The organism is Amycolatopsis halotolerans (assembly GCF_042647905.1).
Lineage (GTDB): Bacteria > Actinomycetota > Actinomycetes > Mycobacteriales > Pseudonocardiaceae > Amycolatopsis > Amycolatopsis halotolerans.
In genome coordinates this window covers 170,809-215,083 of the sequence record NZ_JBHRWI010000056.1, presented here as the reverse complement: position 1 = coordinate 215,083, position 44,275 = coordinate 170,809, and the positions used below count along the sequence as shown (strand labels likewise).

Below are 44,275 nucleotides of genomic sequence, written 5' to 3'. Positions count from 1 at the left end.
GCCCCGAACCCAACCACTTGACAAACACAGAGGAACCCTCAAGGAGTCCTTCACGGACCGCCCGCGAACTCAACCCCCAAAGCGCCAAAGCCGTGCGCCCACCCACAAAACCGCACCGGTGCACCCAACTCGCCCAGCGCAGCCACACCCCCGCAACCCCGATACGAAGCCAAAATGCGGTCTGGGGTGGCTTGCCAAGGCATCTTTCCCGCCTTGGCAAGCCACCCCAGACCGTCATCGCACTCAAGCTTCGGGGTGCCCCCAACCCGAACCGGGCGATGTGCGAAGCACGAGCAGTCAGTTAACGCAAGTAACCCCATCAGCAGTAATATCCGGCGCACTCCCCGCAGGAGCCTGCAAAACTGCCGGAGCGGACGCAGGATGCACCCCAGAGTCATCCGAATACTTCTGCCCCAGGTAAACCCGGAAATGATCCTTCTCAAGAGAATTATCCGAAGCCACCGCAACCCCGCCAAGCTTCTCGCCGATAGCCTCAGCCTGACTGCGCTGCCCCCGCCCGTAGTACACAGTGGACGTACGGCGAGTAGCACTATTGGTCACGGACCCCCGCGAATACCCGGCAGCAGCAAGCTTGTCGGCAACCCGGTTAGCCAACCCATCCACCCCGGACGAGTTGCGCACGTCAACCGTATAAGCAGCCAACGCAGGATCCCCAGCAGAAGAAGACGGCGGCGCACCAGCCGAAGAGGACGGCGCAGAAGCAGACCCAGTCTGCTCCCGAACAAACTGCTGCACCTGCTTAGGGTCAACCTGCACGGCATCACCATCATTGGGCGTCTTCAGCGTGATGCTAACCACCGGAATAGTGACGAAGTTGATACTCCCAGCGCTCATCCCATGCAACTGCTGAGCAAACCCCAACAAGTCCCAGTTGGTATCAACGACAACGGCCTTCTTAACCGCCCCGATCAAAGCATCCAACTTGCCAGGATCAGTCAAGGTCCCAGCGGAAAGAATGGTCTTAGCCATGCTGGCCATAAAAACCTGCTGCCGCTTGATCCGGTCCAAGTCCCCATTGGGCAACCCATGCCGCTGCCGAACAAACTGCAACGCCTGCGCCCCAGCGACATTCTGCTGCCCAGCAGCAAAATTAGCCCCAGAATAACTGTCCTTAACCGGAGCCTTAAGGCAAACCGGAATCCCGCCAACAGCCTGGCTGACATAGTAAAACCCAGCCAGATTCACGGCAGCATAGTGCGTGATAGTCAACCCGGTCAGCTGCTGAACAGTCTCGATAGCGGTCTTAGCCCCAGCCTGAGCCGAGTCAGTCTCCAGCTGCGCCCCAGACTCTCCAGTGGCCTTCAGCTCATTCTTCCGGGCAATCTGCCCATAGGTATAAGCCGAATTGATCTTGTGCTTCCCGAACTTCCCGGCAAGCTGGACATAGGAGTCACGCGGGATAGAAATCGCTGTAGCATTCCCACCCCCGGCCGGGATGTGCACGACGATCATCGTGTCAGTCGTGTCCCCGCCATCCTCGGCGCCGCCCGCGTGCAGCTGGTCGAGAACGTCCTCCGGCAGCGGATTGCCCTCCGCGTCGGTGCGCGTGTCCAGGCCGACCATCAGGATGTTCTGCTCGCCCATCGGCGAACCGGCCCCGGCGCCGATCACGTCGGACCTGGTCAGGCCGTCGGTGATCTGGTTCAGCTTCGACCACGCGAAGGCGGTGCCGCCGAGGACGAGCAGCGAAACCACGGCCAGCAGCACCTGGGCGACGCGGATCGCGCTGGTGGTCTTGCGACGACGCATCGGGGTTCCTCTTCCTGCCACGTCCGGTGGTCGAAAGACCCACGGTAGCGGGCGTCTCACCTGGACGGGTTACCGCTTACCCCAAATTGCGGAGACGGCGCCCGGAATGTCGGACCGAGGGTGCACCTTCACCGGGGGTCCGGCCTCGACTCTCATTCTACAGGGATGTAGTTTTACTACAGTCGTGTAGAAGTCGAAAGGGGTGCCGGATGGCTCGCGTGGTGATCGTGTCCGCCCGGATCGGGGCAGGTCACGACGGGGCCGCCAGAGAGCTGGACCGGTGGTTCGCCGATCGCGGCGCGCACGTCGTCCGCGCTGATTTCCTGGACCTGCTCCCGGGAAGACTCGGCGAACTGCTCTGCGGCGCCTACCACCAGCAGCTCAACACGGTCCCGCGCAGCTGGGACTGGCTGCTCGGCGCACTCGGCACCCCGGCGCTGGCCGGAGCCGCCCGCCGGTTCGCCGGCCTCGCCACGCCGAGGCTCCGGGAACTGCTCGGCGACAACACCGACGTCGTCGTCTCGACCTATCCGCTCGCCACGCACGCGGTCGCCCGGCTGCGGCGCTCGAACGAGCTGACCGCGCCCCTGGTCGTCTACCTCACCGACCCGTCGGTGCACCGCCTGTGCGTCAGTCCGGACGCGACACTCACCGTCGCGCCCAACGAAACCGCCGCCCGCCAGGCCAAAGCGCTCGGAGCCGGTCGCACCCTCGTCTCGCGCCCGCTGGTCGCGCCCGCGTTCCGGCCGTCGACGGGGATGACCGAACGGCTGCGGCTCCGGCTCGCCTTCGGCCTTCCGCACGACGGCCCGCTGGCCTTGGTGGTCGCCGGATCCTGGGGCGTCGGCCAAATCGGACAGACCGCCGACGACCTCCTCGCGACCGGACTCGTCGAGCCGGTAGTGGTGTGCGGCCGCAACGAAGCGCTGGCCGAAAAACTGCGGAAAACCGGACACCGGCACGTCTTCGGCTGGGTCGACAAGATGCCCGAGCTGATGCGCGCGTGCGACGTCGTGGTGCAGAACGCGGGCGGGCTGACGACGTCGGAAGCGCTCGCGACCGGCCTGCCGGTGCTGACTTACCGCTGCCTGCCCGGCCACGGCCGCGCCAACGCCGCGGTGCTGCACGACGACGGGATCGTGCCGTGGGTCCACACGCCAAGCGAACTCACCGAAGCGCTTGAGTGGTTGCTTCGACGGCCGGTCAAGGCGGCCGGATGATCCGCGGACTCGCCGCGGCGGCCGTCGCGCACACGGCACCGGCGGCATTGTTCGTCCCGCGGCTGCGCCCGCCCCGCCTGGCCGGACGCGGCGACCCCAACCACGTGGCACTGACCTTCGACGACGGTCCGAACCCAGAGTCCACGCCGCAGTTCCTCCGAACCCTCGAGAAGCTGGACGTCCGCGCGACCTTCTTCGTGCTGGGCCGGGAGCTGGCGTCCGCACCGGAACTCGGCCGGGAGATCGCCGCCGCCGGGCACGAGATCGCAGTGCACGGCTGGGATCACCGCTGCTTCCTGCGCCGCTCCCCGAAGGCCCTGCACGACGAGCTGACCCACACCGTCGATCTGATCGAACTCGTCACCGGCACGCGACCGCAGTGGCTGCGCGCGCCGTACGGAGTGTTCAGCGCGAGCTCCTTGGTCTCGGCGCGGATCCTCGGTCTTCAACCCGTTTTGTGGAGTACCTGGGGATTCGACTGGACCAGTCGCGCCACTCCGCGCTCAGTCGTGCGCACTGTGTGCCGAAGGCTGACCGGTGGCGGCACGATCCTGTTGCACGACTCCGACGTCGCCGCCGCGCCGGGAGCCTGGCGGTCAGCGCTCGGCGCAGTCCCGGTGCTGGTGTCGGAATGCCGGGAGCGCGGGCTCGCTGTGGGTCCCTTGCGCGACCACGCAAGCGGCCTGCTGAGCGGTCTCGAGTCCGGTGTGCAGATCAGTGGCCGCGTCGAGCGTGCAAGCCGCGGACCAGGCGCAAGCGCCGAGTACGACCGCCACGGCGACCGCCGCGAGGGGATTTCGCCGCGAGCCTGACGAGGGGGCCGAAAGCAGCGCGCGCACGCGCTGCGGCACCGGTCCGCCGGTCGCGGCAAGCGCGAGCGACGGCTGAGAGCGGCTGGCCAGCGCGGCCTTCGCGACCGCAGTGGCTACCAGTTTCCGGTCGCCGACCCGGTCCGCCGCGGCTTCGTCCGCCCAGCGTTCCAGCGCGAACCGAGCTGCCGAACCGAGCGGCCGCAACACCGGGTTGACCGTGGTCGCGACCGTGACGATCGCGGCGAAAACGTGGTGTCGCAGCCGCAGATGCGCGCGTTCGTGCGCGAGCAGCGCGCGGCGTTCCCGAGGTTCCAGCGCCGACAGCATCCCGCTGGACACCGCGATCCGCCCGCCGCCTCCGGCCACCGCGAACGCGACCGGTTCCTCACCCGGCAGCAGCACGAAGCCGGCCTCGCGGGTGTGTGCGTTCAGCTCGGCGTGCACCTTCCGGTGCCAGCGCACGTACTGAATCGCCGCGCGGGTCAACGCGACCCCGGCGGCCACGAGCGCGATTCCGCTGACGATCGCCAGCGGCAGGTTCACCGCGTCGGCCCCGCGGAACGCGACCGCGGAGAAATCGCCCAGCTCGCCGACGAACGGCAGCTGCGCCAGGCCCGCCGCGGCGAGGAGCGCGAGCGTCGCCGTGCTGCCGACGGCGAGCACCAGCGCGGACCCGGCGAGCAGCCAGCTGCCCAGCCGCGGCGACAGCCGGGGCGCGACCCAGCGCGCGACCGGCCAGGAGGCAAGCGGCAGCAGCAGGGGAGCGAGCAGGTCGAGGTTCACGTCAGCCGCCGTTCTGGCGCAGAAGATCGCGCAGCACGCGCTCGTCCGAGGCGGACAGGTTCGACACGAATTTCGCCAGCACGCTGGAGCGGTCCGCTTCGGCGTCGAGCACCTTGCTCATCCGGCGGGCGGCGAGCCCGGGTTCGTCGTCGGCGGCGCGGTAGGTGAACGAGCGGCCCTGTTTCTCCCGGGTCGCCACGCCCTTCTCGAACAGCCGGGACAGGATCGTGACGACGGTGGTGTAGGCCAGCCCGCCGCCGATCCGCTCCTGCACGCCGGCGGCCGACATCGGCTCGTCGGATTCCCACAGCACCGCGAGCACCTCGGCCTCCAGCTCGCCGGGAGCCCGCCGGGCGCTCTCGCCCCGTCCGTTCCGCATGGCCCAAATTCTACCTGTTTGTCGAAGCAGCTCGGCTCACTACTACGTTCATGTAGAATTTCGACAGTTGTGTAGTAGTTGGAGGTGGGCATGCTCGACCCGAAGTGGCTGCTGGCCGCGTTCGGCCCGCTCGGCGTCTTCGCGGTGATGTTCGCCGAGACCGGATTGCTGGTGGGCTTCTTCCTGCCGGGCGATTCGCTGTTGTTCACCGCGGGGGTGCTGGCGGCCTCGTCGAAGCTGCACCTGTCGCTCGCGGCGGTCATCGTCGCCGCGGCGGCCGGGGCACTGCTCGGCGCGCAGGCCGGCTACATCCTCGGCCGGCGCGGCGGCGGCGCGCTGCTCGTCCGCGTGCGCAGCAAGCACCTGCACGAGGGCGTCGCGCGCGGATCGGCGCTGCTCACCCGGTACGGGCTCGGCAAAGCAGTGGTGCTGGCCCGGTTCATCCCGGTGGTCCGGACCGTGCTGAACCCGCTCGTCGGCATCGCCGGGATGCCTGCCGCGAAGTTCGCGATGTGGCAGGTGCTCGGCGGTCTGCTGTGGACAGTCGGGGTGACGCTCGCCGGGTACGCGCTGGGCGCGTCGGTGCCGAACATCGACACGTATCTGCTGCCGATCATCGCCGTGGTGGTGCTGCTTTCGCTGAGCCCGCTGCTGGTCGAACTCGTCCGCGCACGCCGGAGCGCGGCGCGATGATCGATGCCGGGCTATATCGCGACGTCACGGATTTCGCGTGGTCACAGCAGTGGCTGGCCGGAATCGCGACGACGTTCAGCGAGTACGGGGTTTTCCTGGTCGTGCCAGTGATCCTCGCGCTGCTCTGGCGGGCGCGCACCAGGGGAGCGGCGGCGCTGGCTGCCGCGGCATGGGTGCCGATCGCGATCGCGGTGGCGCTCGCCGTGGACACCGTGCTGAAGTCGGTGTTCGCCGAGGTCCGGCCGTGTCGCGTGGTCGCTGGCGTGCACACGCTGCTGCCGTGCGACCCGCCGACCGACTACGCGTTTCCCAGCAACCACACGGTCATCGTCGCGGCGTTCGCGGTGGCGGTGCTGCTGGTGAACCGCAAATGGGGAGTCTGGGCGCTCGTTTTCGCGGTGCTGATGGGGATTTCGCGGGTGTACGTCGGGGCGCATTACCCGCACGACGTGCTCGCGGGGTTCGTGGTCGGCACCGGGGTCGGGCTGCTCGGGCTCGTGGTCCGCGAACCGCTCGCGAAGGTAGCGGTTCGGCTGATTCCGGCCGTATCCGGGAGGAAAGCATGACCGATCGACCTGTCCGCTGCTCCGATGCCGAACGCGAGCAAACGACGAAAGTCCTGAACAACGCTGCGGGCGAGGGGCGGCTGAGCCTGGCCGAGGTGGAAGAACGGGTCACCACCGTCTATTCGGCGCAGTACCGGCACGAGCTGGACGCGGTGGTCGCGGATCTGCCGACACCTGCGGCACGGGCGAGCTGGCAGCCGTTGCTCCTGCTGGCCGGACATCAGCTGGTCACGGAGTTCGGCACCGCGTCCGCGCGGCGGAAGCTGGCCGTCGGGATGCTGCTGATGATCGCGGTGGCGATGATGGTTTTCCTTGCCGCGCACGGCTTCGCAGACGGAGGGCATCACTTCGAGCACCACTAGACTGCTGGCGTGCAGAGTGAAGCGGGCGTCGCCTTGGTCACCGGAAGTTCGCGCGGCATCGGCAGGGCGATCGCGGAACGGCTGGGTGCGGACGGGTTTTCGGTCGCGGTCAACTACCGCGCCGATCAGGAGGCGGCCGAGGCCGTCGTCGCCAAGATCCGCGCGGACGGCGGGCAGGCGACCGCTCTGCGCGCGGACGTGACCGACGATGCCGAGCTGCGCGGCCTTTTCGACCGCACGGAACAGGAATTCGGCGGTCTGGACGTGGTCGTCGCCAACGTGGGGATCGCCCGGTTCGTGCCGCTCGCGGAGGCCTCCGACGAGATCTTCGACCTGATCTTCTCCACCAACCTGCGGCCGACCTTCGTCTCCCTGCGCGAGGCGGCCCGGCGAGTGCGCGACGGCGGCCGGATCGTCGTGGTGTCGAGCGGGGTGGTCCAGACGGCCCGGCCCGGCACCGGGATCTACGGTGCCGCGAAGGCCGCCGGAGACCAGTTCGTCCGGGTGCTGGCGAAGGAACTCGGCCCGCGCGGCGTGACGGTGAACAGCGTGCTCCCGGGCGCGGTCCGCACGGACGCGCTCCTCGCCGACGGACCGCCGGGCGTGGTCGAGTTCAGTACGAAACAGACCCCGCTCGGCCGCATCGCCGAACCCGGCGACATCGCGGACATCGTGGGTTTTCTGGCGTCTGACCAGGCCCGTTGGGTCACCGGCCAGACCGTGCACGCGGGCGGCGGCCAGTTCTAAGAGCGCTCGGCCAGCAGCTGTGTCCGCACGTCGGTCTTCAACACCTTCCCGACCTTCGACCGCGGCAGATCCGGCCAGAGCAGGACCTCCTTCGGCGTCTTCACGCTGCCGAGGAGCTCCTTCACCGTGGCCCGCAGCTCGTCCGCGGCAGCGGTACGCCCTTGGTGGAGCTGGACGACCGCCGTCACCTGCTCGCCCCACTTCTCGTGCGGCAACCCGACCACCGCGCAATCCTGCACCGCGGGATGCGTCATCAGTGCCTGCTCCACCTCGGCCGAGTAGACGTTGAACCCGCCGGTGATGATCATGTCCTTCGCCCGGTCCACGACGTACAGGAAGTTCTCCTCGTCGAGGTAGCCGATGTCGCCGGTGTGATGCCAGCCGTGCCTGCTGACGTCCGCGGTCGCCTCCGGATTCCGGTAGTACCCCGGCATCACCAACGGCCCGCGCACCACGATCTCGCCGCGTTCGCCGCGCGGCAACAGGGTTCCGTCATCGGCCATGATCGCTACCTGCGTCAGCGGTGTCGGACGGCCCGCGGAGGTGAAGCGTTCGCGCGCCAGGGAACCGTCCGGATGGAAGTGGTCGGCCGGGGCCAGCGTGGAGATCATCATCGGTGCCTCGCTTTGCCCGAACAGCTGTCCGAGCACCGGCCCGATGCGGGTGATCGCTTCCTCCAGTCGGGCGGCGGACATCGGCGCGGCGCCGTACCAGAGGCATTCCAGCGAACTGAAGTCCGTTGTGGACAGTGCGGGATGGTCCAGCAGCAGGTAAATCAGCGTGGGCGGCAGAAAGGTGTGGGTAATCCGGTGCCGTTCGATCAGGTCGAGAAACCGGCCGAGATCCGGCGACGGCATCACCACGATCTCCCCGCCGAGTGCCAGCACCGGGAAGCACAGCACCCCGGCGGCGTGCGTGAGCGGGGCGAGCGCGAGGTAGCGCGGACGCGGCTGGAACGGGTAGCTCATCAACGTCAGCGCCGACATGGTTTCGACGTTGTGCCCGGTCAGCACCACGCCTTTCGGCCGTCCGGTGGTGCCGCCGGTGCCGACGAGCATCGCCGTGTCGTCCGGCGGATCGGACTGCCACGGCGTGCCGGGAAGCCCGTCGACCCATTCGGCCAGCGGGAGCGCGCCGGGGAACGAGCCGTCGAGACACACCACCGCGGTCAGCTTCGGCAGCTGACCGGCGATGCGGGAGACGAGCGGTGCGAACGACTCCTGCACGAGCAGGCACGTGCAGTCGAACAGGTCCAGCAGCTCCCGGTTCTCCGCCGCCTCGTTGCGCGGGTTGACCGGGCACCAGACCGCCCCTGCCCGGCTGATGCCGAAGACGCACCCGAACGACACCGGGTCGTTCGCGGAGAGGATCGCCACCTTGTCGCCCGGCCGCACGCCGGAACGCGCGAGCGCCCGGGCGACCCGCCAGGACAGCTGCTGGACCTCGCCGTAGCTGAGCGATCCGCCGTCCGTGGTCAAACACGGGGCGGACGGGCCCAGCGAGGCGCCTTTGTCGAGGTAATCGGTCAGTCGCACCGCTCGTCTCCCCGTCTCAGGACTGCACCGTCAGAACCGGATTCGAGACCAGCCCGAACGACCGCAGCACGCCGAGCAGTTCGCGGTGCCCGAACGCCTGGCACGCCGACGCGAACCCGGCCCGTCGCGGCGGTTGCTGCAGCAGCGAATACGCCGCGTACGCCTGCATCAGCCCGGTCTGCTTGTAGTTGCAGGTCCCGTGGATCACGCAGTGCGCGCGGCCGAGCGGGCCGGAGGCGTGCACCGAGTCCAGCGACGTGTTGATCCGCTGGTTCTCCCTCGGCGGCATTTCGTCCCGGACCGCGGCGGCCTGCTCGTGCAGCACCTTGAGTTTTTCCTCCAGCGGCAGGTCTTTCACCTGCTCCAGCACGGCCGCGACGATCTGCGGCACGCCCTGCATCAGCGCCCGGTCGAACACGCCGCCGACCGCTTTCACGTTGGCCACGCGCGGATCGTTCTTGAACCACACCGGGTGCGACGTCCCGCCCCACGGCAGCGCGAGCCCGATCTCGTGATGTCCTGGCACGGCCACGTCCTGCAGCCCGCCGTCGGCTGGCCAAGGCGCGTATTCGTTCTGCTCCAAGTAATACGCGGCGGACAGCGCGGCGTTCACCAGGATGGTCTGCGTGGAAGCGACTGTGGGGTAACCCTTCCAGAACACCAGGATGTCCAAAGTGTCTAGACCGGGTGTCTCCAGGCAGAGGTTCGCCGCGATCTCGCCGGTGGTGTACATCTGCGCGATGCCAGGGGAGAGCAGCAGGCCCTTGGCGGCCATGTCCGCGCCGTAGCGCTCTTCGGCGGAGATGAGCCAGTCCTGCTCGCCGGTGGTGTCGAGGTAGTGCGTTCCGGATTCGAGACAGGCCTGGACGACTTCGTGGCCGTATTCGCTGAACGGGCCGACGGTGTTGCACACGACCGACGCGTCGCGGAAAAGCTCGGTGAGCGGGCCGGTTTCGTGCGATACCTCGACGACCTCGTGGTCCACGGTGTCGAGGCCCGGAATGTGGTCGAGCGCCGCCTGGACCCGGGCCTTGTCCCGGCCGGCCGCGGTGAAGGGCACGTTGTACTCGCGGAGGTATTCGCAGATCAGGCGGCCGGTGTAGCCGGACGCGCCGTAAACGACGACGGGCTTGGTCACTGGGTTTCCTTTCTTGGAGTGCCGGAGCGCTGGAAGGGGTTCACATGCCCATGCCGCCGTCGACCGGGAGGCCGGTGCCGGTGATGAAGCGGGCGGCGTCGGAGGCGAGGAAGACCACCGCGTCGGCCATGTCGGCGACCTCGCCGAGCCGTCCGGCCGGGGTCTGCGCGACGACCGCGCCGATCGCCTCCTCGACGCTCGGGAACAGCCCGACGTCGACCACGTCGGTCGCGAGCTGGTTGCCCATCTGCGTCGGGACCAGGCCCGGGTACACGCAGTTCACCCGCACCCCGTAGCCGAGCTTCCCGGACTCCATCGCCGCGACGCGGGTGAGCCGGTCGACCGCCGATTTCGTCGCCGAGTAGCCCGCGATGCCGGGAAACGCGATGGTCGCGGCCACCGAAGAGATGTTCACGACCGCACCGCCGTTTCCGGCGACGCCGCCGGGCCGCATGGCGCGGAACGCGTGCTTCACGCCGAGCGAGGTGCCGAGCACGTTGACCTCGAGCATTTTCCGCACGTCGGCCGGGTTGAGGTCGGCGACGAGACCGGTGATCTCCACACCCGCGTTGTTCACGACGATGTCCAGCCCGCCGTGCTCGCCGACCACTGCCTCGACCGCCTGTGCCCAGTTGTCGTCGTCGGTCACGTCCAGCCGGACGAACCCGCTGCTGGCCCCGCTCTGCTTGATCGCGTCGGCGGTCTGACGGCCGAGGTCCTCCTGGACGTCGGCGATCACCACCGCCGCGCCTGCCTTCGCGAGCGCCTCGGCCATGCCCTGGCCGAGGCCCTGCGCGCCGCCTGTGACCAGCGCGGTGCGCCCGGTCAGGTCGTAAGAACCCATCGACATCTCCTCCTTGAGACGTGCCGCCGGTGCGGTGTAGGTCACACCGTAGCTAATTTTGGACAGTCGTCAAGATTTTCTTGGACACTCGTCAAGAAACGCTGTCGCGCTAGACTGCCGGGTGTGACACAGGCGAAGGAGCGCATCTCCCGCCGCGCCGTGGACAAGTTCGCCCAGCGCCGGGAGCAGCTGGCCGAGTCCGCGCTGCAGGCGCTGGCCGAGCTGGGCTATGCCCGCACGAGCCTGCGCGAAATCGCCCAGAAATCCGACTTCTCGCACGGCGTCCTGCACTACTACTTCGCCGACAAGGTCGAGCTGCTCACCTACGCGGTCCGCAAGTTCGAAGAGGTCTGCGTGACCCGCTACGACGACGTGGTGGCAGCGGCAGGCTCGGCTGAGGAGCTGAAACGCGGCTTCGGCGCGGCCATGGCCGGCACGCTGCGGACCGACGCGGCGATGCATCGCCTCTGGTACGACCTGCGCAACCAGAGCCTGTTCGAGGAGTCGTTCCGCGGCGACGTGCTCGACATCGACGAACAGCGCCAGGACATGGTGTGGCGCGTCGTCCGGCGCTACGCCGAGTTCGCCGAACGGCCCGCTCAGGTGTCGCCGGAGGTCGCGTACGCCGCCTTCGACGGCTTGTTCCAGCGGGCGCTCCTGCAGCAACTCGCCGGCCAGGACGAGGCGGCGGACCGGTTGGAAGCCGACGTCGCGGCTCTGCTCACGCACTTCGTCTGACGGTTACCCCGCCCGAGTGGTGATGCCCGGTGCGCGCGCCCGTCCGTGGTTAGGATGCGGTCGGACGGTCACCGGGTGAGAAGGGGTGCGCGAGCGTGCAAGCGGGGGACCTTGAACCGCCTGAACCGCAGGCCGTTTCCGCGCCGTTGACCAGGGCGGCGATCTTCCTGATGGTCAGCGTCGACGCCGGTGCCGAGCAGACCGCGAAAGACCTCCTCGCCGACCTGGCCGGGCTGCAGCGCGCGGTCGGCTTCCGCGACGCCAGTGCCGGGCTCACCTGCGTCGCCGGGATTTCGTCCGCGGCATGGGACCGGATCTACGGCGGTCCGCGACCCGCGGAACTGCACGAGCTGCCGGTCTTTTCCGGCGAGAAGCACACGAGCGTGCTCACCGCCGAGGCCGACCTGCTGTTCCACCTCCGCGCGGAGCGGCTCGACCTGTGCTTCGAGCTGGAATCGCTGATCATGGACCGGCTGCGCGGCTCGGTGAAGGTGCTCGACGAGGTGCAGGGTTTCCGGTACTTCGACGCGCGCGACGTGCTCGGTTTCGTCGACGGCACGGAGAATCCGACCGGAGGCGGCGTCCGGCAGGCAGTGCTGGTGGACGACGACGAGCCGTTCGACCGCGGCAGCTACGTGGTCGTGCAGAAGTACCTGCACGACATGCCGGCCTGGAACGCGCTCAGCACCGAGCAGCAGGAGCTGGTGATCGGACGGCGCAAACTGTCCGATGTGGAGCTTTCGGACGACGAAAAGCCCAGTGACTCGCACATCGCGCTCAACGTGATCACCGACGACGAGGGCAACGAGCTCGACATCCTGCGCGACAACATGCCGTTCGGCCGTCCCGGGCACGACGAGTTCGGCACGTATTTCATCGGCTACACCAAATCTCCCGCGGTGATCGAGAAAATGCTGGAGAACATGTTCGTCGGGTCGCCGCCGGGCAACTACGACCGGATTCTCGATTTCTCCACGCCGCACACCGGCGCGCTGTTCTACGTGCCGACAGCGGACTTCCTGGAAGATCCGCCGGACGCCCCGCCCGAGCCGGAACCGTCGGCCGCCGCGACACCCGCCGGGACGTCGCTGAACATCGGAAGCCTGCGAAGGAGCATTCGGTCATGAACAACCTGCATCGCGAACTCGCCCCGATCTCCGCCGCCGCGTGGGCGGACCTGGAGGAAGAGGCGAAGCGCACGTTCGCCGAGTTCGCTGCCGCGCGCCGGGTGGTCGACGTCGTCGTCACCGGAGACCCGGCGCTCGCCGCGATCGGCACCGGACGCCGCGAACGGGTCGGCGGCAAGTTCGACGGCGTCGCGACGAGCCTGCGCACTGCGCAACGGATCGTGGAGTTGCGGGTGCCGTTCACGGTGTCGCGCGAGGAAGTCGATTCGGTCGAGTGGGGTGCGAAAGACGCCGACTGGCAGCCGGTGAAGGACGCCGCGCAGCAGATCGCGTACGCCGAGGACCGGATCGTGCTCGACGGTTTCGCCGAGGCGGGCATCACCGGCATCCGCCCGGCGTCGTCGCTCTCGCCGATCGCGCTGCCGCCCGAGGCCCCTGGCTACCCGAAGGCGATCGGCGACGCGATCGCCGAACTGCGCGACGCGGGCGTGGCCGGTCCGTACACCGTCCTGCTCAGCGACGACGAGTTCACCGCCGCGTACGAGGCGGCCAACCACGGTTATCCGGTGCTGGAACACCTGAAGCAGATCGTGGACGGCGACCTCATCCGCACGCCCGCCATCAGCGGCGCCTGCGTGCTGTCGACCCGCGGCGGCGACTACGAACTCCACTTCGGACAGGATCTGTCCATTGGCTACTCCAGCCACGACGCGTCCACTGTGGAGCTGTACTTCTACGAGACGCTGACGTTCCTCGTGAACACCGCCGAAGCGGGGATCGGGCTGACCGCCTGACGTTACCTGATCATGCGGTCTTGTTACGCAGCGCGGACATTCGCCGGACCTTCCGGGGATACCCGCTCGCGATAGTTGCGGCGTGCTGCAGAACAAGATCAAGAACGTGCTGCTCGTGCTGCCCGTGGTAGTTGTCGCCGGCTGCTCCGGTCTCGCCGTCCTCGACGGCGACCCGGACCACGACCCGGCTCAAGGCGGTGCCCCTGAGGGCGTCACGCTCACGCCGTTCGACACGAACTACCCGGCCGTCGGGAATCTCGACGCGGCGTTGCGAAAAGCGTTGCAGGACGCGGCAACCGACGCGCGTCAGCGCAAAGTGGACATTCACATCGCGTCCGGCTGGCGAACCAAGGAGTACCAGCAGAAACTGCTCGATGCGGGCATTGAAAAGTACGGCAGCCTGGAAAAGGCGCGGAAGTACGTGAACACGCCGGAACAATCGACGCACGTGTCCGGCAAGGCCGTCGACGTCGCCCCCACCCGCGCCGACGACTGGCTCATCCAGCACGGCGCGAAATACGGCCTGTGCCAGGTGTATTCAAACGAGATGTGGCATTTCGAACTGCTCACCACGCCGGGCGGCAAGTGCCCGCCCACCCGTACGGACGCCGCCGGTTAGCGTCCGTACGGGCGGCCCAGGTCACGGAGCCCAGTAGTTACCGGACATCACCAGGTAGACCAGCAACTTGATGGTCTCGCCGTAGTAAGTGTCGTCATACGGGTTGCCCGCCATGTACTTCCACAGCGAATCGGTCCACGCCTGATCGCCGGCGACCATCGCCGCGACACCCACCGGATTCGCCGCCACCTCGGACTGGTCGCTGGTCTTGGTCGGCGTACCGTCCAATTTGGTATGCGGATAGATCTTGGCCGGGTTGCCGCCGGATTTGCTCTTGTAGCTGGCCGACTCCTTCTTGGCGACGTCGGTCGCGACCTTGCCGCCGTACAGCAGCGCGTCAGTGCCCATGTGCCAAGGCACGCGAACCGAGTTGTACCCGACGATGTTGTCCGGCTGATTTTCCAGGTGATCCGCCGGCGCGGGCTTCGGACTGCTGGTGTTCGCGCCGACCACGAAGTCGGACAACAGATTCGCGTTCGGCGAGTACTTGGCCGTGAACTGGGTGATCAGCTGCTCAGTCCTGGTGACGACCTTGTTCCAGTCGTGCGCGGTGTCGTACTTCGCGAACGCGCGCAAGTGGTCGAGCATGAAGTCCGACGGCCGGGTGTCGTCGTTGCCCGCGTCGTCGGCGATCTTGAGATGCCCGTCGGAGGCGACGTCGTGCTGGTAAACCTTGGCCAGCCAGTCCTTCGCGGCCGCGCTGTAGCCGCCCCACTGCCTGTCTGCGAGAATCAGGCCGTAACCGACGTCGAGGTCGCCGTCGGTGGCGGAGTCGGGGGTGCCGCCGTCGGAGTACTTGCAGGTCTTGCCGTCGATCACCCACTGGAACAGCCCCTTGCTGTCCCGGTGGTCCTGGACGAACTTCCACATCCCGTCGAAAATCGTCTTGGCCTGGTCGTCGTAGCCCGCCATCAGCGGGACGATGTTCATCCCGTAGCCCTGAGCCTCGGAAACGGTGCCCTTGTTGGGCGCGTCGTCGGTGGCCCAGACGAGGTAACCGCCGCAAGCCTGGCGGAGGTAAGTTTTCTTCCAAGAGTCGTACTGCTTCTTGACCGCGGAGTCCTGCTCGGACTGGCTAACCGACGGCCGGACACCGGTCTGGTAGGTGACGTGCGCGGGGAACGGATGCGCCACAGAAGCTGCGGTGGCGGGCCCGGCGCCAGCCAACGCGGCAGTAAGCGAAACGGAAGCGGCGGCGAACAGCGCCACCTTCCGGGAAGCGGGCATGGAGGGACTCCTTGTTAGTAAACTTTCCTAACTAGGCGGCGTTGGGGAAAGCCTGCTGCCAGTGGGGTGATCGTGTCAAGATGTCCGGCTCGGATGGTTCAGGTGTACCGGTTCCGAAGCTTTCCGTGAGCCACCTTCACGACCTCCGCGGTCTGGTTGGTGCTCCGTGGGGCCTCTTCGCAGGCTTCGGGCCGGTCGGCGTTCTGGGGTGGGGGCCTTCGCAGGCTTCAGGCCGGTTGGCGTTCTGAGGTGGGGGTCTTCGCGGACTTCGGCCGGTTGGTGTTCCTGAGGGGAACCCTCGTGGGCTTCGGGCCAGTTGGGTTCCGTGAGGGGAACCCTCACGGACTCTGAGTCCCTCAGGGTTCCCCTCACGACCACGGATCGCCTTGCCGACTCGCCGCCATCGCGATGCACCCAATGTGGCGTTCGGTGCGCGGCACGCACCCAATGTGGCGTTCGGTGCGTCAGACGCACCCAACGCCACATTGGGCCGCTAACCTCCGCCGCGAACCCCAACCAGCCAGCGCGCCCAAGTCACGGATCCGCTCGCTCAACCGCGCTCGCACGCCCAACCGGTCAGCGCGCCCAGGCCGCGCGCCCACCGGGAAACCGCAGCCAGTGCACTCAACTCGCCAAGCACCCACACCACCCCCGCACCCCGATACGAAGCCAAAATGCGGTCTGGGGCGGCTTGTCAAGGCATCTTTCAGCCTTGACAAGCCACCCCAGACCGTCATCACAATCAAGCTTCGGGGTGCCCCAAGCCAGGAACGGCGACGTGCGAAGCACGAGCAGTCCGAAACGCCCCCGCAAGATTCCCAGCCCCACCGACGCAGGCATGGGATCATCACCCCCGGCAACAACCAGGGAACAGGGGAGCCAGCATGACCACCGGCCGTTCGGCCCAAGCCGAACTCAACAGCGGCATCCTCCCCGGCAACGTCCGGGCAGACGACTGGATCATGCTCGCCCTAGCCGTAGTCTCCACGGGAATGCTGGCCTGGCTCCTCATCAGCCCGCCCCCGCCGGACGTCAGCCACTGGTTCTTCATCGCGGACTGCACCATCTGCGCCATCTTCTTCCTGGAACTCCTCCACCGCTGGCGCAAACAGGGCTGGCGAGCGGCCTTCCTGGCCCGAACCTGGTACGAGATCTTCGCGATGATCCCCGTCGCCCACCCGGCCTTCACCCAAAACCACCACGTCCTCGGCGTAATCCTCCTGATCATCCGCCTCGGCCGGGCAGCGGACCGAGCCGTGGGCGAACAGTTCACCTACCGCCTGGTGGACAAACTCTCCGAACCCATCGTCCGCGCCATCAAAAAGCCGGTGACCATCGCCGTCCTGGACGAAGTGGTCAAGGTCTTGGAAACCGGCAACTACCCCGAAAACCTCGCCAAATCCCTCAGCGAAAACAAGACCGAACTACGCGCCATCATCACCGAAAAGATCTCCGAGGACCCTCAACTGGGCAAACTGCGCAGGCTCCCCTTCCACGACGAAATCGTCCGGGCCACCGTGGACACGTCCTTCCGAGTCCTCCTGGAAGTCCTCCTGGACCCGAGAATCGACGACTTCTTCTCCTCCGTGGTCCGCGACAACCGCGAACAAATCCGCCGCGCCGTCGCGCTGGGACTGGCCGATGTGGACGACTCCCCGGACGAACACCTGCTGCGCACCCGTACCCAGCGCACCGCCGCGCACGAATACGACGCCAACCACCCCGCCCGTTGATCATCCATTGTGGACATACCTACCGTGCGCCGTCGCGCGCTGACTCTCCGTTGCGGCACAAAGTATTCGCCCGCAATGGACAAGCGGTGAACCGTCAACCGCTGAAAGAGTGCACTGTGGTCGCGCGGTGCGCGCACAGGTGCCTGGAGTAGGGTGAGATCTCTCGTTCCGTTGCTGCACAAGGGTTGTGTTGGCTCGAGTACGAGGCGTTCCCGCCGGTGCCGGGGCAGACTGGAGCCGGCGGGGAGGTTGAGCGCTGGTTTGGAGTCGTGGACGTGATTGATAGCGGGCAGCAGGTACGAAAGTGCCGTCGGCGGGACTGTGCGGAGGATTCCTTGTGGCGCGGGCTGTGCTCCGTGCACTGGAACCGCTGGCAGAGCGGCGCGGACGCACTCGAACTTCCGGACGATGACGTTCCCCCGCCGCCCGCGCAGGTCTGGTGGCCGCCGGAGCGCTCGCACGCGCCGTTGAGCAGCCGGGTGCTGCCGGGCCCGTAATCGCTCCCCACCCGCGCTGAACACGGTCGGCGCGCGCTCGGTTACCCCGGGCCACCGGGCAAGACGCAGTTCTGGCCCCCGGACAACACGTGTCCGAGGGCTGAATGCTGAGCGCTTACCGGCGCGAACGTGGGATGCGCGGCTTCTCAGGCGCGGAGAGCATCCGCACCAGCCGGGCCCGCGCCACCCGATAGAGCAGGTCGCCGCGGTCGTCCGGGACGACTCTGCCGTCGAGGTCGCGCCCGGCCGCGCGCACCACCACCTCGACCGCCTCAGCGGGCACCCGGCCCGCGAATTCCCCGGTCAGCCACGTGGTGACCTCGTCGGCCACCCGGCTCCGCACCGTCATCGGACACTCCCAGTCTCCGCTCGCGGGGCCGTTCGAGGCGGCCCCGGCACTGGTCCGACGACGGCGTCCGGGCGCCGTGACGCGAAAACCGAGGAGAAAGTCTTTCCTGGCGGCGCGAGTAAACCCGGGAGTAGGTCACCTCAGCGCGTTGCGCGCGATCACCTCCGCATACCACCGCGCGCTGCGCTTCGGCGTGCGCCGCTGGGTGCGATAGTCGACGTGCACCAGGCCGAAGCGTTTCGCGTATCCCTCGGCCCATTCGAAATTGTCGAGCAGCGACCAGTAGAAATACCCGCGCAGATCCACTCCGTGGGCCAGCGCGTCGTGCGCGGCCCGCAGATGCGCGTCGAGAAAGGCGACACGATCGTCGTCGGAGATCTCGCCGTTGCGGAGCACGTCCGGATACGCCGCGCCGTTTTCGGTGACGTACAACGGTACCGGCGGGTAATCCCGATGCACCTGCAGCAGCGATTCGGTCAGCCCGGCGGGTTGGACTTCCCAGCCGGAATGCGTGCGCGGCGCGGCCAGGTCCGGGACGAAGTGCACCTGCCCGGCTCCCGGCCATTCCCGGCCCGCCGGGGTGCTTCCCGCCCGCGCCGAACCGGCTACCCGGTAGCCGCGGTAGTAGTTGACGCCCAGCCAATCGATCGGCTTGCCGACCACCGCCTCGTCGCCGTCGCGCACCACGGCGTCGAAGCCGAACCGCGCCAGGTCCTCGCGCAGATCGGCGGGATAGCCGCCGCGCAGCAGCGGGTCGAGGAACAACCGGTTCTGCAGCCCGTCGATCCGGCGGACGGCGTCGGTGTCGTTGGCGTCGTCCGAGTCCGCGACGACTGGGTACAGATTCAGCGTGATCCCGGACGGTGAGCTGGTGTGCTGCCGCAGCACGGCCATCGCCAGTCCGTGCCCCAGCAGCAGGTGATGCGCCGCGGCTACCGCACCCTCCGGTGACGTCCGGCCGGGCGCGTGGACGCCCGAACCGTAGCCGAGCATCGCCGCGCACCACGGTTCGTTCAGCGTCGACCAACTCGCCACGCGATCGCCGAGCCGGGCCGCGACGGTCTCGGCGTACTCGGCGAACCGGTAGGCCGTGTCGCGCGCGGTCCAGCCGCCGCGATCCTCCAGCGACTGCGGAAGATCCCAGTGATACAGCGTCGCCCACGGCTGGATGCCCGCCCCCAGCAACTGGTCCACGAGCCGGTCGTAGAACCCCAGCCCGCGCGGCTCCGGCTTGCCGTGCGGCCGGATTCGCGGCCAGGAAAGGGAAAACCGGTACGCGGTGAGCCCGAGCGAGCGCATCAGCGCGACATCGTCGGCGTAACGGCGGTAGTGGTCGGCGGCCGGGTCGCCGGTGTCGCCGCCTGTCACCGCGCCCGGCCGCGCGGCGAACGTGTCCCAGACAGACGCCTCGCGTCCGTCCACTGTGGTCGAACCCTCGACCTGGAAGGCCGCCGTGGCGGCGCCCCAGACGAACGCGTCCGGGAACGCGAGCACGTCGGGGATCGGCTGTGCGGACATGGTCACCCTTTCACGGCGCCTTGCATGATCCCGGCCACGATCTGGCGGCCGAGCAGGAGAAAGACGATGAGGATCGGAATCGTGGCCAGCGTGGTGCCCGCGAGCACCAGCGAATAGTCGACGTAGTAGCCGCTCTGCAGCTTTTCCAACGCCACCTGGACGGTCGGATTGCCCGCGTCGAGCACCACCAGCGGCCACAGGAAATCGTTCCAGGACGTCATGAACGTGAACATGGCGAGGATCGCCGCGGCCGGGCGGACGGCGGGAAGGCACACGTTCCAGAAGATCCGGATCATGCTGCACCCGTCCATGCGGGCGGCTTCGATGAGCTCGTACGGCAAAGCGTCCACTGTGTACTGCCGCATCCAGAACACGCCGAACGCGGTGACCAGGTTCGGCACGATCACCGACTGCAGTCCGCCCGCCCAGCCGAGTTTCGACATCGCGATGAACAACGGGATGATGCCGAGCTGGGTCGGCACCGCGAGTGTCACGACGATGAACACGAACAAGCCGTTGCGGCCGCGGAAGCGCAGTTTGGCGAAGGCGAACCCGGCCAGCGACGAGAAGAGCACTGTGGTGAGCGTGACTGTTCCGGACACGATGATGCTGTTGCCGAGTGCCCGCCAGAACGGCACGGTGTCAAAAACCCGTGCCGCGTTGGCGAAGAAGTTGCCGCCTGGCAGCAAGGGCGGGATTCGTTCGGTGAGCATTCCGTTGTCGCGGCTGGCGACGAGAAACGACCAGTAGAACGGGAACAGCGAGCCGAGCACGAACACGATCAGCACGCCGTAGGTCGCCTTGCGCGGCTTGCCGAGCCGGGCCGCGCGCGCCCGCAGACCTAATTGGACGCTCATCCGCGCCTCCCCGCGAGCCGACCGGTGACGAAGTAGTTGATCAGCGCGATCACGACGATGATCAGGAAGAGCACCCATGCGATCGCGGACGCGTAGCCGAGATTGAAATTCTCGAAAGCGGTCTGGTACAGATACAGCGTCACGGTCTGGAATTGGTGGGTGGAACCGCCGTTGTTCGATCCGGGCATCGCGTCGAACAGCTTGGGTTCGGTGAAGATCTGCAGCCCGCCGATCGTCGAGGTGATAGTGACGAAGATGAGCGTGGGTTTGAGCAGCGGCAACGTCACGTGGGTGAAGCGGCGCACGGTGCCCGCGCCGTCGATCAGCGCGGCCTCGTGCAATTCCTTCGGAATGGCTTGCATCGCGGCGAGAACGATCAGCGCGTTGTACCCGGTCCACCGCCAGTTCACCATGATCGCGATGGCGACGTGGCTGGCGAACCGGTTGGCCTGCCAGTCCACAGGGGACAGTCCGAGCGTCTGGAGCACGCCGTTGACGAGTCCGTATCGCGGGCCGAACAGGTTCGCGAAGATGATCCCGAGCGCCACTAGGCTCGCCGCATAAGGCAGCAGAATCCCGACGCGCCAACTGGTCGCGCCGCGCAGCCGCAGCGTGAGCACGGCGGCGAGCAGCACCGCGATGATCAGTTGTGGCACGCTGGACAGCAGAAATATGCTGACCGTGTTTTCCAGCGCGTGCCAGAACTGCGTGTCCGCGAACAGTTCCTTGAAGTTGTCCAGCCCGATGAAGTCCGGGTTGTCGTCGCCGGCTTTCCAGGAGAACAGCGACACGTACGCGGTGTACAGCAACGGGAACATGCCCACGATGGCGAACACGATGAAGAACGGCGCCACGTAGAGATACGGCGAGACTTTGACATCCCAGCGAGCCAGCCGGTCGCGGAGGCCGGGCCGCGTCGCAGTTTGCGGCCGCGTCGTGGCCCGGCTTTCCGGAGCGGTCTTGTCGGTGACAGTCATCGTCAGCGAGCGAGTTTCTTCGCGCCGTCGACCAGCCGCTGCCAGCCGTCCGCGGCCGAAGCGCCCTGTTCCACCGACTGCAACGCCGGGCTGGCCACGTTTTCCTGGATCTGACCGTCGTTCGGGCCCTTGTACTGCGGTTTCGCCACCTTCTTCGCCTGCTCGGCAAACAATTCGCCGATCTTCGCGCCGCCGAAGTACGCGTCGGTCGCGTTCAGCAGCTGCGGGCTTTCCAGCGCCTTCGCCTGGCTCGGGAAGTTGCCCTTGGCCTCGAACGCCTTGATCTGCTGCTCCGGCGCGGTGAGCCAGGCGGCGAGTTCAGCGGCCTCGCGAGGATGCTTGCTCTGCGTCGGCACCGTCAGGTACGAACCGCCCCAGTTGCCGCCTCCGCCGGGAAACGCCGCGGTGACGGCCCATTTGCCCGCGTTGTCCGGTCCGGCCTGTTCCTTGATCACGCCGAGCATCCACGCCGGACAGGCCTTCGTGGCGAACGCGCTCTGCTTGAACCCGGAATTCCATTCGTTGCTGAACGCGGTGAGCTTCGCCGATTCGCCTTTCGCGACCGCGTCGGTCACCTTCGCCCAGGCGTCCTTGATGCCCTGGTTGGTGTCCAGCGTGAGCTTGTCACCGGTGTCGAGGTAGCCGACCGGCAGCTGGTTGACCATGGAGTTGAAGTTCTGCGCCGCGGAATCGAACCACGCCTTGCCGGTCTTGGCGGTGTACTGGGCACCGGCCGCGAAATAGCTGCCCCAGGTGGCGAACAGCGGTTTCACCGCCTCCGGGTCGCTGGGCAGCCCGGCCGCGGCAAGCAGGTCCTTGCGGTAGCACATGGCGAGTGGGCCGATGTCCGTGCCGTAGCCGATCAGCTTGCCGTTTTTGTCTTTGCCCGCCTCGTATTTCCACGAAAGCCAGCGGTCCGGCGAAACCTCCGAAGGCCCGATCTTGCTCAGGTCGTTGAACTTCGAGGACTTGCTGAGAATGTCCGACAGGTGGCCTTCCTCGACGGCCTGCACGTCGGCGAGCCCGGAGCCGGCGGCGAGCTTCGTCATCATGTCCTGGGCGTACGGGCCGCCCTGACCGGTTTTGCGGTGGGTGATCTTGATGTTCGGGTGCAGCCGCTCGTACTCCGGGATGAGCGCCTCGTAGCCGAATTCCGTGAACGTCGCGAGCGTCAGCTCCACGTGCTCGTTCGGCCCGGCCGCCGCGGGCACGTCGCCGTCGCCTCCGCCGCACGCCGCGGCGCCCACCGCGGTCATCGTGATGCCCAGTGCCAGCACCAGGCCCTTCCGGAACGTTGTCACCGTCGTCAACCCCTTGGAAGTCATTCTGGGAGCGCTCCCAGATGCCGACCGAGTGTGTTGCAGGTAACGAGGGATGTCAAGGCCGGAGCATCCGGGAGCGCTCCCGGCCGGACGCCGTTAAGCTGGCCCGACCGACAGTCAGGGGGTGGGCGAAGTGGTGCCTCGGTCCGAGGACGAGCGGCCGACGCTGGAGGACGTCGCGGCGTTCGCCGGGGTTTCGCGGTCCACCGCGTCGCGCGCGTTGAACGACGACGCGTACGTCAGCGCGCGCTCGCGCGAGAAGGTGCTGGCCGCGGCACGGGACCTCGGGTATTCGCCGAATCAGGCCGCGCGCTCGCTCGTCACCCGGCGGACCGGCGCGATCGCGGTGGTGCTGTCGGAGCCGGAAGCCCGGCTGCTCGACGACCCGTACCGGACCGCGGTGATGCGCGCGGGCTACCGGGAACTGGCGGACGTCGGCTGCCAGATGGTGTTGCTCTTCAGCGACACCCGCGAGGATCTTGGCCGTACTGTGCGGTTTCTCGAGGGCGGGCACGTCGACGGCGTCCTCGTCTTCGCCCCGCACCGCGCCGATCCGCTGCCCCGGGCGTTGCGGTTGCTGAAGCTGCCCACGGTGTTCGGCGGGCAGGCCGCCGATCTGCGCCGGGGTGTGCACCTGGTGGATTTCGACAACGAGGGCGGCGCCCGGCAGGCGGTGACGCACCTGGTGGAATCCGGCCGCCGCCGGATCGCGACCATCGCGGGCCCGCAGGACCAGGGCGCGCCGATCGACCGGCTCGCCGGCTGGCGCAAGACGCTCGTGGACGCCGGGATCGACCCCGCCGGGCTGTCCGAGGAGGCCGACTTCACCCTGGCCGGCGGCGCGAAAGCGATGGCCGCGCTGCTGGAGCGGGTGCCTGGTCTCGACGCGGTGTTCGTCGGCAGCGACATGATGGCGGTGGGCGCGCTGCGCACGCTGTCGGACGCCGGCCGCGACGTGCCCGGCGACGTCGCGGTGGTCAGCTTCGACGACAACGCCGCGCTGGCCCCGGCCATGACACCGCCGTTGACCTCGGTGCATCAGGACCCGCGCGAGCAGGTCCACGCGATGGTCTCGACGCTGATGCGGCTGCTGGACGGCGAGGACGTCGCGCCGGGCGCGCAGATCCTGCCGGTGTCGCTGGTCGTGCGCGAGTCCAGCTAACCCGGCGATTCCGGCTGGCCCGGCTTTTCCGGGACCCCTCCCGGCCTCCTCGCTTTACCTTCCCCGGCATGGGAGCGAACGAGGGGCGCGGCCGGACCGCCGCGACGCGGGTGCGGGAGGTGGCGACGCCTGAGCTGTACCGGCGCAACCCGTTCCGGATCGTCGGGCTCGCCGCGACCGCGACGCGGCGGGAGGTGCGGGAGCGGCGCCTTCGAGTCCTGGGGGTGCTCGAAGTCGGCGGCGCGGCCCCGGACGGGGTGCCCGCGGATGTGACCGTCGACGAGGTACGGGCGGCCTTCGACGCACTCGGCAACACCGAGCATCGGCTCGTCGACGAAGTCTTCTGGACCTGGGGCCTGCCCGCTGACTGCGGGTGTCCGCTCCAGTTGCACCAGAAGCACGACAGCGCGGTGGCCGCCTACGCGGCAGCCCTTGACGCGGAAGCTGACCGCACCGACGACCATCCGACTCCATTGTGGACCGAGGCTGGTCGTTGCTGGGGAGTGGTTCTGCGGAGCGAATCGTTCTGGCGGCATCTGCGCCACCGCGTCGGGAAGCTGGGCGACCGGCGGCTGGACGAATCGACTGTGGACGGCTTGCGCCTTGCCTTGCCGGACGCGTTGCTCGCGCCGTTGATCGAAGTAGCCGCCCGGTCGGCGGAGCCACGACGGTTTACCGGGTATCTCGCGTTGTTCGCGGCTGATCGGCATGCCGCCGAGGACGCGCGTGCGGCTATTGCCGACGGGACGTATCGGCGGGCCGAGTCGTTGCTCAAGGATTTGCGGGGCGATCTGGACGGGAATCGGGCCGAGGCCGCCGCTTGGCGGGCCGTCGAGGAGGCCCAGCCGCTGTTCGACCGGCTCGAAGAGGTCGTGCCGAGGGCGGAATTCCGGCGTACGGCGTCGCTTTCGGAGTCGATCGCGGTGGTGGCGAACAATATCGGGGTCGCACTGGCGGACGCGGGAGGCGGGACGGGGCTGGTGCGGGAGGTGTTCGCGCTCGCGCGGCGGTGCAGTCGCGATCCGGAGACGTTGGAAGCCGTGGCGCGCAACGAGATCGCTGCCACGGCGTATGCGCCCAGCCGTCCTCCGGAGCGGGAACCGTCGGCGGCTCGGATCTGCGGCGCGTTGCTGCACGCGGTCGCGGCGGCGGTGTTCCTGGTTCTGAAGCTTCCGCAGGAGGCGATTCTGGCCTTCGTTTTTCCCGGCGCGGTTGCCGGGGCGTTGATGAATTGCTTTGTGGCGGCTCGGCCTTGGACGACCCCGGGGCGTTATCCGGCTCTGTTAGGGCTGGACGCGGGGGTTTATCTGGTGCTCAGCCTGGTTGAGGTGCCGCATTGGCTCGCCGTTGTCGTGGCGGCGGTGCTGGTGTTCATCGCCCCGTTCGTTCGGGTGCAGAGGGGTTTGTGATGGGGGACCGGCGGGGCGAAGAAGCGCGGCAGCGCAAGCAGCACAAGGAATTCCGGATCGCCGAACCAGGCCTGCGCGAGGAGGAGCGCGCGCGGCTTCGTGACGCGCTGGAACAACTCTCCACCGTGTTGACCGATGCGTCGCCACTGTCCGAATCGGACTTGGCGGAGGCGGCGACGGCGTTGTGGCGGGCGCGGCGCAAGCTCGCCGGGGCGCAGGACCGGGTGGCGCGGCAGGCCAGCCGGTTCCTCAGCGCGAGCCAGGACGCGCTCGACGCGGCGGGGGTGGCTGTGCAGGACCACGACCGGATCCCGTTCGGCTCCGGGATGGCGCTCGAGGTGCTGCTGTTCCAGGACGAACCGGACCTGGACGTCGAGCGGGTGGTGGAGACCGTGCGGCCGTCGATTTACCTGACCGGCCGCCGGATCCAGATGGGACAGGTCATCGTCGGGCGCCCGGCCGCCCGGGGGAACGGGGGAACGAATGCGTGACACGATCGATTTCGGGATCGACCTCGGCACCACGAACAGCGCGATCGCGGTGCTGGAGGACGGTGCGGTGGCGGTGATCAAGAACAACGCGCAGATGGATTACACGCCGTCCGCGGTGTGGAGTCGCCGACGCGGCGTGCTCGAAGTCGGAGCGGGGGCACGACGTCGGCTCGAAGACGATCCGGACAGTGTGCAGATCGAATTCAAGCAGGCCATGGGATTGCCGGACGCGCGGCGGGAATTCCCGAAAGCCGGGTTCAGCATGACGCCGGTGGAACTGTCCGCGGAAGTGCTGCGGTCGCTGCGCAGTTCCGTTGCTCCGCGCGAAGTGCCGGACGCGGCGGTGATCACCGTGCCCGCGGCGTTCCTCCTCAACCAGACCGAGGCGACGCAGGAAGCCGCGAAACTGGCCGGGTTCACCGGGAATTGCCCGCTGCTGCAGGAACCGACCGCGGCGGCGTTCGCGTTCGGATTCCAGAACGAAAGCAAAGGCGCGCACTGGATGGTGTTCGACTTCGGCGGCGGCACGTTCGACTCCGCGGTGGTGAGCACCGTCGAGGGTGAATTGAGCGTGCTGCACCACGCGGGCGACACCCACCTCGGCGGCCGGAACATCGACCAAGCGGTGCTGGACCGGATACTCGCGCCGGAGGCGGCACGACAGCTCGGCCTCAGCGAATTCGCTCGGGAGAATCCGCGCTGGCGGCGGAACTTCGCCCGGCTGCGCAGCGCCGCCGAAACGGCGAAAATCCAGCTCTCCCAAGCGGAACAGACCCAGGTGATGCTCGACCTCGACCGAGGCGACGGCCAGGAGGAGATGTTCGAGTACGTCCTGCGCCGCGAGGAGGTCGATCAGGCGGCGCGGCCGTTTTACCTGCGGGCGGTGCAGTTGTGCCGGTCCGCGCTGGAGTCGGCGAATCTGCGCCCGGCGGACATCGACCGGCTGCTGCTCGTCGGCGGCCCGACGCTCGCGCCCGGGTTGCGCGAGCTGCTGGCGGATCCGTCAGCCGGGCTCGGCATTCCGCTCGACCACAGCCAGGACCCGAGCACCGTGGTGGCGCGCGGTGCGGCCGCCTATGCCGGAACGGTGGCGCGGCCGCGGACAGTACGCCCGGCGAGGCGTGGGGAGTACTCGCTCGAACTGTCCTACCCGGCCACCACCAGCCTGCCGACCCTGCCGGTGTCCGGCCGTTGTTCGACCGACGGCCCGGCCGAGTGGGCCCGATTCCGGATCGCGCTCAGCGCCCCGCAACGCAGGCCGGTCTACCGGACGTCCGAGGTTTCCGTTTCCGCCGACGGCACTTTCACCGTCGACGTGGTGCTCGACGAGCTGAGCACGAACCGGTTCGAGATCGAACTGCTCGACCCGGCAGGCGCGCGCGTTCCGGTGCGGCCGGACTCGCTCACGATCACGCACCAGCTCAACGAAATGATGGGCCAGACCGTGGTCAACACGGTCGGACTGACCGAAGCCGACGGGTCGTTCACCCCGATGCTGATGAAGAACGCACCGCTGCCGGCGGCTAAACGGCAAACGTTCTTCACGACGGCGACGCTGCGGCGCGGCAACACGTCCGCGGTGATCCGGATCCCGGTCGCGGAAGGCGAACGCCGTCGCGGCGAGCGCAACCAGCAGGTGGGCGTGATCGAGATCCACGCGCGGGACGTGAGGTTCGACCTGCCGCGCGGCAGCGAGATCGTGATGACGTTTGAGATGGACGATTCGCGGCAGGTGTCCGTGGTGGCCGAGGTTCCGTTGCTGGACAACGAGTTCGAGGCGGTCATCGACCTCAAACAGCAGCACGTGCCGGACCCGCAGACGCTGCGGCGGCTGCTGAACGAACTGGAAGCGCGCCACGAACAGGTGCGGACGGAGGTCGTAAGGACGCGTTCGGACCGGGCACGCGGGCTGCTGCACCGGCTGGATGAACAGGGCAGCGTCGCGGCGGTCCGGGACGAAGTGCGCTCTGGCGGTGCCGACGAGGGAGCGGCGGTCGCCGCGGAACGGCGGATGCGCGACGTGCAGGCCGACCTCGACGACATCGAGGCGGAGCTGCGCGTACCCGAGGTGCTGGAACGCCTTCGGGACCAGATCGACCACTGTCGCGAGCTGGTCGACCGCGTCGGCGCGGACGAGGACCGGACCGAACTGGCCGAGATCGAACGCCGGTACGCGGCCATCGCCGAATCGCACGACACCGAGGCGGGCGAGCGACTGTCCGATCGGGCGCTGGACCTGCAGGTTGTGCTGCTGCGCCGGGACGGTTCGCTGCACCTGGAGGTGTTCAACGCGCTGCGGGCCTCGCGCGACACCATGTCCGACCCGGCCCGCGCGCGGGAGCTGATCCGCGAGGGCGAGCACGCGGTGGCGACGTCGAACTGGCCCGCGCTGCCGGACGTCAACCGCCGGTTGCGTCGGTTGCTGCCGGACGACCGGCCGGGTCAGCCGGGCGGCGGGATTCTCCGGGGGGAGCGAGAATGAGCGGGCTTTCGCGGGCGCTGGAACGGGAACTCGTCCTCGCCGAAGGAGCCGACCTCGCCCGTCGCGGCGACTACGAGGCGGCTGTCGCACTCCTGGAACCAGATTCGGCGGGCGATCCCGCCCGGCTCGATCTGCTGGCCCGCGTGCACGCACAGTCTGGCGATCTCGTTGCGGCGGATGCGGCTTGGGCGGCCGTTTTGGCTTTGCAGCCGGACAATTCCGCTGCGGAGGCGGGACGTCGCGTGATTGCGAAAGTCCACTCCGGACGATTGCCTCGGCGGCCGGTCCGCCGGTATCTGCTGACCGCCGGTGCTGTGGTGCTGGTGGGCGGCGCGATCGCGGGCGGGGTGGTGCTGACGACGCGTCAGCCGCCTGCTGCTCCGGTGGTCATGGCGGCCAAGCCGGAGGACGGTCTCCGTGCTGAGCTGGATCGCCTGCACAGCGTGGAATCCCGCGATGCCGCTGCTGCCGAAGAGCGACAGGAGCGCCTGAACCAGCTGGCGAAGTCCTTGGCCGCGCCAGGAGCGACTACGAAGGCAGGAACCGACGCTGTCACGGTCAACTTCGACCGCAGCCTGTTCAGTCCTAACGCGACAACGCCGAACGTAGCCGGGCAAACAGCGTTGACGAATTGGGCGGATGTCCTCAAAGGACATTCCGTGCGCGTAACCGTGATCGGCCACGGCGTAGCTGTCCCCGGCGGCCCGTCAAGCGGCGGCTCGACGGTCTCCTTGGCCCGCGCGTCCGCTGCGGCTCGGGTACTGGCCGGAGCGAGCGGATTGCCACTGACCGCGTTCGCTGTCTCCAGCGCAGACCAAGGCGCGACCCCGGCCCGGACGGTCACGCTCGAAGTGCGGCCGACCGACGCATGAACGCTATGTACAACGCACCGGGCACGATGAGCCCAAGCAGCCACGAGATGTCCGCGCCACCGAGCAGCGGCGCGATCGGGCCGACGAAAATGCCTTCCACATTGGCGAACGGGATCTGCACCGCGATCCCCAGCACGTAAGCGGTCAGCGCGGGCCAAGCCCACCGGCCATAACGGCCATTCGGATCGTAGAGCGCCTCCAGGTCGTACTTCTCCTTGCGCAGCAGGTAAAAGTCGACCAGGTTGATCGAACTCCACGGCGTGAGGAAGTACAACAGAAAGTCGAGGAAGAGCACGAAGTTCGACAGGAACTGCCCGCGGCCGAGGATGGCGATCACCGCGCCGACCACGCCGACACCCGCGATGTAGCCGATCCGGGTGGCTTGCGAAAGCGCTGCGCGGCGGCCGAAGCCGGTCAGTGCGGTCGCGACGGTCATGTAGCCGCCGTAGATGTTCAGCACGTTCACCGTGAACTTGCCGAGCGCGATGGCCAGCAGCAGCGGGATCAGCAACGCTTCGCCGCCGAGGCCGACGACGTACGCGACTTCGTGGCCCTTGAACGCCTTCCCGGCAATGGCGTACGCCATCGCACCGAACGACATCGCCCACACCGCGCCCAGCACCGTGCCGCCGTACGTCCACCAGAACGTCGCGCGCACCGACGTCGCCGAGGGCAGGTAGCGCGAGGTGTCGGCGACGTACGGGCCGAAGGTGAGCTGCCACGACGCGGTCAGCGAGATCGCCAGCAGGAACTTCGGGAAGTCCAAGTGCGGCGCGGCGAGCACGGCACCGAGGTCGTGACCGCTGACCAGCCGGATCGTCAGGTAGAGGAAGACGACCACGGACAGCGCGGACGCGAGCCAGCCGAACCGGTGGATCAGCCGGTACCCGACGATCGCGATCAGCGCCGAAGCGAGCGCGTAGACCGCGATCGCGGCGTCCGTCGGCAGGTGCGTGATCTGGGCGACCGCCTGGCCGCCGAGCAGCGAACCGCTCGCGAAGTAGCCGAGGTACATCACCACGACGAGCACCAGCGGCAGCGCCGCGCCGTACACGCCGAACTGCGCGCGCGACTGGATCATCTGCGGGATGCCGAGCTTCGGCCCCTGCGCGGCGTGCAGCGCCATCGGAACGCCGCCGAGCGCGTTGCCGAGCACGACCGCGACGATCGCCCACAGCGGATGCACGCCGACCAGCACCGTCAGCGCGCCGGTGACCGCCGACGTGATCTGCGTGTTCGCGGCGAACCACAGGGTGAACAGGCTGCGCGGGTGCCCGTGCCGCTCGGACTCGGGCACCGGGTCGATCGAGCGTCGCTCCAATGTGGCCGCCACGTGCCCTCCTGCGGATCTCCGGTGAATGCGCTGGACGAACTCAACGTCAGCGCGGGCCTTCCGGCCAAGTAGCCACCGGATGATTCTGTCTCGGATCCCAGACCCTGACTACCTGTCAGCGCCTGGCAGCGGACTGCCAGCGGAGTGTGCGGCCGGTGCCAGCCGACGCCGCCAGTCTTCAGGGGTCACCAGCTCACAGGGGAGAACAATGCAGACTCCAGTCACCATCATCGGCGCCGGCCTCGGCGGACTGACCCTCGCCCGGGTCCTGCACCTGCGCGGGATCCCGGCCGCGGTCTACGAGGCCGAGCCGTCGCCGATGTCGCGGTCCCAGGGCGGACTGCTCGACATTCACGACTACAACGGCCAGATCGCCGTCGAGGCCGCCGGCCTCCTGGACGAGTTCCGCGACCTGATCCTCGAAGGCCGCCAGCAGATGCGGATCCTCGATCCCGACGGCACCGTCCTGCTCGACCATCCCGACGACGGCACCGGCGGCCGTCCCGAACTCCTGCGCGGCGAGCTGCGGCAGATGCTGCTCGACTCGCTCCCGGACGGAACCGTCCAGTGGGGCCGGAAGGTCAGCGGCGTCCGCACGGTCGCCGACGGCCACGAGGTTTCCTTCGCCGACGGCGGTTCGATCGTCGCGAAGCTGCTGGTCGGCGCGGACGGCGCGTGGTCGAAGGTGCGGCCGCTGCTGTCCGACGCGATGCCGGAGTACATGGGCCTCGCGTTCGTCGAGACCTACCTCTACGACGCCGAAACCCGGCATCCGGCAGCCGCGAAGGTCGTGGGCGGCGGCGGAATGGGTTCCCCCGGGCCGGACCGGCGCATCATGGTGCACCGCGAACGCGACGCCCTGCACACCTACGCGATGCTGAACAAGCCGCAGGAATGGTTCGACGCGCTCGAGGGCCTCGACACCCCGGCCGCTCTCGCCCGGATCGAGGCCGAATTCGACGGCTGGGCCCCGGAAATCCGCGAGCTGATCTCCGGCGGCGACACCCCGCCGATCCTGCGTCGGCACTACCGGCTGCCGGGCGTGCACCGGTGGGAGCGAACCACGGGCGTGACGCTGATCGGCGACGCGGCACACCTGCAGGGCCCGAACGGGGAAGGCGCGAACCTGGCCATGCTCGACGGTTCCGACCTCGCGGAACTGCTTGCCGCGCATCCGGACGACATCGAGACCGCACTGGCCCTGCACGAGGAACGGATGTTCGCGCGCAGCGAGGAGGTCGCCGCCGAGTCCGCGGAGATGGTCAAGCGGATCACCGCCGACCACGGCAAGGACACGGCGAAGGTGGTGGCGGAGGGGTTCCGCCGGATGCTGGCCAAGAAGCGGGAACCCTCGGCGCGGGTCGGCTAAGGCTGGTGCGGTGCGCGCCGTTGAACGTACGTGAGGGGAACCCTGAGGGAATCAGATTCCCTCAGGGTTCCCCTCACGTACGTTCAACGGCCCAGCCGCTGCCGAAGCTCAGACTCCGGTGAGGCGGTGCGCTTTGAAGAACTGAAGAATCACCGGGGTGGCGTCGATCGGGGCAGGGGTGTCGGAGTCGTTGTTCGGGCGGGTGCTCGGCCAGACGTGTCCGGCCCCCTCCACCCGGTAGTGCACCAGCGAACATCCGGGCCACCACTGTTTCACCACGTCGCGCACCGGAGAAACCGATACCGGGTAAGGGAAACACCGGTCGCGCGCGGCCCAGCCGTTCAGCCAGTCCGGAATAGACGGTAGCCCCTTCTCGGGATTGCCGGTGTACGGAATGATGGTGTCGGCCGTGCCGTGGAAGTCGAGCAGCGCGACCTTCCGGCTCGGACGGCAAGCACCGCCTTGGGGGTAGAACGCGCCGGAAACCGGGGCGAACGCGGCGATCCGGTCGGCCATCCGGCACGCCAGCACGCCGACGAAACCGCCGCCGTTCGACTTGCCCGCCGCGTAGATCCGCGCCGGGTCCACGCACATCCGGTGCTGCAGCGAGGTGAGCAGGTCGCCGGTGAACTGGACGTCGTCGACGGGAGCCGAGTAGGGCGCGCCGGTCCACGCGGACTTGCCGTCCGTGCCCGTGACGCCCTGCGGGTACACCGCGATCACGTCCGAGCCGGAGAACCCGGACAGTTCTTCCTGGTACTCCGCCGTGCGGCCGTGCCCGTGATAGGAGAGGACGACCGGGTACTGCCGGTGCGGGTTGTAGCGCGCGGGCACGTAGATCCGGTACTCGCGATCGATGCCGCCGGACGTCAGATGCTCGACCGTCGTGGTGCCAGCGCCGGCCACCGACTGCCCGCATCCGGTCGTCGGCACCGGTTCGGCCGATGCCGGCGCGGCAAGCACCCCGAGCCCGATCACCGCCGCCACTACGGCAACGCCTGCACGGAAACGTCCGGACATCCGATCCTCCTCGATCGACGGGCGAGCGCGACCATAGTCACCCCGCACCGGCCCCGGACGAACCTTTCGTTCATTGAGTTAACGACTAGGCTCGAGTGGGTGACGGACGCGGAAGAGTCCTCTGCCAACCGCATCACCGGCGGCCAGTTCGACAAAGTCGTCATGGCCGGGGCGGTGCACGGCGACATCAACGTCGGCCAGTCGGGCGACAGTCCGGCGGATCTGGCCGACCCGCTCATCGCCTCAGTCCGGCTGCAACCCGGCGGAACCATGGCTGACCTGGTGCTCGACACCGATCCGCCGCAGGTCGCCGTCCCCGGCGGGACGGTCCACATCATCACCGTGGAAGCCCGGACGAACCGCGCCGTAGTCCTGCAATCCGCGCGGGTCGTGGTGGTCTCGCGGATCCCGCCGCGCCCGGCCTGCCTGCAAGTCCGGATCGGCGGCCTGCTGGAACCGCGCCCGTTCACGACCGACTTCGAGGCCCCGTCGCCGCGCCTGGTCGCGCAGGGCCCGGATTTCCCGTTCACCGTCAGCGCGACCGACATCGAGCAGTTCGAGATCGAACCGATCACCACCACCCACGAGGTCGCCTGGCGCCTCGAAGTGGACTGGACCTGCGCGGGCCGCCAGGGCACCACCGTCATCGACAATCAGGGCGAGCCGTTCCAGGCGTATCCGGTGCCCGCTCTCTTCTCAGGCCGCTCGCATTCGGTGCTGAACTCCGGTTGCGACCTGTTCCACGAACGGGGCTGCCCGGCCAGACTGCTCGACGGCGCCCCCGCTTCGCTCTGGGATCGCGCGCAGCCTCCGCCGTATCCCGTGCTGCCGCCGCTCGCGGAGGCTCCGACCTCCGTGGACCTGGATCCCGACCTGAAGGAATCGTGGCCCGAATACCGCAGGGTCGCCAATGCCATCCGGATGTCGGCCGCTGAGCCGGACTTCCGCGGCCACGAACCGCCGGAGCACCGCGCACTGCTCATCCGAGTACTGCGCTACCTCTTCGTCTCCGGCCAAGCCCGCCCCGGTGTTGCCCTGGCTCGGCTCATTCACGCTGAATGGACTGCCGCGCTCGGCGAAGACCACCCAGACACCCTCGCCGTCGCCAACCGCCTGGCGGGTTGCCTGGTGGGCACCAACGATTACCTGGAGGCGCGCGACCTGCTGACCGACCTCCTGCCCAGGGTGAGCCGCGTCCTGGGCGAGGACGATCCGCTGGCACTGACCGTCGCGAGCAACCTGTGCGTGGCGTACATGGGGCTGGACGAATACGAACGGGCCCGCGACCAGACGGAGGACGTGGTGGCCCGGAGCCGCCGCGCGCTCGGCCCGGATGCCTTGGGCACCCTGCGGACTACCGGCAACCTGGTCCAGATCCACCTCCGCCTCGGCAATCGCGCCGCTGCTCTTGCCGTACTGGAGGATCTGCTGCCGAGGTGCCGACAGGCGCTGGGGGAGGACCATCCGCAGACGGTGAGTGCCGCCGCCACCTTGGCTCAAGTCCTCGCGGAGGAGGACTGAGCCGAGGTCAGGAGCCTTGCCGGAGCGCGGTTTCCGCGGCGGCAAGGTGGGCTGGACCTATGCCCACGGCCGCTCCGTCGCGAAGCGGCCGACCGCACCGTATTTCCAGTCCGGGTGCTGCGCGGGCAACCCGAGCGCCGGGCCGATGGTGGCGTTGGCCTCGTCTTCCCATGACGTGATCAATGCCAGCTCGGCACCGGTCCGCTCGGCGAGAGCAAGCATCGAGATCCCGTGCGCCGGATTGAGCCAGCCCCAGCGCGCGGCCTTCCTCCGCCATCGCGAAGCCGGGCGGCGGGGTCTCAGCCGCGAAAGGGTTCAGCGGCCCGTCCACGTCGAGCAGCAGAATCGGCTTCACACTCCGACGCTACCCGGCGCCAACCCCAGTTCAAGGACGGCAAAACCCCTTGCCCGCCAACACCCGTTCCACCGAAGCCGTCACCTGCGCCGCGGACAACTCCCCGCTCTCCAGCGCCCGCTGAAGCCGATCCACCACAGCCCCCACGTCGTTGTGCCCAGACGAGAACAACGCCTGGTCAGCCCCCGCCTGCAACGACTTCAGCACCGCGTCCGGCAACGCGAACCGGTCCGTGATCGCCTTCATCCCGCCCAGATCGTCGGTGATCACCGGTCCGGTGAAGTGGAACTCGTTGCGCAGCAAGCGATACGCCTCCGGCGCGAGCGACGCGGGCTCGTCCCCGGTAAGCCCCGGGACCTCCAGGTGCCCCACCATCACCCCGACCTGCCCGTACTCCGAGATGTCGCGATAAGGCACCAGATCCACCCGACGCAGCTGGTCGAGCGGCGGGGTCACGACGGTGCCGCGGTGCGAATCGCCGGATCCGTGGCCGTGGCCCGGGAAATGCTTCAGCACCGGCTGCACCCCGCCCGCGCGCAGGCCCTCGGCGAACGCCATCGCGTACTGCCGGACCTTCTCCGGATCCGGGCTGTAAGAACGGTCGCCGATCACCGCGTCGTCGGGTTCGTCGCTCACGTCCGCGTCCGGGGCGTAGTCGACGGTCACCCCGCGTGCGCGCAGTTGCTTGCCGCGCTGCTCGCCGATCGCGCGTACCTCGTCCGGCGTCTTCGAGGCCGCCAACTGCCGGGCGCTCGGGAGCGAGCCGTCGAGGTCGTCGATGCGCTGCACGCGCCCGCCCTCCTCGTCGACCGCGACCGAAACCGGGATCTTCGCGGCTCGCTGGACGCCGGCGAGCGCGCCATTTTGCAACAGCGTGGTCTTTTTGTCGCCCACGAAGATCCCGCCGACCTGCTGCGTCCGCACGAGCTCCGCGACGCCCGCCGGATCGCCCGCGTTGACGCCCGGCACCACGAGTTGCGCCACTCGCGCCCGCGGATCCATCCCCGCCACCGCCGACGCGCACGACAGTTGCCCCGGCACAGTCTGCGAAGGCGAGGTTGACGCAGGTGGAGCGGCTTGCGGCGAACTGCCCGCGCTCGGCGCTGTGAGCGGAGTGGGCGTCGCTGTTCCAGAAACGGAACGATCCTCGGAGCACGCGGAAAGCGCACATATGAGCGTTAACCCGCTGACGGCGCCTGCGGTGATCCAGCGGGGTCGTGCGTGCGCCTTCATCATTTCCTCTGCATGTCCGGACGGGTCTCCGTGACGGTAACCGAACCCCACCGGCGGGCCCAACTTCACGCTGTGAAGAATGAGCGCGTCCCGACTAGAGATTTCGTGAAGCTGCGGTGGGCACACTGCAGGAACACGACAGGCGAGTGCTCTGCACCGGGGAGGCAGCGATGAATCAGGTCAAGGTTGCGGCATGGGCTTCGGACCCGATCACCCTCGCGGGCCTCATCGACCATTTGCGCACGCGCCGCGAGGTGCGGGTGATGCCGGGCCAGCAGCGCGGTGAAGCCGCGGTGCTCGTGTTCGCCGCGAACCGCGTCACTCGCGAGGTGAAGGCGGCGCTGCGGGCCGCGGCCTCGGAAACGCCCGCCGCCATCGTCTTCGTCGCCGGGTACGTGGACGCCGACGACCTGGCCGAGCTGGCCGCCTGGCACGTCGCCGCGGTGCTGCCGCGCGACGCGATCGGCGGGGACCAGCTGGTGCGCAGCATCGTGGCCGCCGCCTCCGGGCGCGAGACCTCGATGCGGGATCTGCTGCACCAGGCCGAGACCCTGCGCCGCGGCGGCGACCACACCAACCTGTCGCCGCGCGAGGTCGACGTGCTGCGGTTGATGGCCGAGGGCTGGGACACCGCGGAGATCGCGAACAAGCTCTGCTACTCGGAGCGGACCGTGAAGAACGTGATCTACGGCATGACGAACCGGCTCAAGTTGCGGAACCGTCCGCACGCCGTCGCCTACGCGCTGCGCGCCGGAGTGATTTAAAGGATGCTCACCACGTGCGAAAGCTGACCCGGCGCCCGGCCGTTGCCGCGCTCGCCGCCGCATTCCTGTTACTGGCGGCCGCGTGCGGTTCCGCCGCGTCCTCGGGGAAGATCACGCTCAGCGTGGCCACATTCGGCGAGTTCGGCTACGCGCCGCTCTTCGAGCAGTACCAGAAAGACCATCCGAACATCGAGATCCGCAGCCGGGTCACCGATTTCGACACGCATTTCAAGAGCCTCGCCACGCAGCTGTCGGCCGGGCGCGGCGCGGCCGACGTCGTCGCGGTCGAGGAGCAGTACATCCCGAAGTACATCCGGGCCAAGGACAAATTCGTCAACCTGGCCGGCTTCGGTGCGGACAAGCTGAAGCAGCAATGGGCGCCGTGGAAGTGGGCGCAGGGCACCTCGGGCGATTACGTGTTCGGGCTCGGCACCGACATGGGCAGCCTCGCGATGTGCTATCGCCGGGATCTGTTCCAGCAGGCCGGATTGCCGACCGATCGCAAGGCCGTCGCCGAGCTGATGCCGGACTGGCGGGGCTACGCGAATGTCGCGGCCCAGTTCACCGAGAAGCTGCCGAAGGTGAAGTTCGCCGATTCGGCGGGCACCGTCTACACCGCGATGCTGAACCAGTCTCCGGAGAACTACTTCTCCGCCAAGGACGATTCCTACATCGCCGACCAGAACCCCAGCGTGCGCAACGCCTTCCAATTGTCCGGCGGCCTCGCGCAGGCTCACGAAACGGCCGGCGCGACGACGTACACGCAGGCTTGGAACGTCGCGATCAAACAGGGCAGCTTCGCGACCATCGCGTGTCCGGCTTGGATGCTCACGCAGATCAAGGAAGCCGGCGGAGACGCGGTCAGCGGCAAATGGGACGTCACGACGGTGCCGGGCAACAGCGGCAACCAGGGCGGTTCCTTCCTCGCCGTGCCGAAGCAGAGCGCGCACCCGAAGGAAGCCTACGACCTCGCGCAGTGGCTGACTGCGCCCGCGCAGCAGAAACGACTTTTCCTCTCCGACGGAATCCTGCCGAGCGAACCGGGCGTGTATCAGGATCCGCAGGTCATCGCCCACACCGATCCCTATTTCTCGAACGCGCCGGTCGGCCAGATCTACGCGGCGTCGGCGGACCGGCTGCGGCCGAATTACCGCGGCCTGCACGACGCTGACGTGCGTCCCGAATTCGGCCGCGCGCTCGGCCGGATCGAGGACGGCTCGGAGAACGTCGACCAGGCGTGGGCCGATGCGGTCCGGATGGGCCGCGACGCGATCAAGTAGCTGTCGTGGACCGGAAGCTCACCCTCTACGTCTTCATTCTGCCGTTCTTTGTCCTTTTTGGAGTGTTCGGCGCGTTCCCGCTGCTGTACACGTCGTGGGTTTCGCTGCACCGATGGGATTTGCTTTCCGGTCCGGATGGCGGCCTCGGCTTCTCCAATTACGTCGAGCTGTTCGGTGATCCGCGGTTCTACAACGCACTTTTCAACACCGTCAGCATCTTCCTGCTCGCGGCGATTCCGCAGTTCTTCCTCGCGCTGGGCGTCGCCGCCCTGCTGAATCGGCCGCTGCGGGCGGCGACGTGGTGGCGGGCCGGGCTTCTGCTGCCGAACCTGGTGTCCGTGGTCGCCGTCGGGCTGGTGTTCGCGCAGCTGTACAGCTCGGGCTACGGCGTGGTCAACGAGGTGCTCGGCTGGTTCGGGGTGCCGCCGGTGTCCTGGCAGTCGCACCAGTGGTCGTCGCACCTCGCGGTGGCGAGCATGGTGATGTGGCGCTGGACCGGCTACAACGCGCTCATCTACCTGGCCGCGATGCAAGCAGTGCCCCAGGATCTGTACGAAGCCGCCGCGCTCGACGGAGCTTCGCGGTGGCGGTCGTTCTGGTCGATCACCGTGCCCGGCATCCGCCCGACCATCGCGTTCACCGCAGTCGCAGGCACGGTCAACGGCCTCCAGTTGTTCGCCGAACCGCAGCTGTTCGACGCCACCGGCAACGGCGGCGCGGGCGGCAACGACCGGCAATTCCAAACGCTCACGATGTACCTGTACGAAAAAGGCTTCGGCAAATTCGACGCCGGATACGCCGCGGCGTTGTCCTGGGTGATGTTCCTGATCTGCCTGGTGTTCGCGGTCATCAACTACCGGCTCGTACGCCGCTTCGTAGGTGCGCCGTGATCCGCCGGGGCCGGGCCGGGGGTTGGGTATACGCGGTGCTGGTGGGGCTGGTCGCCTCGTCGTTGTTCCCGCTGTACTGGTCCTTCGTAGTGTCCACACGGGACAACGCGGCTATCGGCGAGACCTCTCCGCTGCTGCTGCCCGGCGGCCATCTCTTCGACAACATCCAGCGCGTCTTCACCACCGTCGATTTCTGGCTGGCGATCGGCAATTCGCTGATCGTCGCGACGACGGTGATGGTGTCCAATGTGGTCCTGTCCAGTTTCGCCGGCTTTTCCTTCGCCCGGCTCCGGTTCCGCGGCCGCAACACGCTGTTCCTCCTCGTGGTCGGTTCGGCGATGGTGCCCGCACAGCTGGGCGTCGTCCCGCTTTACCTGGTGGTGAGCGATTTCGGCTGGTACGGCCGCCTCGAAGCGGTGATCGTGCCCGCGCTGGTGAGCGCGTTCGGCGTGTTCTGGATGCGCCAGGCCTGCGAGGGTTCGATCGACCAGGACCTGGTCGACGCGGCCACTGTGGACGGAGCGTCGGTGCTGCGCACGTTCTGGCACGTGGCAGTCCCGGCGATCCGTCCACAAGCGACTGTCCTGGCGATGGTGACTTTCCTCGGCGCGTGGAACGACTACTTCTGGCCGCTGGTCGTCCTGGACCCGGCGCAGACGCCGACCGTGCAGGTGGTCCTGTCCCAGCTGGCCAGCGGCTACTTCACCGACTACGCCCTGATGCTGACCGGCGCGACGCTGGGCGTTCTGCCGGTCATCGTCCTCTTCCTGCTGCTCGGCCGAAACCTGGTGCGCAGCATTTCGACCGGCCTGACCCGGGCCTGACTCACGAGACATACCGCCCGAAGAACCCGGCAATGGCGGACCGCTGCACCGCGATGCTCGCCCGCGGATCGATAGTCCCGATCCGCGTCTGCTGCACCTTAGGATCGACCGGCACCCGCTGCGCCAACTTCGGCAGGAACCACTGGACATCGGTGTAGCTGTAGTGCATCGCCGTAGCCAAGGTGATCTCCTGCTTCGGAGAAGAAGTGTGCTCCCACAACGACTTCCACGCGGGCGACGTCCGATGGCTGCGCGCCTGCCCGTCACTGGTGCTACCGGACGACCCCATCAACAACACCGGCCGCGACACCCCCTCCGCGCCCGCGCGAGTGAGCTGCTTGCCATCCACGTCATAGGCGAGCCAACCGTCCAGATCGGCTGCCGCGTCCACCCGGGAGTCCACTGTGGATACCTCAGCAGCGGTATCCCCGCCGAACGAATGCCCGATCGCCCCGACCCGGCTCAGGTCCATCGACTGCCCGAGCCCCGGGATGCCCGGCAGCTGGTCAAGCGCGAACCGGACATCCGCGACCCGCGTCCGCATCCCGGCGACCAGGTCCTTGCTCCCCTGAGAGAACACCACCCGCCCGTCAGGGAACACGACGAACGGCGCCTCGCCGGTGTGGTCGATGGTAACCACAATGTACCCGCGGCTGGCGAGATCCTCGGCGGTCGCGCTGCCCAGCGCGCGCAGCGACGCCCAGCCCGGCGAGTACACGACCACCGGCCACCGTCCCTGCACCGGCGCGTTCGCCCGGGCATGCGTCTCGACGGCCGCCCAGTCGATCTTGCCGGTCGGCAGCCCCAGAGCCGGTGCCGCACCCTGGTCGAAGTACGGCGCGGCTTTGGCGGGCAGATACCGCGCCTTCGGACCAGCGCCGGGCCGGGTCGGGTACCAGACGCTGATCATCAGCTCCCTGTTCCGCGCCTGGTCGACGAGGTGGACGTCGCGTTCGCCGATCGCGTGCGGCCCGGACGGCGTGGGAAGTTCGAAGGTGACCGCGGTTTCCGCCGCGGCGGGTGCGGCACCCAGTGCGGTGGCGAGGAGGGCGGCGGCGAGGACGGTTCGGAAGCGCATGCCGGAACTCTGCCGGTTTGCCCGGGATGCCCGCGCCTGCCGACCGTCTGCAGCGACCCCCTACTTTCGTCAACCCGTCCGTCGCGCCACGGTCGTCGCCAGCTCGCTCCGCGACGGTGCGTCCAGCTTCCCGAGCAACCGCACGACGTGCGCCTGGACCGTCCGGCGCGGAATGCGCAGCTCGGTCGCGATCTCCGGATTGGACCGGCCAGCGGCGACGAGCCGGGCGATGCGGACCTCCAGCGTCGACAGCGATTCCCAGCCGTGCTCGGGCCGCGCCGACGCCAGCGAAGCCCCGCGCTGCACGCCGACCGCCTGCAACCGCGTTTCCGCGTGCTCCAGATTCCACGCCGCCGAGAGCTCGGTGTACAGCGAAGCGGCCTCGTCGAACGCGGCTTGCGCGGCATCCAAGCGGCCAACGCGAGCCAGCAGCACCGCCGCGTCCTCCAACGCGCTGGCCAGCTCCGGTTTCCGCCCCACCGCGCGGAAATGCTCCACCGTCCGCAGAACCGGCTCCGGATCCTCGTCCAGCAACCCGCGACACCATTCCGCGGCCGCGAACGCCCGCGCCGGTTCGAGCTCCTTCTCCGCCTCTTCGACACACACCGCCAGCGCCCGCTCCGCCGCCGCCCGGTCTCCCGCCGCCAACGCGATCTGCGCGAACTGCGGCAACCACTGATGCCGCAACATCATCTGCGCGTACGTCGGGTTCAAGATCGGCTCGAATACCGTGATCGCCTTCTGCAGATCACCCTGTTGATAGGCGACAAGCGCATGCGCGGCAAGCAAAAAGTCGAAACTCTCCCGCTCGGCACTCGTCGCGGGCGCGTGTTCCTCCGCGGCGTCGAGCAGCGCGGCCGCCTGCGCGAGTTCGCCCCGCCGTGCCGCGATGAGCGCCGCGACCCCGTGCAGCAGCAACGCCGCGGCACCCGGTTCGCGCAGGCCGAAGAAGGTGATCGCCGGACCGTCCTCGGTCACCGTGTCCAGCTCGACCAGCGCTTCGTCCCACCGGCCTTCCCAATACCGGTGCACCGCGACGGAAACCTGCAGCCCGCTCGGCATGCTGTGCCGCCGCGTCACCTCGGCGGCCTCCTGCAGCGTGCGGTTCGCGTCGTCCAGCCGGTCGAGGTTCTGCAGCGTGAAGACGCGGTTGTCCAGCAGGTCCAGGTGCAGATCGGCCAGCTCGTGGTCGTCGCCGACGGCCGCGATCGCCTCGTCCACGTGCTTCAGCGCGCTGGCGTGGTGCCGTCGCACGGAATCGACCAGCCACAACGTCTGCAGCGCGTGCGCGGTGAGGTAGCCGTCGCCGTTCGCCTCGGCCCGGGCGTGATGCGCGTTCTCCTCCGCGACATCGAGGTCGTCGAGACCGCCGCGCCGGTAGTTCGCGAGCAGGTGGCGACCCCGGACCCGCCACAGCTCCGGGACTCCCGGATCCTCCGCCGGGTTCCCGAGCGTCTCCACCGCGAGCCGCGCGTCGCCCCGGCGGAACCGCATCGCGGACACGATGTGGCGCAGCTCCGCCGTGTGGTCCGGATCGCGAGACAACTCAAATGCCCGCAGTGCGAGGTCTTCCGGACTCCGTTCGAGCCGGAACAACACCCGCACCAGCGCGACCAGCAACGGCTCGCGGCGCGGATCGTCGTCCTCGATCCCGGCGAGCGCGCGCTCCAGCAGCTCGACGGCGATCAGCGGGGCCCGGTTCGACACCGCGCTCTGGTGCTCCACGAGCCAGTCCAGCACCCACGGGTCCACAGTGGACGGAACGGCCACGAGCTGCTCGGCGACCCGCTTCACCGGCGCGCCGATCTTGGCCAGCGCTTCGGCGGCCTGCCGATGCTGCGCGGCCCGGGTCTCCGGCGGCAGGTGGTGGTACAACGTCTGACGCAGCAACGGAAGCCGGAACGCGAGCTGGGTTCCGGTGTCGAGCAGGATGTTGTCCGCCACTGCCGCTTCGAGCGGGCCGAGCAGATCCGACGGCCGCTGTCCGAGCACCGCCGCGATGTCGCCGACCGCGAACTCCATGCCGAGAATCGCGCCCCAGCCCAGCACCTGCCGGGTCTGCTCGGGCAGCAGCTCCAGCCGCCGGTTGACCGCCGCGACGATCGATTCCGGCGGCTCGAACCGCAGCGGATCCGGGACGTCGGCGAGCCCGTCGCGCTGCTCGACCGCGCCCGAGTGCATCAGCGCGTCCAGCATTTCCTTGAGGTACAACGGATTGCCGCCGGCGCGCGCGGTCAGGTCCCGCAGCCGGGGCCCGGGGTCCGCGCCGATCTGCCGCCGCAGGAGACACAGGACGTCGTCCTCGCCGAGCGGGCCGAGGTCGAGCACGACGCCGTCGCGCGTCTCGACGCCACGGCGCAGCTGGGTCATCTCCGGCCGCTCCGGCACCGGTCGCGTCGCGGCGACCAGCAACAACGGCAGCTGCCGGGCGGCGGCGGACAGCCGATGCCACACCAGCACGCTCGGCTCGTCCGCCCATTGCAGGTCGTCGACCACGAGCAGCAGCGGCGATTCGGCGCACAGTTCGTCGACGAGCGCCAGCAGCCGGTCGACCGAATCCAGCACCGGGTCGCCGACGCGCCGCACCGGTTCCTCGCCGCTCAGCGCGACGCGAGCGCGGCGCGGATCCGGCGAATGCGGGTCGATCGCCAGGCATTCGTGCATGACCTGCAACGGAAACCGCATGCTCAGCTCGTCCGCGGTGACCCAGGCGACCTGCAGGCCACCGGCGTCGCCGAACGCGTGCGCCAGCAGCTCCGACTTCCCGATCCCGGCCTCGCCCTCGATCCACACCGCCTTGCCCCGGCCCGCGCGGACCCCGTCGAGCAGCTGGTGCAGCTTGCTTACCTCGGCTTCCCGGCCGAGCAACGGATCCCGCGGCGCACGCACGACCGGCTCGGGCATCGCCGGTCGCCGCAGGTCCAGCGCCGGATCCTCGGCGAGCACGCGCTGGTGCAGCTCGCGCAGCCCCGGCCCGGGCTCGACGCCCAGCTCCGCGCGGATCGTGCTGCGCGCGTCGCGGAACACGTCGAGTGCGTCGGAATGCCGACCGCTGCGATAAAGCGCGAGCATCAGCGAGGCCCGCAACGATTCGCGCAGCGGATACTCGGCGGTGAGCGCGGTCAGCTCAGCGATGATCTCCTGGTGGCCGCCCATTTCCAGCCTGCTGCGGGCAGCCCGGTCCAGCGTGTCCAGCCGAAGCTCGGCCAGATACGCGCGATGCCGCTCGGCGAAATTGCCGGGCACGCCGGACAGCGCTTCGCCGTGCCAGAGCTTGAGCGCGGCACTGAACTCGGCCACCGCGCGGTTGTGCGCCCCGGCCTCGGCCTCGCGTTTGCCGTCTTCCCGGTGCTGCTCGAACTTCGCCGCGTCCAGCGCTTCGGGCGCGAGGTCGAGCGTGTAGCCCGCCGGGCCGGACCCGAGCACCGTCGAGGCGGACCACCGGGTGCGTTCGGGTTCCAGCGCGCGGCGCAGCCCGGAGATGTAGGTGTGCACGCTGCCCTCGACACTGGCCGGCGGCGACTCACCCCACACGCCCGCAATCAGCTCGGCGCGCGGTACCGGCCGTCCGGCGGCGACCGCCAG

At 68.5% G+C, this 44,275-nt stretch carries 40 protein-coding genes and 1 pseudogene (1 of these 41 cut by a window edge); 23 read left to right on the top strand and 18 right to left on the bottom strand.

The genetic code is table 11. The annotated features are described in order from the left end of the window. Positions 1–297: 297 nt before the first annotated feature. Positions 298–1,770, bottom strand: a complete 1,473-nt coding sequence (locus tag ACFORO_RS37990) for an LCP family protein (protein ID WP_377873279.1) — start codon at positions 1,768–1,770, stop codon at positions 298–300. Positions 1,771–1,979: 209 nt separating this feature from the next. Here ACFORO_RS37990 and ACFORO_RS37985 point away from each other — a divergent pair, with 209 nt between their 5' ends. Next, positions 1,980–2,990, top strand: coding sequence for a glycosyltransferase (locus tag ACFORO_RS37985; protein ID WP_377873278.1), 1,011 nt, complete (start codon positions 1,980–1,982; stop codon positions 2,988–2,990). Beyond that, positions 2,987–3,430, top strand: a pseudogene (locus tag ACFORO_RS37980) (polysaccharide deacetylase family protein); the annotation flags it as partial. The gene ACFORO_RS37985 and the pseudogene ACFORO_RS37980, both read left to right, overlap by 4 nt. Before the next feature lie 156 nt (positions 3,431–3,586). On the opposite strand, the gene ACFORO_RS37975 reads toward ACFORO_RS37980, so the two are convergent. Both ACFORO_RS37975 and ACFORO_RS37970 read right to left on the bottom strand, forming a co-directional pair. Then, complete coding sequence (locus ACFORO_RS37975; protein WP_377873277.1) at positions 3,587–4,585, bottom strand: M56 family metallopeptidase; 999 nt, start codon at positions 4,583–4,585, stop codon at positions 3,587–3,589. A 1-nt stretch (position 4,586) separates the two neighbouring features. Then, a complete protein-coding gene (locus ACFORO_RS37970; RefSeq protein ID WP_116203718.1) occupies positions 4,587–4,964 on the bottom strand; it encodes a BlaI/MecI/CopY family transcriptional regulator in 378 nt (125 codons plus the stop codon). A 90-nt stretch (positions 4,965–5,054) separates the two neighbouring features. On the opposite strand from ACFORO_RS37970, the gene ACFORO_RS37965 reads away from it, so the two are divergent. The 4 genes from ACFORO_RS37965 to ACFORO_RS37950 are packed head-to-tail and all read left to right on the top strand — an operon-like array spanning position 5,055 to position 7,332. Beyond that, on the top strand, positions 5,055–5,657 hold the full coding sequence (locus ACFORO_RS37965) for a DedA family protein (RefSeq protein ID WP_354740316.1): 603 nt from the start codon (positions 5,055–5,057) through the stop codon (positions 5,655–5,657). After that, the gene (locus tag ACFORO_RS37960; RefSeq protein WP_377873276.1) at positions 5,654–6,223 is read left to right on the top strand and encodes a phosphatase PAP2 family protein; all 570 of its coding nucleotides are present in this window, start codon (positions 5,654–5,656) and stop codon (positions 6,221–6,223) included. The genes ACFORO_RS37965 and ACFORO_RS37960 overlap by 4 nt, the downstream gene beginning before the upstream one ends. Beyond that, positions 6,220–6,585: a DUF1707 SHOCT-like domain-containing protein gene (locus ACFORO_RS37955; RefSeq protein WP_377873275.1), complete on the top strand. Its 366-nt coding sequence runs from the start codon at positions 6,220–6,222 to the stop codon at positions 6,583–6,585. Before ACFORO_RS37960 ends, ACFORO_RS37955 begins: the two co-directional genes overlap by 4 nt. A 9-nt stretch (positions 6,586–6,594) precedes the next feature. Then, the gene (locus ACFORO_RS37950) at positions 6,595–7,332 is read left to right on the top strand and encodes an SDR family oxidoreductase (RefSeq protein ID WP_354740310.1); all 738 of its coding nucleotides are present in this window, start codon (positions 6,595–6,597) and stop codon (positions 7,330–7,332) included. Here ACFORO_RS37950 and ACFORO_RS37945 read toward each other — a convergent pair. The 3 genes from ACFORO_RS37945 to ACFORO_RS37935 are packed head-to-tail and all read right to left on the bottom strand — an operon-like array spanning position 7,329 to position 10,849. Continuing rightward, on the bottom strand, positions 7,329–8,867 hold the full coding sequence (locus ACFORO_RS37945) for an acyl-CoA synthetase (protein WP_377873274.1): 1,539 nt from the start codon (positions 8,865–8,867) through the stop codon (positions 7,329–7,331). The genes ACFORO_RS37950 and ACFORO_RS37945 overlap by 4 nt on opposite strands. Before the next feature lie 16 nt (positions 8,868–8,883). Next, the gene (locus tag ACFORO_RS37940) at positions 8,884–10,005 is read right to left on the bottom strand and encodes a DUF5938 domain-containing protein (protein ID WP_354740306.1); all 1,122 of its coding nucleotides are present in this window, start codon (positions 10,003–10,005) and stop codon (positions 8,884–8,886) included. A 40-nt stretch (positions 10,006–10,045) separates the two neighbouring features. After that, positions 10,046–10,849, bottom strand: coding sequence for an SDR family NAD(P)-dependent oxidoreductase (locus ACFORO_RS37935; RefSeq protein ID WP_377873273.1), 804 nt, complete (start codon positions 10,847–10,849; stop codon positions 10,046–10,048). A 123-nt stretch (positions 10,850–10,972) separates the two neighbouring features. Here ACFORO_RS37935 and ACFORO_RS37930 point away from each other — a divergent pair, with 123 nt between their 5' ends. The 4 genes from ACFORO_RS37930 (at position 10,973) to ACFORO_RS37915 (ending at position 14,127) form a co-directional block, all read left to right on the top strand. Continuing rightward, positions 10,973–11,587: a TetR/AcrR family transcriptional regulator gene (locus ACFORO_RS37930; protein ID WP_377873272.1), complete on the top strand. Its 615-nt coding sequence runs from the start codon at positions 10,973–10,975 to the stop codon at positions 11,585–11,587. A gap of 95 nt (positions 11,588–11,682) precedes the next feature. Further along, the gene (locus ACFORO_RS37925; RefSeq protein ID WP_377873271.1) at positions 11,683–12,714 is read left to right on the top strand and encodes a Dyp-type peroxidase; all 1,032 of its coding nucleotides are present in this window, start codon (positions 11,683–11,685) and stop codon (positions 12,712–12,714) included. Then, entirely contained in the window at positions 12,711–13,508 is a 798-nt protein-coding gene (locus tag ACFORO_RS37920; RefSeq protein ID WP_354740298.1) for a family 1 encapsulin nanocompartment shell protein, read from the top strand. Before ACFORO_RS37925 ends, ACFORO_RS37920 begins: the two co-directional genes overlap by 4 nt. 82 nt (positions 13,509–13,590) lie before the next feature. Then, on the top strand, positions 13,591–14,127 hold the full coding sequence (locus ACFORO_RS37915; RefSeq protein WP_377873270.1) for a M15 family metallopeptidase: 537 nt from the start codon (positions 13,591–13,593) through the stop codon (positions 14,125–14,127). A gap of 21 nt (positions 14,128–14,148) precedes the next feature. Here the strand turns inward: ACFORO_RS37915 and ACFORO_RS37910 are convergent, their stop codons facing one another. Then, positions 14,149–15,354 (bottom strand): glycosyl hydrolase family 8, encoded by a 1,206-nt coding sequence (locus tag ACFORO_RS37910; protein ID WP_354740294.1) that lies wholly within the window; start codon positions 15,352–15,354, stop codon positions 14,149–14,151. An 884-nt stretch (positions 15,355–16,238) separates the two neighbouring features. Between ACFORO_RS37910 and ACFORO_RS37905 the strand changes: the two genes are divergently transcribed. Next, complete coding sequence (locus ACFORO_RS37905; protein WP_354740292.1) at positions 16,239–17,087, top strand: ion transporter; 849 nt, start codon at positions 16,239–16,241, stop codon at positions 17,085–17,087. Between the two features lie 356 nt (positions 17,088–17,443). Further along, on the top strand, positions 17,444–17,584 hold the full coding sequence (locus tag ACFORO_RS37900) for a hypothetical protein (RefSeq protein ID WP_377873269.1): 141 nt from the start codon (positions 17,444–17,446) through the stop codon (positions 17,582–17,584). A gap of 115 nt (positions 17,585–17,699) precedes the next feature. Here the strand turns inward: ACFORO_RS37900 and ACFORO_RS37895 are convergent, their stop codons facing one another. From ACFORO_RS37895 to ACFORO_RS37875, 5 genes are all read right to left on the bottom strand, one after another. After that, positions 17,700–17,933: a hypothetical protein gene (locus ACFORO_RS37895; RefSeq protein WP_354740288.1), complete on the bottom strand. Its 234-nt coding sequence runs from the start codon at positions 17,931–17,933 to the stop codon at positions 17,700–17,702. 135 nt (positions 17,934–18,068) lie between these two features. Continuing rightward, positions 18,069–19,451, bottom strand: a complete 1,383-nt coding sequence (locus ACFORO_RS37890; RefSeq protein WP_377873268.1) for a GH1 family beta-glucosidase — start codon at positions 19,449–19,451, stop codon at positions 18,069–18,071. Between the two features lie 2 nt (positions 19,452–19,453). Beyond that, positions 19,454–20,308: a carbohydrate ABC transporter permease gene (locus ACFORO_RS37885; protein WP_354740284.1), complete on the bottom strand. Its 855-nt coding sequence runs from the start codon at positions 20,306–20,308 to the stop codon at positions 19,454–19,456. Then, complete coding sequence (locus tag ACFORO_RS37880) at positions 20,305–21,285, bottom strand: carbohydrate ABC transporter permease (protein WP_377873267.1); 981 nt, start codon at positions 21,283–21,285, stop codon at positions 20,305–20,307. Before ACFORO_RS37880 ends, ACFORO_RS37885 begins: the two co-directional genes overlap by 4 nt. 2 nt (positions 21,286–21,287) lie before the next feature. Beyond that, on the bottom strand, positions 21,288–22,610 hold the full coding sequence (locus ACFORO_RS37875; RefSeq protein WP_377873266.1) for an ABC transporter substrate-binding protein: 1,323 nt from the start codon (positions 22,608–22,610) through the stop codon (positions 21,288–21,290). Positions 22,611–22,740: 130 nt separating this feature from the next. On the opposite strand from ACFORO_RS37875, the gene ACFORO_RS37870 reads away from it, so the two are divergent. The 5 genes from ACFORO_RS37870 to ACFORO_RS37850 all read left to right on the top strand — a co-directional run bounded on the left by ACFORO_RS37870 (position 22,741) and on the right by ACFORO_RS37850 (position 29,023). After that, positions 22,741–23,769, top strand: coding sequence for a LacI family DNA-binding transcriptional regulator (locus ACFORO_RS37870; RefSeq protein ID WP_377873287.1), 1,029 nt, complete (start codon positions 22,741–22,743; stop codon positions 23,767–23,769). A gap of 68 nt (positions 23,770–23,837) precedes the next feature. Further along, the gene (locus ACFORO_RS37865; RefSeq protein ID WP_377873265.1) at positions 23,838–25,178 is read left to right on the top strand and encodes a hypothetical protein; all 1,341 of its coding nucleotides are present in this window, start codon (positions 23,838–23,840) and stop codon (positions 25,176–25,178) included. Continuing rightward, positions 25,178–25,669 (top strand): hypothetical protein, encoded by a 492-nt coding sequence (locus ACFORO_RS37860; protein WP_377873264.1) that lies wholly within the window; start codon positions 25,178–25,180, stop codon positions 25,667–25,669. The genes ACFORO_RS37865 and ACFORO_RS37860 overlap by 1 nt, the downstream gene beginning before the upstream one ends. Beyond that, positions 25,662–28,151 carry an Hsp70 family protein gene (locus tag ACFORO_RS37855; protein WP_377873263.1) on the top strand — a complete coding sequence of 830 codons (2,490 nt, stop codon included), beginning with the start codon at positions 25,662–25,664 and terminating at the stop codon, positions 28,149–28,151. Before ACFORO_RS37860 ends, ACFORO_RS37855 begins: the two co-directional genes overlap by 8 nt. Further along, complete coding sequence (locus ACFORO_RS37850; protein WP_377873262.1) at positions 28,148–29,023, top strand: hypothetical protein; 876 nt, start codon at positions 28,148–28,150, stop codon at positions 29,021–29,023. Before ACFORO_RS37855 ends, ACFORO_RS37850 begins: the two co-directional genes overlap by 4 nt. On the opposite strand, the gene ACFORO_RS37845 is transcribed toward ACFORO_RS37850, so the two are convergent. After that, the gene (locus tag ACFORO_RS37845) at positions 28,992–30,356 is read right to left on the bottom strand and encodes a purine-cytosine permease family protein (RefSeq protein WP_354740271.1); all 1,365 of its coding nucleotides are present in this window, start codon (positions 30,354–30,356) and stop codon (positions 28,992–28,994) included. The genes ACFORO_RS37850 and ACFORO_RS37845 overlap by 32 nt on opposite strands. 208 nt (positions 30,357–30,564) lie before the next feature. Between ACFORO_RS37845 and ACFORO_RS37840 the strand changes: the two genes are divergently transcribed. After that, positions 30,565–31,725 carry an FAD-dependent oxidoreductase gene (locus tag ACFORO_RS37840; RefSeq protein WP_377873261.1) on the top strand — a complete coding sequence of 387 codons (1,161 nt, stop codon included), beginning with the start codon at positions 30,565–30,567 and terminating at the stop codon, positions 31,723–31,725. A 108-nt stretch (positions 31,726–31,833) separates the two neighbouring features. Here the strand turns inward: ACFORO_RS37840 and ACFORO_RS37835 are convergent, their stop codons facing one another. After that, entirely contained in the window at positions 31,834–32,745 is a 912-nt protein-coding gene (locus tag ACFORO_RS37835) for an alpha/beta hydrolase family esterase (protein ID WP_377873260.1), read from the bottom strand. 99 nt (positions 32,746–32,844) lie between these two features. Here ACFORO_RS37835 and ACFORO_RS37830 point away from each other — a divergent pair, with 99 nt between their 5' ends. Continuing rightward, on the top strand, positions 32,845–34,266 hold the full coding sequence (locus ACFORO_RS37830; protein ID WP_377873259.1) for a tetratricopeptide repeat protein: 1,422 nt from the start codon (positions 32,845–32,847) through the stop codon (positions 34,264–34,266). A gap of 57 nt (positions 34,267–34,323) precedes the next feature. Here the strand turns inward: ACFORO_RS37830 and ACFORO_RS37825 are convergent, their stop codons facing one another. Continuing rightward, complete coding sequence (locus ACFORO_RS37825) at positions 34,324–34,488, bottom strand: hypothetical protein (RefSeq protein WP_377873258.1); 165 nt, start codon at positions 34,486–34,488, stop codon at positions 34,324–34,326. A 163-nt stretch (positions 34,489–34,651) separates the two neighbouring features. Beyond that, positions 34,652–35,623 carry a glycoside hydrolase family 3 N-terminal domain-containing protein gene (locus tag ACFORO_RS37820; RefSeq protein WP_354740261.1) on the bottom strand — a complete coding sequence of 324 codons (972 nt, stop codon included), beginning with the start codon at positions 35,621–35,623 and terminating at the stop codon, positions 34,652–34,654. Positions 35,624–36,024: 401 nt separating this feature from the next. On the opposite strand from ACFORO_RS37820, the gene ACFORO_RS37815 reads away from it, so the two are divergent. The 4 genes from ACFORO_RS37815 to ACFORO_RS37800 are packed head-to-tail and all read left to right on the top strand — an operon-like array spanning position 36,025 to position 39,612. Next, positions 36,025–36,618 carry a helix-turn-helix transcriptional regulator gene (locus ACFORO_RS37815; RefSeq protein ID WP_344279903.1) on the top strand — a complete coding sequence of 198 codons (594 nt, stop codon included), beginning with the start codon at positions 36,025–36,027 and terminating at the stop codon, positions 36,616–36,618. Positions 36,619–36,632: 14 nt separating this feature from the next. Continuing rightward, positions 36,633–37,898, top strand: a complete 1,266-nt coding sequence (locus ACFORO_RS37810) for an ABC transporter substrate-binding protein (protein WP_377873257.1) — start codon at positions 36,633–36,635, stop codon at positions 37,896–37,898. Between the two features lie 5 nt (positions 37,899–37,903). Then, positions 37,904–38,788: a carbohydrate ABC transporter permease gene (locus tag ACFORO_RS37805; protein ID WP_377873256.1), complete on the top strand. Its 885-nt coding sequence runs from the start codon at positions 37,904–37,906 to the stop codon at positions 38,786–38,788. After that, positions 38,785–39,612: a carbohydrate ABC transporter permease gene (locus ACFORO_RS37800; protein ID WP_377873255.1), complete on the top strand. Its 828-nt coding sequence runs from the start codon at positions 38,785–38,787 to the stop codon at positions 39,610–39,612. The genes ACFORO_RS37805 and ACFORO_RS37800 overlap by 4 nt, the downstream gene beginning before the upstream one ends. A gap of 1 nt (position 39,613) precedes the next feature. Here ACFORO_RS37800 and ACFORO_RS37795 read toward each other — a convergent pair whose 3' ends face one another. Together ACFORO_RS37795 and ACFORO_RS37790 are read right to left on the bottom strand one after the other, a co-directional pair. After that, positions 39,614–40,690, bottom strand: coding sequence for an alpha/beta hydrolase family protein (locus tag ACFORO_RS37795; protein WP_377873254.1), 1,077 nt, complete (start codon positions 40,688–40,690; stop codon positions 39,614–39,616). Positions 40,691–40,759: 69 nt separating this feature from the next. Continuing rightward, on the bottom strand, positions 40,760–44,275 hold the 3' portion of the coding sequence (locus ACFORO_RS37790) for a BTAD domain-containing putative transcriptional regulator (RefSeq protein ID WP_377873253.1). 105 nt of this gene lie beyond the right edge of the window; 3,516 of the gene's 3,621 nt are visible here — the last part of the coding sequence; its start codon lies off the right edge, out of view; the stop codon is at positions 40,760–40,762.

Coding starts and splice junctions, on each gene's coding strand:
- ACFORO_RS37990 (WP_377873279.1), bottom strand. CDS start 1,770: ATGCGTCGTCGCAAGACCACCAGCGCGATCCGCGTCGCCCAGGTGCTG.
- ACFORO_RS37985 (WP_377873278.1), top strand. CDS start 1,980: ATGGCTCGCGTGGTGATCGTGTCCGCCCGGATCGGGGCAGGTCACGAC.
- ACFORO_RS37970 (WP_116203718.1), bottom strand. CDS start 4,964: ATGCGGAACGGACGGGGCGAGAGCGCCCGGCGGGCTCCCGGCGAGCTG.
- ACFORO_RS37965 (WP_354740316.1), top strand. CDS start 5,055: ATGCTCGACCCGAAGTGGCTGCTGGCCGCGTTCGGCCCGCTCGGCGTC.
- ACFORO_RS37960 (WP_377873276.1), top strand. CDS start 5,654: ATGATCGATGCCGGGCTATATCGCGACGTCACGGATTTCGCGTGGTCA.
- ACFORO_RS37955 (WP_377873275.1), top strand. CDS start 6,220: ATGACCGATCGACCTGTCCGCTGCTCCGATGCCGAACGCGAGCAAACG.
- ACFORO_RS37935 (WP_377873273.1), bottom strand. CDS start 10,849: ATGGGTTCTTACGACCTGACCGGGCGCACCGCGCTGGTCACAGGCGGC.
- ACFORO_RS37920 (WP_354740298.1), top strand. CDS start 12,711: ATGAACAACCTGCATCGCGAACTCGCCCCGATCTCCGCCGCCGCGTGG.
- ACFORO_RS37910 (WP_354740294.1), bottom strand. CDS start 15,354: ATGCCCGCTTCCCGGAAGGTGGCGCTGTTCGCCGCCGCTTCCGTTTCG.
- ACFORO_RS37905 (WP_354740292.1), top strand. CDS start 16,239: ATGACCACCGGCCGTTCGGCCCAAGCCGAACTCAACAGCGGCATCCTC.
- ACFORO_RS37895 (WP_354740288.1), bottom strand. CDS start 17,933: ATGACGGTGCGGAGCCGGGTGGCCGACGAGGTCACCACGTGGCTGACC.
- ACFORO_RS37890 (WP_377873268.1), bottom strand. CDS start 19,451: ATGTCCGCACAGCCGATCCCCGACGTGCTCGCGTTCCCGGACGCGTTC.
- ACFORO_RS37885 (WP_354740284.1), bottom strand. CDS start 20,308: ATGAGCGTCCAATTAGGTCTGCGGGCGCGCGCGGCCCGGCTCGGCAAG.
- ACFORO_RS37880 (WP_377873267.1), bottom strand. CDS start 21,285: ATGACTGTCACCGACAAGACCGCTCCGGAAAGCCGGGCCACGACGCGG.
- ACFORO_RS37875 (WP_377873266.1), bottom strand. CDS start 22,610: ATGACTTCCAAGGGGTTGACGACGGTGACAACGTTCCGGAAGGGCCTG.
- ACFORO_RS37865 (WP_377873265.1), top strand. CDS start 23,838: ATGGGAGCGAACGAGGGGCGCGGCCGGACCGCCGCGACGCGGGTGCGG.
- ACFORO_RS37860 (WP_377873264.1), top strand. CDS start 25,178: ATGGGGGACCGGCGGGGCGAAGAAGCGCGGCAGCGCAAGCAGCACAAG.
- ACFORO_RS37855 (WP_377873263.1), top strand. CDS start 25,662: ATGCGTGACACGATCGATTTCGGGATCGACCTCGGCACCACGAACAGC.
- ACFORO_RS37850 (WP_377873262.1), top strand. CDS start 28,148: ATGAGCGGGCTTTCGCGGGCGCTGGAACGGGAACTCGTCCTCGCCGAA.
- ACFORO_RS37840 (WP_377873261.1), top strand. CDS start 30,565: ATGCAGACTCCAGTCACCATCATCGGCGCCGGCCTCGGCGGACTGACC.
- ACFORO_RS37835 (WP_377873260.1), bottom strand. CDS start 32,745: ATGTCCGGACGTTTCCGTGCAGGCGTTGCCGTAGTGGCGGCGGTGATC.
- ACFORO_RS37825 (WP_377873258.1), bottom strand. CDS start 34,488: ATGCTTGCTCTCGCCGAGCGGACCGGTGCCGAGCTGGCATTGATCACG.
- ACFORO_RS37820 (WP_354740261.1), bottom strand. CDS start 35,623: ATGGATCCGCGGGCGCGAGTGGCGCAACTCGTGGTGCCGGGCGTCAAC.
- ACFORO_RS37815 (WP_344279903.1), top strand. CDS start 36,025: ATGAATCAGGTCAAGGTTGCGGCATGGGCTTCGGACCCGATCACCCTC.
- ACFORO_RS37795 (WP_377873254.1), bottom strand. CDS start 40,690: ATGCGCTTCCGAACCGTCCTCGCCGCCGCCCTCCTCGCCACCGCACTG.